Origin of the sequence: Coleofasciculus sp. G1-WW12-02 (genome assembly GCF_040219735.1) — a bacterium.
GTDB lineage: Bacteria > Cyanobacteriota > Cyanobacteriia > Cyanobacteriales > Coleofasciculaceae > Coleofasciculus.
The window spans coordinates 1-57671 of record NZ_JAVJRX010000012.1; the positions used below are offsets into that span (position 1 = coordinate 1).

General features: G+C 45.8%; 55 protein-coding genes, 1 tRNA gene and 4 pseudogenes (1 of these 60 running past the window's edge). 17 read left to right on the top strand and 43 right to left on the bottom strand.

What is annotated here, in order from left to right; all coding sequences use genetic code 11:
• Positions 1-137: 137 nt before the first annotated feature.
• From RID09_RS01480 to mutL, 4 genes are all read left to right on the top strand, one after another.
• Positions 138-749, top strand: coding sequence for a hypothetical protein (locus tag RID09_RS01480; protein ID WP_446334181.1), 612 nt, complete (start codon positions 138-140; stop codon positions 747-749).
• Positions 750-1060: 311 nt separating this feature from the next.
• On the top strand, positions 1061-3907 hold the full coding sequence (locus tag RID09_RS01485) for an OmpA family protein (RefSeq protein WP_446334182.1): 2847 nt from the start codon (positions 1061-1063) through the stop codon (positions 3905-3907).
• Positions 3908-3985: 78 nt separating this feature from the next.
• Positions 3986-4492 carry a Rab family GTPase gene (locus tag RID09_RS01490; protein WP_446334183.1) on the top strand — a complete coding sequence of 169 codons (507 nt, stop codon included), beginning with the start codon at positions 3986-3988 and terminating at the stop codon, positions 4490-4492.
• Between the two features lie 96 nt (positions 4493-4588).
• Complete coding sequence (gene mutL / locus RID09_RS01495) at positions 4589-6325, top strand: DNA mismatch repair endonuclease MutL (protein ID WP_446334184.1); 1737 nt, start codon at positions 4589-4591, stop codon at positions 6323-6325.
• Positions 6326-6634: 309 nt separating this feature from the next.
• Here mutL and RID09_RS01500 read toward each other — a convergent pair whose 3' ends face one another.
• The 8 genes from RID09_RS01500 to RID09_RS01535 form a co-directional block, all read right to left on the bottom strand.
• The gene (locus RID09_RS01500) at positions 6635-7231 is read right to left on the bottom strand and encodes a Uma2 family endonuclease (protein ID WP_446334185.1); all 597 of its coding nucleotides are present in this window, start codon (positions 7229-7231) and stop codon (positions 6635-6637) included.
• Positions 7232-7445: 214 nt separating this feature from the next.
• Positions 7446-7838: a DUF5615 family PIN-like protein gene (locus RID09_RS01505; RefSeq protein ID WP_446334239.1), complete on the bottom strand. Its 393-nt coding sequence runs from the start codon at positions 7836-7838 to the stop codon at positions 7446-7448.
• Positions 7835-8212, bottom strand: a complete 378-nt coding sequence (locus tag RID09_RS01510; RefSeq protein WP_446334186.1) for a DUF433 domain-containing protein — start codon at positions 8210-8212, stop codon at positions 7835-7837. The genes RID09_RS01505 and RID09_RS01510 overlap by 4 nt, the downstream gene beginning before the upstream one ends.
• A 54-nt stretch (positions 8213-8266) precedes the next feature.
• On the bottom strand, positions 8267-9217 hold the full coding sequence (locus RID09_RS01515) for an AlbA family DNA-binding domain-containing protein (RefSeq protein WP_446334187.1): 951 nt from the start codon (positions 9215-9217) through the stop codon (positions 8267-8269).
• 53 nt (positions 9218-9270) lie between these two features.
• Positions 9271-9588 carry a DUF4926 domain-containing protein gene (locus tag RID09_RS01520; protein WP_446334188.1) on the bottom strand — a complete coding sequence of 106 codons (318 nt, stop codon included), beginning with the start codon at positions 9586-9588 and terminating at the stop codon, positions 9271-9273.
• Entirely contained in the window at positions 9585-9917 is a 333-nt protein-coding gene (locus tag RID09_RS01525) for a DUF6883 domain-containing protein (RefSeq protein WP_446334189.1), read from the bottom strand. The genes RID09_RS01520 and RID09_RS01525 overlap by 4 nt, the downstream gene beginning before the upstream one ends.
• Positions 9918-10036: 119 nt before the next feature.
• On the bottom strand, positions 10037-12250 hold the full coding sequence (locus RID09_RS01530; protein ID WP_446334190.1) for a phosphoketolase: 2214 nt from the start codon (positions 12248-12250) through the stop codon (positions 10037-10039).
• Positions 12251-12350: 100 nt separating this feature from the next.
• The gene (locus RID09_RS01535; protein WP_446334191.1) at positions 12351-12524 is read right to left on the bottom strand and encodes a hypothetical protein; all 174 of its coding nucleotides are present in this window, start codon (positions 12522-12524) and stop codon (positions 12351-12353) included.
• Positions 12525-12574: 50 nt separating this feature from the next.
• Between RID09_RS01535 and RID09_RS01540 the strand changes: the two genes are divergently transcribed.
• Entirely contained in the window at positions 12575-12973 is a 399-nt protein-coding gene (locus tag RID09_RS01540; protein WP_446334192.1) for a hypothetical protein, read from the top strand.
• A gap of 225 nt (positions 12974-13198) precedes the next feature.
• Here the strand turns inward: RID09_RS01540 and RID09_RS01545 are convergent, their stop codons facing one another.
• The 6 genes from RID09_RS01545 to selD all read right to left on the bottom strand — a co-directional run bounded on the left by RID09_RS01545 (position 13199) and on the right by selD (position 17646).
• Positions 13199-13618, bottom strand: a complete 420-nt coding sequence (locus RID09_RS01545; protein WP_446334193.1) for an MAPEG family protein — start codon at positions 13616-13618, stop codon at positions 13199-13201.
• Between the two features lie 53 nt (positions 13619-13671).
• Entirely contained in the window at positions 13672-14286 is a 615-nt protein-coding gene (locus RID09_RS01550) for a hypothetical protein (RefSeq protein WP_446334194.1), read from the bottom strand.
• 4 nt (positions 14287-14290) lie between these two features.
• Complete coding sequence (locus RID09_RS01555; RefSeq protein WP_446334243.1) at positions 14291-14422, bottom strand: hypothetical protein; 132 nt, start codon at positions 14420-14422, stop codon at positions 14291-14293.
• Between the two features lie 3 nt (positions 14423-14425).
• Positions 14426-14782 (bottom strand): hypothetical protein, encoded by a 357-nt coding sequence (locus RID09_RS01560; RefSeq protein WP_446334195.1) that lies wholly within the window; start codon positions 14780-14782, stop codon positions 14426-14428.
• A 144-nt stretch (positions 14783-14926) separates the two neighbouring features.
• Positions 14927-15106: a hypothetical protein gene (locus RID09_RS01565; RefSeq protein ID WP_446334196.1), complete on the bottom strand. Its 180-nt coding sequence runs from the start codon at positions 15104-15106 to the stop codon at positions 14927-14929.
• A 257-nt stretch (positions 15107-15363) separates the two neighbouring features.
• Complete coding sequence (gene selD, locus RID09_RS01570) at positions 15364-17646, bottom strand: selenide, water dikinase SelD (protein ID WP_446334197.1); 2283 nt, start codon at positions 17644-17646, stop codon at positions 15364-15366.
• Between the two features lie 336 nt (positions 17647-17982).
• Here selD and RID09_RS01575 point away from each other — a divergent pair, with 336 nt between their 5' ends.
• Together RID09_RS01575 and RID09_RS01580 are read left to right on the top strand one after the other, a co-directional pair.
• Positions 17983-19374 carry a PEP-CTERM sorting domain-containing protein gene (locus tag RID09_RS01575; RefSeq protein ID WP_446334198.1) on the top strand — a complete coding sequence of 464 codons (1392 nt, stop codon included), beginning with the start codon at positions 17983-17985 and terminating at the stop codon, positions 19372-19374.
• A 102-nt stretch (positions 19375-19476) separates the two neighbouring features.
• On the top strand, positions 19477-20139 hold the full coding sequence (locus tag RID09_RS01580; RefSeq protein WP_446334199.1) for an HAD family hydrolase: 663 nt from the start codon (positions 19477-19479) through the stop codon (positions 20137-20139).
• Between the two features lie 38 nt (positions 20140-20177).
• Here the strand turns inward: RID09_RS01580 and RID09_RS01585 are convergent, their stop codons facing one another.
• From RID09_RS01585 to RID09_RS01595, 3 genes are all read right to left on the bottom strand, one after another.
• Positions 20178-22013, bottom strand: coding sequence for a vWA domain-containing protein (locus RID09_RS01585; RefSeq protein WP_446334200.1), 1836 nt, complete (start codon positions 22011-22013; stop codon positions 20178-20180).
• 181 nt (positions 22014-22194) lie between these two features.
• Positions 22195-24435, bottom strand: a complete 2241-nt coding sequence (locus tag RID09_RS01590) for a caspase family protein (RefSeq protein WP_446334201.1) — start codon at positions 24433-24435, stop codon at positions 22195-22197.
• A gap of 595 nt (positions 24436-25030) precedes the next feature.
• Positions 25031-25891: an EamA family transporter gene (locus tag RID09_RS01595; protein WP_446334202.1), complete on the bottom strand. Its 861-nt coding sequence runs from the start codon at positions 25889-25891 to the stop codon at positions 25031-25033.
• Positions 25892-26113: 222 nt separating this feature from the next.
• On the opposite strand from RID09_RS01595, the gene RID09_RS01600 reads away from it, so the two are divergent.
• A complete protein-coding gene (locus tag RID09_RS01600; protein WP_446334203.1) occupies positions 26114-27217 on the top strand; it encodes a TRAP transporter substrate-binding protein in 1104 nt (367 codons plus the stop codon).
• A 196-nt stretch (positions 27218-27413) separates the two neighbouring features.
• Positions 27414-27950 (top strand): DUF3172 domain-containing protein, encoded by a 537-nt coding sequence (locus tag RID09_RS01605; RefSeq protein WP_446334204.1) that lies wholly within the window; start codon positions 27414-27416, stop codon positions 27948-27950.
• Between the two features lie 174 nt (positions 27951-28124).
• Here the strand turns inward: RID09_RS01605 and RID09_RS01610 are convergent, their stop codons facing one another.
• The 13 genes and pseudogenes from RID09_RS01610 to RID09_RS01670 all read right to left on the bottom strand — a co-directional run.
• Positions 28125-30479, bottom strand: coding sequence for a heavy metal translocating P-type ATPase (locus tag RID09_RS01610; protein ID WP_446334205.1), 2355 nt, complete (start codon positions 30477-30479; stop codon positions 28125-28127).
• A gap of 554 nt (positions 30480-31033) precedes the next feature.
• The gene (locus RID09_RS01615) at positions 31034-31156 is read right to left on the bottom strand and encodes a hypothetical protein (RefSeq protein WP_446334206.1); all 123 of its coding nucleotides are present in this window, start codon (positions 31154-31156) and stop codon (positions 31034-31036) included.
• A gap of 60 nt (positions 31157-31216) precedes the next feature.
• Complete coding sequence (locus RID09_RS01620; RefSeq protein ID WP_446334207.1) at positions 31217-31435, bottom strand: FeoA family protein; 219 nt, start codon at positions 31433-31435, stop codon at positions 31217-31219.
• Positions 31436-32887, bottom strand: coding sequence for a nucleoside recognition domain-containing protein (locus RID09_RS01625; protein WP_446334208.1), 1452 nt, complete (start codon positions 32885-32887; stop codon positions 31436-31438).
• Positions 32853-33473, bottom strand: a complete 621-nt coding sequence (locus RID09_RS01630; protein WP_446334209.1) for a FeoB small GTPase domain-containing protein — start codon at positions 33471-33473, stop codon at positions 32853-32855. The genes RID09_RS01625 and RID09_RS01630 overlap by 35 nt, the downstream gene beginning before the upstream one ends.
• A gap of 516 nt (positions 33474-33989) precedes the next feature.
• On the bottom strand, positions 33990-34223 hold the full coding sequence (locus RID09_RS01635; protein WP_446334240.1) for a hypothetical protein: 234 nt from the start codon (positions 34221-34223) through the stop codon (positions 33990-33992).
• Positions 34224-34415: 192 nt separating this feature from the next.
• Positions 34416-34739, bottom strand: a complete 324-nt coding sequence (locus RID09_RS01640) for a hypothetical protein (RefSeq protein WP_446334210.1) — start codon at positions 34737-34739, stop codon at positions 34416-34418.
• A 105-nt stretch (positions 34740-34844) separates the two neighbouring features.
• Positions 34845-35636 carry a CPBP family intramembrane glutamic endopeptidase gene (locus tag RID09_RS01645; RefSeq protein ID WP_446334211.1) on the bottom strand — a complete coding sequence of 264 codons (792 nt, stop codon included), beginning with the start codon at positions 35634-35636 and terminating at the stop codon, positions 34845-34847.
• Positions 35637-35951: 315 nt separating this feature from the next.
• Complete coding sequence (locus RID09_RS01650) at positions 35952-36914, bottom strand: peptidoglycan DD-metalloendopeptidase family protein (protein WP_446334212.1); 963 nt, start codon at positions 36912-36914, stop codon at positions 35952-35954.
• 73 nt (positions 36915-36987) lie between these two features.
• Complete coding sequence (locus RID09_RS01655) at positions 36988-37737, bottom strand: DUF6920 family protein (protein WP_446334213.1); 750 nt, start codon at positions 37735-37737, stop codon at positions 36988-36990.
• 23 nt (positions 37738-37760) lie between these two features.
• Positions 37761-38252 (bottom strand): hypothetical protein, encoded by a 492-nt coding sequence (locus RID09_RS01660; RefSeq protein ID WP_446334214.1) that lies wholly within the window; start codon positions 38250-38252, stop codon positions 37761-37763.
• 11 nt (positions 38253-38263) lie between these two features.
• A complete protein-coding gene (locus tag RID09_RS01665) occupies positions 38264-38473 on the bottom strand; it encodes a hypothetical protein (RefSeq protein WP_446334215.1) in 210 nt (69 codons plus the stop codon).
• 312 nt (positions 38474-38785) lie between these two features.
• Positions 38786-39052 (bottom strand): annotated as a pseudogene (locus RID09_RS01670) (DEAD/DEAH box helicase); the annotation flags it as partial.
• A 211-nt stretch (positions 39053-39263) separates the two neighbouring features.
• Between RID09_RS01670 and RID09_RS01675 the strand changes: the two are divergent.
• Positions 39264-39830 carry a Uma2 family endonuclease gene (locus RID09_RS01675; protein WP_446334216.1) on the top strand — a complete coding sequence of 189 codons (567 nt, stop codon included), beginning with the start codon at positions 39264-39266 and terminating at the stop codon, positions 39828-39830.
• 90 nt (positions 39831-39920) lie between these two features.
• Here the strand turns inward: RID09_RS01675 and RID09_RS01680 are convergent, their stop codons facing one another.
• From RID09_RS01680 to RID09_RS01720, 9 genes and pseudogenes are all read right to left on the bottom strand, one after another.
• Positions 39921-40091, bottom strand: coding sequence for a hypothetical protein (locus RID09_RS01680; protein WP_446334217.1), 171 nt, complete (start codon positions 40089-40091; stop codon positions 39921-39923).
• Positions 40084-40336: pseudogene (locus tag RID09_RS01685) on the bottom strand (UPF0175 family protein). Before RID09_RS01685 ends, RID09_RS01680 begins: the two are co-directional and overlap by 8 nt.
• A 121-nt stretch (positions 40337-40457) precedes the next feature.
• The gene (locus tag RID09_RS01690; RefSeq protein ID WP_446334218.1) at positions 40458-43340 is read right to left on the bottom strand and encodes a type I restriction endonuclease subunit R; all 2883 of its coding nucleotides are present in this window, start codon (positions 43338-43340) and stop codon (positions 40458-40460) included.
• A 3-nt stretch (positions 43341-43343) separates the two neighbouring features.
• Positions 43344-43718 carry a PIN domain-containing protein gene (locus RID09_RS01695; RefSeq protein ID WP_446334219.1) on the bottom strand — a complete coding sequence of 125 codons (375 nt, stop codon included), beginning with the start codon at positions 43716-43718 and terminating at the stop codon, positions 43344-43346.
• Positions 43715-43951: a DUF2281 domain-containing protein gene (locus RID09_RS01700; RefSeq protein ID WP_446334220.1), complete on the bottom strand. Its 237-nt coding sequence runs from the start codon at positions 43949-43951 to the stop codon at positions 43715-43717. The genes RID09_RS01695 and RID09_RS01700 overlap by 4 nt, the downstream gene beginning before the upstream one ends.
• Before the next feature lie 77 nt (positions 43952-44028).
• Entirely contained in the window at positions 44029-44625 is a 597-nt protein-coding gene (locus RID09_RS01705) for a Uma2 family endonuclease (RefSeq protein WP_446334221.1), read from the bottom strand.
• A 75-nt stretch (positions 44626-44700) separates the two neighbouring features.
• Positions 44701-45315: a PIN domain-containing protein gene (locus RID09_RS01710; protein WP_446334222.1), complete on the bottom strand. Its 615-nt coding sequence runs from the start codon at positions 45313-45315 to the stop codon at positions 44701-44703.
• The gene (locus RID09_RS01715; protein WP_446334223.1) at positions 45296-45508 is read right to left on the bottom strand and encodes a hypothetical protein; all 213 of its coding nucleotides are present in this window, start codon (positions 45506-45508) and stop codon (positions 45296-45298) included. The genes RID09_RS01710 and RID09_RS01715 overlap by 20 nt, the downstream gene beginning before the upstream one ends.
• Before the next feature lie 46 nt (positions 45509-45554).
• A pseudogene (locus RID09_RS01720) lies at positions 45555-46989 on the bottom strand (type I restriction-modification system subunit M).
• 170 nt (positions 46990-47159) lie between these two features.
• Here RID09_RS01720 and RID09_RS01725 point away from each other — a divergent pair.
• Positions 47160-47294 (top strand): annotated as a pseudogene (locus RID09_RS01725) (phage integrase N-terminal SAM-like domain-containing protein); the annotation flags it as partial.
• Positions 47295-47383: 89 nt separating this feature from the next.
• Here the strand turns inward: RID09_RS01725 and RID09_RS01730 are convergent.
• The 4 genes from RID09_RS01730 to RID09_RS01745 all read right to left on the bottom strand — a co-directional run bounded on the left by RID09_RS01730 (position 47384) and on the right by RID09_RS01745 (position 50601).
• Positions 47384-47456, bottom strand: a tRNA-Ala gene (locus RID09_RS01730).
• Between the two features lie 41 nt (positions 47457-47497).
• Positions 47498-48205 carry an HAD family hydrolase gene (locus RID09_RS01735; RefSeq protein WP_446334241.1) on the bottom strand — a complete coding sequence of 236 codons (708 nt, stop codon included), beginning with the start codon at positions 48203-48205 and terminating at the stop codon, positions 47498-47500.
• A gap of 148 nt (positions 48206-48353) precedes the next feature.
• Complete coding sequence (locus RID09_RS01740) at positions 48354-49574, bottom strand: RNA-guided endonuclease InsQ/TnpB family protein (protein ID WP_446334224.1); 1221 nt, start codon at positions 49572-49574, stop codon at positions 48354-48356.
• A 148-nt stretch (positions 49575-49722) separates the two neighbouring features.
• Complete coding sequence (locus RID09_RS01745) at positions 49723-50601, bottom strand: class I SAM-dependent methyltransferase (RefSeq protein ID WP_446334225.1); 879 nt, start codon at positions 50599-50601, stop codon at positions 49723-49725.
• Positions 50602-51184: 583 nt separating this feature from the next.
• Between RID09_RS01745 and RID09_RS01750 the strand changes: the two genes are divergently transcribed.
• The 6 genes from RID09_RS01750 to RID09_RS01775 form a co-directional block, all read left to right on the top strand.
• Positions 51185-51436 carry a hypothetical protein gene (locus RID09_RS01750; RefSeq protein WP_446334226.1) on the top strand — a complete coding sequence of 84 codons (252 nt, stop codon included), beginning with the start codon at positions 51185-51187 and terminating at the stop codon, positions 51434-51436.
• A 126-nt stretch (positions 51437-51562) separates the two neighbouring features.
• Positions 51563-52081 carry a hypothetical protein gene (locus RID09_RS01755; protein ID WP_446334227.1) on the top strand — a complete coding sequence of 173 codons (519 nt, stop codon included), beginning with the start codon at positions 51563-51565 and terminating at the stop codon, positions 52079-52081.
• A gap of 183 nt (positions 52082-52264) precedes the next feature.
• Positions 52265-54613: a phosphoribosylformylglycinamidine synthase subunit PurL gene (gene purL / locus RID09_RS01760; RefSeq protein ID WP_446334228.1), complete on the top strand. Its 2349-nt coding sequence runs from the start codon at positions 52265-52267 to the stop codon at positions 54611-54613.
• Positions 54614-54661: 48 nt separating this feature from the next.
• On the top strand, positions 54662-54835 hold the full coding sequence (locus RID09_RS01765) for a hypothetical protein (protein WP_446334229.1): 174 nt from the start codon (positions 54662-54664) through the stop codon (positions 54833-54835).
• Positions 54786-56279 carry an amidophosphoribosyltransferase gene (gene purF / locus RID09_RS01770; protein ID WP_446334230.1) on the top strand — a complete coding sequence of 498 codons (1494 nt, stop codon included), beginning with the start codon at positions 54786-54788 and terminating at the stop codon, positions 56277-56279. The genes RID09_RS01765 and purF overlap by 50 nt, the downstream gene beginning before the upstream one ends.
• A gap of 816 nt (positions 56280-57095) precedes the next feature.
• Positions 57096-57671, top strand: the beginning of a protein-coding gene (locus RID09_RS01775; protein ID WP_446334231.1) for a hypothetical protein. It continues 819 nt past the right edge of the window; the window shows 576 of its 1395 coding nt (coding positions 1-576); it begins with the start codon at positions 57096-57098; the stop codon falls past the right edge of the window.

A 57671-nucleotide genomic window follows, 5' to 3' on the forward strand; every position in this document is an offset into this window, starting at 1 on the left:
AAGTCCAATTGTTGCAACGAAGCACCGGACTGGTGTCAACAGTTGGATTGTCACTCTCTACCGCATTGAGCGGCGCGGTTTGACCTCTATCCCCCTCCGACCTACTTCGTTGAGGTCGGAGTCCCACGAGTTTTACGATGGCAGAAATCAGCAAAGACCAAATGCGCGAGCGACTGGGTAATATTGACCAAATCCGGGATATCATCTTCGGCGCTCAATTACGAGAGTACGATAGCCGAATTGACAAAATTGAGTCGAACCTCACGTTGATCCAACAAGAAATGCGCGATCGCATTGAGCAAACCAAGACTGTTTATGTGACGGAGCTACGAGCTGCTGTAGATTCCCTGGAGAAAAAACTGAAGTCGCTGAATATGACAGTGCAAAACGAGAATGCTGAGATTCGGCAAACCATCGATATAGTCAACAAAAAGTTTTCTGGGAATTTGGAATCCCTTGATAATAGCTTAGAAAAACAAACCAATAATTTGCATAACGAACTCTCAGAAACTCGGGAAAAACTTCAAGAAGACCTTAGAAGCCTAAGATCCTATGTTTTTGAAGAACTAGAACGACGATTTTCCCTGATTAATGATGGCAAAATTGATAAAGATGATATGGCAGATATTTTGTTTGAATTAGGATTAAGAATTAAAGGAACGGAATTTGCTCCTGAGCTGAAAGAAGCAGCAGGTAATAATGTAGACGTTGATGTTCGGCTTTTAGAAGCGAGTCCCTTGTCTCAGTAAGAGGCGAGATGACAGATGAATTGTTGTCATTCACTCAAGTTGCTTGTTATCACTGGGAGCGTGTCAGGGAAAGCTCATAATCTTCAAGCTAACCTGCTCTCGTTGGATTTCGTACCTCAACCCAACCTACTTGCGTTGACATGCTCCCGTTATCACTATTAGTCCCAACGTTCAGCCAAATGTTGGCTCAAAGCTAGTAATGTAGTGGATGTCCTCGATAAATAGGATTAGAATTGAGTCAAACTTGGCATTTGACTCAATTCTGCATCTACGGAACTCGGTGCCAATATAGGACAAGGCAGGATCAAATTATGGCTTTACCAGAAAAAAAGGGATCTGCCATATCCCAGCTAGAGGGTTTGCTGGATTTATTGATGGATTTACAGAATCCTAACTCAACTGAAGCCGCCGCAACAGAAATGTCTTCCGCAAAGGAGAACGGGAAAATTCAGGATGAACCCCACACTGATCAGTTAAAGAGACAGAAAGTGGACAAAACCGGGGAAGCAGAGGAAGCAAGTAAAGACGTAGCAGGTTACGGCGGGAAAGCAGGGGGAGAAGAAAGTAGAGCTTATCCAAGTAGCATTGGCTCAGATGCCACTAGTATAGAGGAATTAGAGCCTGAGTCCTTACAGCATGTTGCTTCCCCCTTAGAAGGGAAAGTCCAGCGATTGAATCAATTCCCGTTCAATACTACATCAATCCAATCGTCTGATTTAACCATCAATGACGACACCAAAAAGCGAGATGCTTTCTCTGAGTTATCTCAACCTGAAGAAACGCCTGAAGAAACATTTAATGCTTTTTACTTAAGTCCCTCGGATAACCAACAAGCGGAAAATCCCGAACTCTTATCGCCGTTACCGTCACTCCATCCATCTCAGGTTAATGGGACACACCAAAACACTACGGATCATTTCGCTTCAGAGGAGACTCTAACCGGATTAGAGGGTTTATCAAATGGGGGAATTGAATCGTTACTTGATCATCCGACTACTGCGTCATCATCTTCCCAAAACTCTAACCCCTTAAATCAATCTCAGATCAACCCAACCTCACCTGAAAACCTGTCTGAAGAACCTAACGAATCCAGCGATTCTTCCATCTCTGATAAACTCTTAATAGCGCTAGGAGAATTGAATAAATCGCAATTAGATTCATCAGAAAACGGCACGTACTCATCCCATTTAAGTGAATCCAATCAGCTGCAAGCTGAGAAATATGAACAGTCTACAGAATCATCATCCCAGCTTCAATATAAACCTGATAACTATAGCCAGGAATCAATATTAGCTTATGATGTAGATATAGAGGATGAATTTGAACGCTTGCAAAAATTACTACTGACGCCAGATCTTCTCGATTCACAAGAAGGCATTGAACTGCTCAAGGAAAAATTTTCAGCTCTAGAAAATCAGATATACGATCCGACAAATCTAATTAAACTACTTTTGCCTTTAATTACTCAGATTTTAAGCATGAAAATCGCTGAAGCCAGAGAGGAAATGGCAAGTGCGATCGCGCCAATTGTGGATCAGATGATCGAGGCAAAAACAAAAGAAGATAAAGAGGGAATCTGTTCCGCCTTGGCGCCGATTATTCCATCCGCCGTTAACTATCAAATTCTCAGCAATCCGGGGGAATTTGCCCGGGCAATTGCCCCGGAAATGAGTGCGGCAATTAAAGAACAAATTGAGATAGAACGGGATACAATGGTAGACGCCCTTTATCCAGTCATGGGGGGAACGTTCTATAAATATTTATCGGAAGCAATGCGGGCGATTGACCAGAAAGTGGAAAATTCCCTAAGTATGGAGGGAATCAGTCGCAAAATTCGGGCACGAAGCCAGGGAATCTCTGAGGCAGAACTCATCTTTAAAGAGTCGATGCCCTTCACCATCCAGGCGATTTTTCTGATTCACAAAGCATCAGGATTAGTGATTGCTGAAGTTCAACCCTTTGGCAAACAACATTTGGAGTCAGATATGGTGGCGGGGATGTTGACAGCCATTCGCAGTTTTGTGAATGATTGTATTATTCAATCTGGTGAAATCTCAGAACTCGATCGCATCGAATATGGACATTGTGACATTCTCCTGGAAGTCGCCGGGTACTGTTATCTCGCCGTGGTGACACAAGGCGATCCCCCACAGTCATTTATCGATAAAATACGCGACGCCTTGAGTACCATTGTTCTCCGCCATGGGAAGGCGATGGAATTATTTGATGGAGATCCGGATAATGTACCGGCTCAAATCCCGTCACTTCTGGAATCATTGACCCTGGTTAATCCCAAATCAGAACAGTCGCCGCGTAAAGTTCCTGTAGCCTTGTTAAGCCTTTGTGCTTCTGTATTGGGTCTGATTTTTATTCCTTGGGGTTTTTATCTGCATCAAAGTGGTATTAATCATCAGTTTGAGGAAGAAACCGCCGTGGCTTTGGCATCTGATCCCGAACTCGCTGTTTATCGTTTAAATGTCGAAGCACAAGGCGATACGATTACGTTGTCTGGTAAATTGCCGAATCAATATCTGGTCGAAAAAGCGGGACAAATTGCCCAAAAGACTATACCCAATGGTGAGATAGAAAATGATATCATTGCCATCAAAGTTCCACCTGATCCAGTTGAAGTAGCCGCCGAGGTTGAGCGAGTTACCGCTATTCTCAATCAAACCGAACGTTTGGCAATTTGGACAAACTTCCAGGACGGTAAAGTTACTGTAGAAGGCAGTGTAATTCAGGTCAAAGATGCCCAGAAAATTACCGAAGCGTTGCAGGAAATTCCCGGAGTGGACTCTGTAACCAACACCGTGCAACTACAACCTCTAGCCTTAGCCTCTCGCATCTACTTCGATCTCGATTCCGCCGAATTAGAAGCGTCAGAACAAGACAAAATGGACGCTTTGACAGAATTCCTCAAAGATTACCCCAACCAATCACTCCGAGTCATTGGTCATAGTGATCCGAGTGGTACACCTTTAGAAAATCAGGGATTAGCCCTAGAACGGGCAAAAACCGTGGCTGAGGTATTAGTGCGTCAGGGAATTGATGCTAGACGCTTAGAAATATCCGGAACCACCAAACCCCCCGCAGGCGTGTATGTTGATGAACCCCATAAGTACAGCCGATTTGTTGAATTTGAGGCGATTACACGTTGAAAGTATGCCCGACTAGGGAAGCGAAGGGTCAAAAGTCAAAAATTATTCCCTGAACCAATAACCAATGACCAATAACCAATGGCTAAAATATCCAAGAAAATTTGTCTCGTCGGTGACTTTGGCGTGGGCAAAACCAGCTTAATTCGCCGCTTCGTCGAAGGTCAGTTTAGCGATCAGTATCTATCTACTGTCGGTGTGAAGATCTCCCGGAAAATATTAGAATCCGTAAATTTACAGCTACTCATCTGGGACTTGGAAGGACATACTAAATTTAAATCAATCGCTCCCAGTTACTTACAGGGGGCGAGTGGTGTCATCGTCGTTGCTGATGTCAGCCGCATGGAAACCATTGAGCGATTAGATGAACATGTTAACCTATTTTTATCGGTTAATCCTAAAGGTACAATTGCCATTGCCTTAAATAAATCGGATTTAGTCGAACCGGTAAAACTTAACGAACTGGTTCAAATCGTTCAGGATAAAGACTTAAATCCAACATCAGGACTTTATCGAACCTCAGCGAAAACAGGTGTATACGTCGATGAAATTTTTGGACAACTTGCTTATAAAATATTAAACGCTTAGGATTTTTATGCCGTTCTGTAAACACAGATTACCCAGATTGAATGAAACTCTCAACAGCGAAACGTAAGAGTCTAAACTCGCCCCTACTTCAAAACTATGACTTGTCCTATTCAAACCCTACCGACGGAGGTTGTTAACTTAATTGCGGCTGGCGAGGTGATTGATTCATTAGCCGCCGTGGTACGAGAATTGGTAGAAAATTCTTTGGATGCAGGGGCGACGCGCATCTCGGTGGCTGTATGGTTTGATCTATGGCGTGTGCGTGTGGCAGATAATGGCACGGGTATGGACTTGACAGATTTACAAAAAGCTGCGTCAGCGCACAGTACGAGCAAAATTCAAAGTCGCGATGATTTGTACAAGATTACCAGTCTAGGATTTCGTGGTGAAGCCTTGCATAGTATTGCGGCGTTAGCAGAATTAGAGATATGCAGCCGACTAACAGGTACGTTGGAGGGATGGCGCTGTGCGTATAATACTCAGGGGGAAACAGAAGGCACAGAAGCGGTTGCGATCGCGCCGGGTACAGTAGTGAGTGTCTCGAATTTATTTGGCAAGTGGCGTCTGCGTCGTCAGGGATTACCGTCGAGGAGCCAACAACAACGAATGGTACAAGCCACGGTTCAAAATATAGCCCTTTGCTATCCATCAGTTACCTGGCAAGTTCAGCAAAACGATCGCTCCTGGTTTACAATAAGTCCGGGTAAAACGGCTCAACAGATCATCCCGCAACTCCTCAAACAAGTGCGCGTACATGATTTGCAGCAATTAACCGTAGATGTTCCTACACCAGAGGGGGGGAGCGGAGGAGCCGGGGAGATAAGGGAGTTGACTTACAACTCAATCCTAAAGACGCGCCATGGGGCGTCTCTACATTTAGTGTTAGGATTACCCGATCGCTGTCACCGTCACCGCCCAGATTGGGTTAAAGTAGCCACCAATGGACGATTAGTGCGATCGCCAGAATTGGAACAGACGATTCTAACCGCCATGGCGAGAACCTTACCGCGCGATCGCTATCCGATTTGTTTTATTCACCTACAAATTTGCCCCAGTCAAATTGATTGGAATCGTCATCCCGCCAAAGCAGAGATTTATCTGCATTCTCTTTCCTATTGGCAAGAACAAATTAGCCAAGCCATTGAAAAAGCCTTGCGGATTGGGGCGGAAAATTTCGGCACCGCCTCTCAATCCCATCGTGTCGGCAAATTACTGACAGCCTCGGCAAAAAAGGGTGTCTATCACCTGGATGAATCACCAAAACAGGAGCGTAATACTTCAGATATTGGCTTAGTGGAATTAAAAGCCGTTGCCCAGGTGCGTAACATGTATATTCTGGCAGAACATGATACAGGAATGTGGTTAATTGAGCAGCATATTGCCCATGAACGAGTCTTGTACGAACAACTGTGCGATCGCTGGCAACTTGTTCCCCTAGAACCGCCTGTGATTCTCAATAATTTAACTCCAGTTCAACTCGAACAACTGCAACGGATTGGGTTAGACATAGAACCCTTTGGTGATCATACTTGGGCAGTTCGTAACGCACCCGCTCTACTACATCAGCGAGACGATTGTGCTGATGCCCTATTAGAACTCAGTTTAGGTGGAGATTTACAAAACGCGCAAGTTGCCACAGCTTGTCGCAGTGCAATTCGCAATGGCACACCCCTAAGTTTAGACCAAATGCAGACATTATTAAATCAATGGAAAATGACCCGCCATCCCCGCACCTGTCCCCACGGGCGCCCAATTTATTTACCCCTAGAAGAATCAGCGCTGGCTCGTTTTTTCCGTCGTCATTGGGTGATTGGCAAAAGCCATGGCATTTAACGTTTGTAGTTGCGCTGTCTTCGCCATAATCGTATCGCAAGAGTAGTTAACTTAAGCCCTTAACTAAAGTTAGGGCTAAAAGCTAAAACCCGTTAAAACGGGTTCAATGTTCTGGGCGCGTTGAGGGTTGAATTGTAAGCCATAGCGCAATTCCATAACCGTGATCATGGGAACCGTAATGTCATAATAAATCCGGGGAACACTACCCCCCGTTATAACCCAGTCCGCGCAGGCGGACTTTGTTTGTGTAGCAGCGATTTCAATCGCCGTGGCAAAAGAAGATAATTTAACATGAGATTAACCCGGAAATTACGACTGTCGTATCCCATTAATAAACGCCATTCTTGCCTCAACTATATCAGACATTAACACACAGCGCACCAGCAACTCTAAATTCAAGTTGGGTAGAAACTCACTGCGCTCAACTTGCTCATAGTCATTTTCCTGGAAACGGTAGATTAAAATTTTATTCTTTTGCCAAAACCAAACTTCAGGAATTTGAAACCGCTTGTACTTTTTGAGTTTATCCGTTCCGCCACTGGTGAGAGCCACTTCAATTGCCAGATCAGGATGCTCTTTCTTTGTGCCAATATAGTAAGACTCATCGGGAGCAAAGGAAGCACCTTTCGTTTCTGCTTCACGAGTTGCATTGCCAATCGGGATAAATCGAATCCCCTTTTCAAATAAGTAGGCTTCTAGGAGAATCGCTAGAAATTTTTTAATCATTTCATGGTCTTCACCTGTTGTCATGAACTCCACACACCCATCAAGATAAGTTAGTTTTAATCCAGGCACATCTTGCATCACGGCTTGAATTGCCTTGAATTGCTGCCAATTATAACGACCGGGTAATATAAAATACTGATCGTTAACTGGGTTTAGTTCTTCTGTAAGTTGTATAGTCATAGCCAAGTTCAAGTTTTCAGTGGGAGTACACATAGGCGATTTAATAACAAATACTTTTAGTAATAATTAAGTACAACCCTTTTTGCCATGGCGACTGGAAGTCGCAGCTACACAAACAAAGTCCGCCTGCGCGGACTAGATTATAAAGGGGGTGGCTAACCCGGATTCGGTTTGTGTAGCCCCAGATTTTAGCTATTTGCCAAAATGGGAGGTTCTATGGAATGAATAAGCGACCAACCCCTATATAGTTTTCAATGTCCAGTACAATCTCGATGAGGCGTTCAACACATCGCTCTCGATAGTCAAATTCGTCAAGGCGCTCAAGACTACCAATTGTAACGACAGGAAATGAATTCGATGTGTTTTCTTCGCGTATGACTTGTTCCAATGAATCATCACCCTTCATATTCCGGTTCGCTGTGAGAATCATCATTTGGTTGGCTTGAGCATAACTCCAGACAAGGCGATCGCTACTATCCATCGACAATCCAGCTTCTGTAAACGTTACAAACTGGATAGACAGAAACTCCAGCCAGCCCCCTTTGGTTAAGATTCCCAGGAAAAGTAGGGCATATCCATCAAGATTGTAGTCTACCAGAAAATTCATGGCGATTTTGAGGCGCGTTTGGCTTTTTGCTCCTCTAGCTTTGCCCATAAAACTTCTTGACCTGGTTTATGTGGCATTGTGGCAATTCGGGCAAAGTGTTCGCGGTTGCGCTCTTCCCAATAGTGGCGAATTTCTTCTCTGGTTTGCAGAACGTCTTGATATTCAGCTTCTACTTGAGTGCGATTGGTTTTAAGATAAGACAATGCTGCATTAATTTGCTCATCCGTAAGGTTAAATTTATCGCGGATCAACTTAGGGGGATACTGAGCCTTCAAAAAATCCATCACATCATAGAGGGTGATGCGTGTACCTACGATAGTCAGTCCCCGTTCTGTACGGATGATTGCGGCTTTTCCATTTGATGCCAAAGTCATATCTGTAGCCTTTCTCCAACTAATTTTATACTACAATCTACACAATATGAACCGTCATTTTTCTTTTGGGTAAGGCAATGTCATCGTTAATACAACTGGACGCTCAGCATCAGTTGGTAAGAGATGAATTGAAATACGAACATCACATTTTTTTGCATCCTCCGGCAAGGATGGTCTTCCTGCTGTTGCTTTTAGTAAAAGCATACCGGGAGCATCAATTATGATTTCGTATGCTGTACTTTGAATGGTTAAAGAGCCCGGTTTACCTGTATGTCTCCATCCATAATACTTACCTATAGCTGGCTCTAATTCGAGCCAATTAGATTTAATTATAGGAATTCCTACAATTTCAAACTCTACCTTACAGCGGTGAAACGGAATAACTATACGATTGTTATTTTTAGGAACAACATACAATTCTATACTCAATTTCAATGCGTCAGGAATGTAATTTCCTACAGAGTCTTCTCCTTTTATTGTTGCGGTAAAGTCACAATCAATAATTTCAACATCTGGTAACCGTTCGAGTGGTGCCAGTAATCGAATCAGATCAGAACGACGTGCTGATCTTACCGATGTGTTTTCACGCCAAGGAACTTCAAGCTCAACAGCACCTGCGCCTTTAGATCCATAAACTGGATTTTTAACGACAAAAGGAGCGCGATCAGTTTCAAACAGTAAAGCTACAACTGTTTTCCCATCTACAGGAATGTTTAGGGGTATCATTCTTGGAGCTAGTTCATTAAAGCAAGACTCTACAGTGGAATACCAACTAGCAAGATCGGTGGCATTGACTCCAATAACACCTTGGTTTTCATCAACACCTATTAACCAAAGTATATTTTCTCCTCGCGCCGCATTTGCATGACCTGCTATTCGACGAGCCGCTTTTTCTTTTTCTATCCAGTCTCGCTTCAACTCAACTAGAAAATCTTCGTTAGGTTGACCCTTTTTGACGCAATCAATAACTCTCAATGCCCAGCTTTCAATTTGTCTCGGATTCATTTCTACTTGTTTCTCTTTCTGCTATATAAATTAGGGCTTCATTTGTTTTTTATTCATTTTGCTATCTTCTCTCTTTGCAAGAGAAAATCAAGGTACTCCTCCAATTGTTGCTGTCTTAATTCTGATAGCTGACGCAACTTGCGTAATATGATTTCTTCCCGCTGCCACTGAACAACGGGGATAATTTGCGAGGCGGCAACCTCGATTGTCACTTGAGGCACATCAAATCCTTCCAAGCTGTATCCATCCTCTTCACCTTCAGCCATGGGGTAATATTCCACAATTGTTGCAATATCTCCCCGTTTCAAATTGTATTCTGGTAAGTCCTGAGCCAGGGCAACTTGGGAAAACAGAGGGTATTGTGCTTTCATGAATTCGCTCCTTTATCTGGCACTAAGGTGACAAATTTAGTCGTACCATTTGCAACCATCCAAATGGTTATAATCCTTAACTCAATGCCATTGGCTCCACACAGTTGAGCATGAATAGCGTACTTTGTACCATAGCGATTAGTGTCAATTTGCTCGGCAGGTTGCGTTAAGACTTGAGCGCGTAGGTCTTGTTCCAGTTGTTGCCAGTTAGCAAGAGTGTACCCAGCTTTTGCCAGAAATTGCGATTTATCGTCTTTCGGAAGCGGTACAAGTAGGTATTTTGTTAGCTTCTCCTCTGCAATGATGGCATTTTGTGGTAACAATACCATTGATTCGTAAACTAAATTGGTTTGAGAAATTTTTAGTCTATTTTATTCTAAGCCATTGTTAAAAATCCCCCACCCAGGAAAACCCAGGTAGGGACAAAACTAATCAAATCACCTCAATTCTAGCCAACCAACTCAGTCGCCCGCTTCGCCAAATTCTCAGCCGTTAACCCATTAAATGCCATAATTTCACCCGCACTCGATGCCGTTTCCCCGCGCTTCCAGGCAAAAATATCGCGCTTAACGGTACTCCGTAACATCAACGGTTCCAGCATGGCACTGGCACCCCCGGTTACGCCAATCAACGCATCGCCACCAAACAACTCCTCAAACCCTTGATCACTTAAAAAGTGGCTATCAGGATCTGTACAAGTTTCCCACGCTACATCATGGGGACGATACAAACGTCGGGGACTAATCACGGAAACAACTCGCACGCCAATCCCTTGATTTTCCAGATGCACCGCTGCATCTAATACGGGAATCAGTGTCATATCGCCAATCACGGCAAACACCACTTTCTTACTCCCTTCTGTGTCATGTAGCACAATACCCCCATCTTTCAAGGCTTGACGGGTTTGCTCAAATGTGGTTAATACAGGTAAAGGAGACTTACTCGCCGTAATCGTAATTCCCTTATTCTTCATCGTCAGCGCCCAGTCATAACACACCTGGATACTATTGGCATCACAGGGAAACAAAGGGAACACATTGCCATTCCGCATCATGGCAGCAAAGTAATTTTCAATCTCTGGACGCTGGTGAGTCCAACCATTGCGCCCTTGTTCTAATGCCCCAGCAGTAAATAAGGTAATCGTAGCCGGTGTCGGACGACGCAATTCTGCCATGGCTTGGGTAACTGTTTGCCATATCGGTAACCCATTAATCGCGAAGGATTCATAGGAACACCAAAGAGTACGGGCACCAAACAAAGCTAAACTCGCCGCTAACCCAGCACAAGCATCTTCACTCAACGGTTCGTAAACCTGACCCTTGGGTCCCTGATAATAGAGTTCATCGACGGTAGGATGGAGAATCTTTAGCGCCACATTAATGTTATTAATCCCAGAGGCGGCATTGCCATCGGCATTAGAAATGATAAAGTTAGGGTCTTGTTTACCCACATAGGCAACTAAAGCCCCCATCGCTGTTGTCGCCACTTGCTTATCACCCTTAACCGGAAATTCCTCTAAGGGTAATGTGCCTAAATCCGGTAGGGGTAATTCTTTCTCCGTCACCACCTGATGAGATGCGGGACCTCCAGCGGCGCGTTCAGAGTTGGTGCGTACCAGTTGCCAAGCTTCTGGGGATAAGGCACGCTGTTTCAAGGCTTGGATAATTTCTTCATTGTCTAGGGTATGGTGAGCGTAGAGGTTGTGGGCTTTGGCGCCTCGCGCATGGACACCCGCGCCTTTAAGCTGTTTGATAATCAGTACAGTCAGCTTACCGCCAAGGGCAGATTTAGCGGCTTTATCCGTGGCTTCTAGTACGGCTTGGGTAAATTCCAAGCGTTTTTCCCAGGAAAAGGCGGTGCTATCAACGTATTCACCGGGTTGGTTGGCGTCGTCAAAGTCTTTGGCATTGACTAAGATAATTTCTTGAAATCCATTGCCTTCCCAGTATTTAATCATCTCGTCATTGGATTTGGTGGATACCATGCTGTGGTGTTCCTGGGAGTATCCATTCCAAACTAAGATGGGTAGGAAGTTGGTGACATCGGGATAGGCGGTGTGGAAGTGACCGAAACTACTCATTATGTAGGGTTCACCAATCCCCCCATCGCCAATCGTAACCGGGAAGAGGGTATCTCGGTGGAGTAATGCCCCCGCCATGGCGAAATGCTGCCCTTGTCCTAGGGGTCCAGCCGGGTTGAGGAGTCCAGGAATTTGACCGGAAAGGTGTCCGAGGAGTCCATGCATTTCCCGAAAGCGTTCCCGCATTTGTTGTACTGTTGTAATCCCCATGTCCTCTAGGGAACGATCTAAGAACATGGTGCTGTAAAAGCCGGGGGCATGGTGTCCCACTTCGGTAATAATATTTTTGTAGCCCAGCATGATTAATGCGGCGATGCCTTCGGCAACACTGGCAAATCCGCCGGGATGACCGGATGCTTTGGATGCTGTGACTTGCAGGATTAGGTAACGCAGGGCATCAGCCGCTAGGAGGGTTTGGAAGACAGCCGCCGGGTCAGATGGAGATGCGATCGCAACGTTGCCCTCAGCAATGGCAGGTTTGCCTCCATACGTCTCCAAACCCGGTAAGGCTTGCCCAAAATATTGGATGCCTTCGCAAAAGGCTGGAACGGGTGACGTAGGTTTTGGGGTTGTTGCAGTCATGCTGAGTACCTTAAATAGTTGTATCGGTAGATTAACTTTATGGAAATTTTACAACGTTTTGCAACTTAAATGTTGTTAAACTCAATCAGGTCTGCGTTATTTAGTGATAATTCAAGGTAATCAGACTTCGTTCCCCAGCGTCGCGGTCTAACCATTTCTCCAGCAGGGGGTGTGCAGATGGTAATGAAGGGGGTGCGATCGCGATGGCGAGCGAATGCCTGTAGGTACGGCTAGTGCATGACGGCAAAAGTTTTTGACCGATCGCTACAATCATATTAGACGCCCATAGGCGATTATCTTAAAATCAAAAGACATTAAGTACTCATGACCGAAACTCAAGATAAACCAATCAATCAGTCAACTACTACGCCAGACGCAGGTCAAACCAAGTCCGGCAATTTTCTGCAAAATTGGAAGTTTAAAGCGGGGTTAATCTCTACAGCAGTTGTTTCAATTTTCCTAGGTTTCTTTCTTCTCGTTTTCTTTTGGCACCACATTGTTGCGGGGATGGGGATGGGTTCGTGGTCCAGTCGTGCTGGTGCAGAACCCATTGAATGCATGATGAAAGACACCAACGACGATGGTTATGTTAGCTGTAGTGCCATGCTTAAAGGTGAGGTGGTTCCTCTAGAATGTGGCGTCAGTGTCTTTAATATTGGTTGCCGAGTTAATTATGGCGCAGCCGCTGCTCCATCTTTGCGTTCTTTTCCTGGTTCAAGGTGAAGCGTTAGCACCCTCCTCACATTTGGGTTTTTGGTGTTTGAGCGACGTTTAGGGACAAAAAGTTATCCAAAAACCCGATTGTGGCAGATCAATGCTTGGAATGTACACCCGCTGATACTGAGGATACTGTTGGCAAATTCGGAAGACTTAACCCTCCAGCTCATCCCGATTAGATCCCCCTTTCGTCCCCTTTAAAAAAGGGGAAACCAATTTGCTAAAATCGCTCTATACTCCCAATGGGGTGTTGATGAACAATTTAATCATTCCCACTAAAGCACCGATCAGGAGGACGAGAACAGATAGAGAATTAATCCCAAAACCAATGCCACGTTTTTCCGCCGCTGTGTAGTAACCCCAGGCATAAATAATTCGCCCAATCACCCAAACTCCACCAATTCCCGCCCCCCAAATTGGACTAACAAACAGGGAGAATAACCACAAACTGGGTAAAAATAAGAGCAATTGTTCTGATGTATTTTGTTGTACGCGAAACACACGCTCAAAATTGGCATCTCCTGAAATTTGAGGTGCAGGTACTTTATATTTTGCCCTAGCTCGACCCACATTGATCGTCAGAACTAAGTAAACCAAGAGAGTGGCAACGGTGGCTAAAGCGGGAAAAATTAACGGTTTCAGTTCAATCATAGTTAAAGCCTCATCAACGGGTGATTGGTAAAAAACAGTTCACTTATTCTTTGTTAATTATTGCTGATTTTTTCGATAAAATCAACGGCTCCTTTCGGGGATAATAGTTTGCAGTAGTGTTTATAGCTCAAAGCCTCAAAGAATAAGTTACCCGTTCTTAAATAGGGAGTTTCTAAAAGATAGGATTTGTTGTCACGCTTTTGAAAAACCAGTTCAGAATAAGACCAGGATAATCCGGTTGCCTTTTGAGTTTCTTTATAATTGATCGTAATATCGGCAGCTTGATAGGCATTTTTGATGCGATCATCGACATAGTTGTACGCCCAGTTTAACGCCAGTTCGTTCATTTTGGAGATAGATTGATGCTCCCCTAGAGAGCGAAACCCTAGATTAGCCGCATCGATGGGATGAGCGGTATTGATTTTGCACCAAACCTGTTCGTAATTAGCGTTAACCTCATTCACTGAAGGAAAATATGTGCTGGTGTAGATTTTGCCATTTTCCACCGTTGGCTTACTTTCCAGAAACTTGTCCAAACGGGTGTAGATAGTATTGACGACATTATTTGAATTAATCGCGTCGCGATGATAGTTTTCTATTATCCGTTGAACGTAGATACACCAGTTGCTTCTGGCTTCTTCAAGAGTGGATGCTTTAATTTTAGGCATAGAGTTAACGCCAATACTGCAAGGTACTACGCGCCCACGCCCTCACCGCGACACCTGCTAATCCTAACGCGGCGCGTTTATCCCCGGTTGCGGTTTGACAAGCACTGAGTACCAATAATAATGTGCCAAATGCCATTCCTTATCTCAACAAACGATTAACCAAGGAGGTGACTGAGTTAACCAGCCATATAATCGAGCCAGCGAGGAAAATGTTCTCCCGCAATTCTCTGCGATTAACCCCATAGCTGGAACGACGCCCACTACCTGCACCATCGCGCTCTAAATCATAAATAATTTTCTCCGCGTACCACCGATCTGACTTTCCGGGATATTTCATTTGCGCCTGAGCCAGCAGTCGTTTAGCTAAACCTTTGTTCCCTTTTACGGCTTTGAGTAAATGGGGGTCTATCCCTTCATTATTCTGGGAATCGCGCCAGATCAAAAACACCATCACACCAATCAACGCCAGCAGTGCGATCGCGAAGGGCAGTTTCATTGATTTAACCTTGAATGATGGATATTCCAGTTATTCTATCCGCTAATTTTCTACACTGCCAAGCTAAAAATATTTAGAAATATTAACGGCATATTTCCCATCTCTAGGGCTTAAGTTGACGAACCCGAAAAACTGTAGCATTAGCTACCAAAAAATCATTGAGACTTGGCGCGATCGCACTACTCCCTGAAGTGTAATCGTTTTTCCATCAGAAAGCAGTTCACTCAAAATCTCAACTTGAGAACGATTCTCTACAATGGCTAACGTTTCAATCGCCTCACCAATCAGAGTCACATAATCCCCTAGATTGCTTTTTAGGGGCATTCACAAATTGACAATGGATAATGAACAATGGATAATGACCTCTCCTTAAAAGAAGAGGATTGAAATCAAGGAAAACCTTTTTTAATTTCTTCGTAAACGAAGAGGTCTTAGACCCAATTAATCAATTGTCAATTATCAATTATTAATTATCCATTGATCAAATTCGGGTTAGCCACCCCCTTGATAATTTAGTCCGCGTAGGCGGACTTTGTTTGTGTAGCAGCGACTTCTAGTCGCCATGGCAAAAAGGGGGTTTCTTATAAGAATCTCAATGGTGGAGCGCCTGAACTAGCTGAAATTACCTGACCAATAATACAACTTTGTTTATATCCTAATTCTTGCAAAACTTTCTCACAGTTTACCGCTTGATCCTCCGGAATTGTTGCCAATAACCCGCCAGAGGTTTGCGGATCAAAAAGCACTGGATAATTGGCGCGATCGCAAATCTCTTCTTGATTGCTGATAAACCTTGCAGCTTGTACATTCTGGGGATACAGCGAACTGACAATTCCCTGTTCCACAAGTTCCGTCACCCCCTCCAGGATGGGAATTTTATCCCACTCTAATTCCACCGCCACTCCCGATGCTTGCACCATTTCTACCAAATGTCCCACGCATCCAAACCCAGTCACATCGGTACAAGCGGTAACACCATGATCCCTAAATACTTTAACCGCTTCCTGATTCGATAACAGCATCGACTCAACCGCCTGATCAATCCAGCGCCCTTTTGCCTGTAAACGCTTATGAGCAGCAAATAATATCCCGGTTCCTAAACCTTTAGTGAGAATTAACTGATCACCCGGTTTCATTCCACTTTTTTTAAGGATTTGCTGAGGATATACTAACCCATTACAGGATAAACCAAACGTTAATTCTGCCCCTTCTGTTGTATGTCCTCCCACCAAAGGTGCTTGTACTTGAGAGAGTACCTTCATCGCCCCCGATAATAATTGATAGAGGGTTTCCTCCTGTTTTTCTGCTGTTCCATAAGGAACCGTTACCATTGCTAAAACACTCTGAGGCGTCGCACCCATGGCAAATAAATCGCTGAGACAGTGATGGGTGCTAATTTGTCCAAAGATAAAGGGATCATTGATTAAGGTACGAAAATAATCAATTGTTTGCACTAATAGTTTATCGGCGGGAACTTTGATCACCGCTGCATCATCTGGCGTTCCCAATCCGAGAATAATATCCTCTGGCGTGGGGAAAGGATACTCATCCTGCAACCGTTTTAACACTCGTTCTAGGGTAGTGCTACCCACTTTAGAACCACATCCGGCGCAATACATGGGTGGGGTGTTTTCCGGCTTCTTTAGAAGGGTAGATTTCGTCAAGTTTTGGGTTTTATCCGGGAGATTCTTCCCAGGTGTCATTGCTGGCAAATCCCTAAATTGCCTCATAAACTTGCGATCAATATGATCCTTCCAACGCCATAGTAGTCGAGAGTGCCAGCCAAAGGAACCCCAGGATGCGATCGCGCCGCCATCACCGGTTCCAATTAAACTCAAATACCGCCGTTGGGGTTGATAAGGATTTAGTGCTTTTCCCTGTAAAAAGCGACGCAAATTTCCGACTAAAGGCTTCCCTTGACGCACCGCAAATACCCCAGCTTTAGGGCGAGGATGATTCACCATGGTGGCGATATCACCGGCGGCAAAAATATGAGGATGAGAGAGGGATTGTAACGTATCGCTAACTGAAATAAAACCCTTGGAATTGGTATGAATTCCTGATTCAGCTATCCAACTGGGCGCAGCGGCTTGGGTTACCCAGAAGCTGTAATCGCAATCGACAACTAAACCTGACTCACAGCAAATTTTATCTGGCAATATCTGAGAAACGGTTTCCCCTAGATGTACCTGAATTCCCCGCTTCTTTAGCAGCTTTTGAACATATCGCTGCACCCAGGAATTATGACCGGGTAATAGTTGCTTTCCCCGATGAAACAAATGGATTTTTACAGAGGTGCTATAGCGCGTCTCTACATCATTAATACGCCGTTGCATCGTCATTGCCAGTTCCACGCCACCTGCACCACCGCCAACAATTCCTAAACTCAGAGATTGCTGAGGATGTTGGCTAATTGTTTCGATTATTTGATTCCACCGCGTTAGAAATTGGGGAACGGGTTTGGCGGGAATCGCGTAGTTAGCTACGCCAGGAATCGATTCTTTCGCCGGGGTACTTCCAATATCAATGGATAAGACATCAAAGGCAACGGGAGGACGATTTGCACAGATAACTTTATTCGAGTTTAAATCCAAACCTACGGCTTTATCAATATATAATTGAGCGCCAGCAAATTGGGCAAGGCGTCGCAAATCAATATGACATTCATCAAAGGTATAAAACCCAGCCACATGACCCGGTAACATCCCGGAATAGGGTGTATAAGAAACATTGGTAATCAGGGTCAAGCGCACTCCGGGCAAGGGATTCATCCCCAACATCCGCAGTGCGATCGCGTGGCTATGACCGCCGCCAATCAGGACTAAGTCTTTGTCCTTTGTCCTTTGTCCTTTGTCCTTTGTCATTGGTCAGGGGTTGACACTTATATGCCTAATTTAACATAGTTAAGTTTCTTTAGACTAACCCATTTATAATTATTGGCTTTGATTTGATTATCCTAATAGTAGGTTAGACCCTTGGAACGCGACCCAATAATAGCTAGGTTTAGCTCGTTGGGTTTCAATCCGTTCAACCCAACCTACAACAGTAACTATGTTCCTATATTTAGGTTTGCTCAAACAAATACTTCATCCAATATTTATATTCATCTAATTTTTATAAAGTTTCAATGAAGTCAGAGACGAAGGATTCACTACACTTATATAATTTTGCTTACCTAGAGTCTTATTTCATGCCAACAAATGCTCAATCGTTCCAATCTATTACTCGGTAGTCTAACCTCCCTAATTGTATCCTTAATTTTCACTTCTCCAGCCGCTGCCGTTCAACTGACCGGACGTGCTATTCTTGGGGCAGATACATTCGCCCCAGGTCCCACCTCAGGACAACAAAGTTCTATCCCTTTTACCGATCAACAACCCGTGCAGGGCTTTTCGGCTGTTTTACCGGGACCCAAACCCGGAACCTTTCGGGTTATGGTAGATAACGGTTTTGGCAGTAAAAGCGATTCGGCTGACTTTCTGCTGCGGGTTTATGCCGTCGAACCCGATTTTACCACAGGTCAAGTTTTCCCGGTTAATTTCCAAACGGGCGAACGACTGACTCGCTTTAGCAATGAAAGTTTTTTACAGTTAAATGATGGGAACAATCAGATAGATTTTCCAATTATTGCCGAACAATCCTTTTATCCAGAAACCACCATTCCTGTAGACCCAAATGTTCAATCCAATCGCTGGTTAACTGGTGCTGATTTTGACATCGAATCCTTCCGTCAAGCGAGTGATGGAACCTACTGGTTTGGTGATGAATTTGGTCCCTTTCTCTTTCATGTTTCGGCAGAGGGTCAAGTTCTGGATGCGCCAATTCCACTGCCCAATTTTCTGGGTTTTGGTGATAACCCCCTAGTTCAATCTCCTGATAATCCCCAATTGGATGGTACAGCCAATTTGCGGGGTTCCCAAGGATTTGAAGGGCTGGCACTTAATAGCAGTGGCACCAAACTCTACGCTATGTTAGAAGGGGCATTGCAACCTGATGATCAACGCGATCGCCTGCTGATTAATGAGTTTGATTTAGCTAGCCAACAGTATACAGGTAAAACGTTTTTCTATCAACGAGATCCCCAAGGTCGAGCGATTGGTGACTTGACGGCAATTAATGATCATGAATTTCTGGTCATTGAGCGCGATAACAGGCAAGGTGATCCTAATAATCCTGAATTTACTAGACCTGCTGAATTTAAGCGCATTTACAAAATCGACATCAATCAGTTAGATAGTGAGGGTTTTGTCCAAAAAGAATTATTAGTGGATTTGCTGAATATCCCCGATCCCAATAATATCGGGGGTAATGGCACAACAAATGGAGTATTTACCTTTCCCTTTGTGACGATTGAGAATGTATTACCTGTGGATGAGAAAACCCTACTGGTGATTAACGATAATAACTACCCATTTTCCCAGGGGCGTATTCCTGGCAAACCAGATAATAATGAATTCATCCTTGTCCAACTCGATCAACCCTTAAATCTTGCTCCGTCTCAGGCTACCCCTGTACCTGAACCGATGACTATTTTGGGTTCGGCTGTGGCGTTTGGTTTTGGTGTCTTATTTAAATCTAAAAAAAGGCAGTAACTGTTCATTGTGTATTTTAATATCCAACTTATCTCTCTCAGGCTAGATTGATTTTCCCGAATCCCAACGGCATAATGAAGAGAAACAAAAGGAGAAACTGTAATGCCCAAGGCGATTATTTTTGATGTAGACGGCACTTTAGTTGATTCCGTTGATCTGCACGCTCAGGCGTGGGTTGAAGCGTTTAAACAGTTTGGCTATGACGTGCCTTACGATAAAGTCCGTCATCAAATCGGTAAGGGAAGTGAGCATATCATTCCTATATTTATTCCCCAAGAGGAGTTTGAACGCATCGGCGAGGATATTGCAAATTATCGCAAAGAATTCTATCAAGAAAACCTCCTATCCCAAGTGCGTCCATTTGAGGGAGTGCGCCAACTATTTGAACGCCTCAAATTAGATGGCAAAAAAGTTGTCGTGGCGTCTTCAGCTAGAACAAAAACCCTTACTCACTACAAAAAACTATTAGAGATTGAAGATTTAGTAGACGGCGCAACCTCTAGAGACGATGCTGAAAAGTCAAAACCCGATCCCGATATCTTTCAAGCCGCATTAGATAAGCTCGATGGAGTGACTCCCCAAGACGCGATTGTGGTGGGTGATAGTCCTTATGATGCTGAAGCCGCCTGTAAAATTAACCTAGATGTTATTGGCGTACTTTGCGGTGGTTTCTCAGAAGCCGAGTTAAAAGAAGCCGGCTGTATGAAAGTCTATCAAAATCCTGCGGATTTACTCGCTAACTATCATCAGTCTCCTTTGGCTTAATCTCAGTAAATTCTTAATCATCGATCTCACCCCAACAACTACTGAACCAATTTACGAATTTTCCCATAGGCAATATAAGAACCTCCCTGGGGATTTTCCTTAACCTCATCAACCACATATAATAGTCCTTCCTCTCGAATCGTGCGAGGAAAACGGATGTTGTAGTCGGGATTATAGCCATCAGAAACCACTCTGGCTCGTAGTTTTTTCCCATCCTTCACACATTGAACCAAAACCCCATCCCCCACCGTATCTGTGGTTTCTAAATCAGCCGCTGTTCCTTGGGCTTTAGCGGTTTGTAATTCTTTCCCTGGGCGGGCTGTTTTTTGGGTAAATTTTGTTTCTTCTCCGGGTTTAACCAGGCGGCGAATGTTTCCTGAAGCGCGATAAAACGTACTATTAGCGGATAGGGTAATTTCATCTACGATATAGGTGACACCCTGTTCGCGGATACGGCGAGGAAACTGCACATTTAAATCAGGATTGTACCCCTCAGAAATGACCCGCACTCGGAGTTTACCACCCGCCCGTTCACATTTAACTAAAACACCACCGTCTGGATCAGTCGTCACCTCTAACCCACTGGCTGCGCCTGTTGTAATTCCGCGTAATTTTAAGTCTTCGCGATCGCGGGTTTTGGTTTGATAGGATTGATCGCGCATTTCTTTGCGGATTGCCCGATCAAATCGCCGATTTTCTAGACATTGGGCATAGTAGTCCAGTTGGGCAATTTCTTCAGCAATTTCAAAGAATTCGTCTAATGTCTTGCCTTTGAGTTCCTCGATAGTTTCCCGCAGTTTAGCCACTGCTTGTTGAAAGTCTCCCTTATCCGCCAGGGAAACGGCTTCATCTTTTAATTTAGCAATTCTTAACTGAGACGTTTGTTCCAAAACCTTAGGATCGGGTTGGATGTTTTTGGCTTGTTCTTCTGAACCGACGTTTAAGGTAATAGAAAACTGATTGCTAATGTCTTTGATACTTCCTGCAACAATCGTTTGATAGTCATACGTCACAGTAGCAATCGCCCTCATTCCAGATTTTGATTGCGGGGAAATCGTTAAGGGAATCGCTAAGGGCTTTTGTTCAACGCCATACACATCACCCAAGAAAACCTCTACCGTATTACCCGCCTGGGAAAAGCGATAGTTATTTAAAATCTCCCCAACTTCAACAAACTCTTCCGGCTGTAGCCTCACCCTCAGATTTTGCGCCACAACTGAAACCAAACTTTCCATCTCAATTTCAAACACTTGAGAGGCGTCGTCTGGAGACTGAATGAAATAGAAATTCCCCCTGGCTGCATTGGCTATGTTAATCAGTAAATCTTCATTAAAATTATTACCAAACCCCAAAGTTGTGGTCACAATATTCGCTTCGGCTTTTTCTTGTGCTGTCTTCGTCAGCACTTGTGGATCTTGAATCCCATAATTTGCCAATCCATCGGTTAAGAGTAAGACTCGATTAATTCGTTCCGGACTTTGGTGGGATTGAACTTGACGACATCCCAACAACCACCCGCCACTTAAGTTGGTGCAGCCCCCTGCCCGAATTTTACCAATTTTTGTTTTAATGGCGGCTTTATCGCTAACTAATTCTGGGGGAATAATCACCTCGGCGGTATCATCGTAAATCACCACCGAAACAAAGTCATCGGTGGTGAGATGATCGATAAGATTTTGTGCGGCTTTAATCGCATATCGCAGGGGTTCTCCCGCCATTGAACCCGAACGATCTAAGACTAAGCTGAGATTGAGCGGACGACGAGATGATTTCTCCTGATTTGACTCAGATCCTTGAAAGCTAATCAGTAAGTCTACAGTCGAGGGACTCTCTGCTGCAATTAAAGATTGACTGAGGGTGTAGCTGGCTTTCATATAGACCGATTGAAGGATTTAGACGGCATTGTTTTATTTTAGCTTAATTAATGTCAACAACTAAAAAATCCTTGTCATGGGAGCATCTTGCTGGCTACCCATTCCCAACTTAAAGGGGTGACAGCTTAAGGAAATGATATCAGGGCGTAGAGACGTTCCGCCGGAACATCTCTACCGTTGTTCAATCCGTTTCATCCTCGTCATTGTCATCAAAGAAACCGGGCGGCGGTGGAATATCCGGAACGATTTGAATCGTCATTCCTTGTTCAAACATACAAGAATCTATATCCTCATCGTCTAAGATTACCTGCCTATGCGCCCAAGCCAGACGTTGATCGGGAAGTTCAATTTCTACCCAGCCGCCTTTAGTTTGTTTCCCAGTTATCGATACTTGTTCTCTAGTGAGATAGGTGATGATATTCTCTCGAAATGATGCCGGATCAGAGCGTACATTTCCTGTGACAATAACTGAACAAGCCGGAGATTCTGGCGATGCTTCCGGTTCTGGAGAGGGAGACGGTGAGGGACTAGAATTAGTCTCCTTTGGGGATTCTGTCGCTGTGGGAGAAGTTGTTGGTGAGGATACAACGGTATCCGTTGAATCGGTTAACGGTTGTACTGAAGCACGATTAAATAAACTAATCAGTAGAACTACTGTCGCTAAACCGCCGCCAATTCCTAGCCAAAGTAGGAGTTTTTTAGGGGATTTGGAAACCGTCGGTTCAGGATTTAAGAAATTGTTGAGATTTGATGATAATTGGACGCCAGAAGTGGGAGGGGTTTCCGGTTCCTCTGGCGTTTGCATATACCATTCGGGGATAGAATCGGGTTTTATGGAGTGTCGAGCGGGTTGATCGCCATTGGCTACCGTCGATTCTGTCGTGGGTTGAGGATGAATAGACTCAGGAGGGGATGGGGGCGCGATCGCACTCTGGTGGTGTTGGGGTGAAACCTCTTTCGGTGTGGAGCCTGGAAGAGGTGGTGCGGTGGGAGCAACCGATTGAGTGGGTGGGAAGTTATCCTCGGCTTGGGGTGAAACCTCCACAGGTACAGAGACTGAGATAGTGGGTGTGGTGGGAGCAACCGATTGAGTGGGTGGGAAGTTATCCTCGGCTTGAGATGACACCTCCACAGGTACAGAGGCTGAGACAGGTGGTGCTGTGGGAGCAACCGATTGAGTGGGTGGGAAGTTATCCCCGGATGGGGGTAACTCCTCCCTGGGTGTGGATTCCTCTTTTTGATCCAGAATGAGTGGGGAGGAAATCCGACTCAGATACGCTCTAATTTCGGCTCCCCCTGTTCCCTCCGCTTCCCGATTATTGGCGGGATTCCCTGGGGGAGTTTCCCGGGGTTGCTTTTGTGATACGATTAACTCTTCAATGCCTTTAATATCTTGATCTCTCAATCCTAAAGACTGTTGCAAATCTTTTAGGAGTTTACGAGACTTGGAATTGAGTGAATTGTCGGCTCGGAATACTTCCCGAAATGCTTGCTTGTATCGCTGTAATTTTTCCTGGTACTCCCGATAGGGGGTTAAGACTTGTGCTTCTATCGCGGCACAATCTGATGGGGTAAGCTGTAGACTCTGTGCTAATGTATCAAGAGCTGAACGACCGCCGACAGAAATTTCACCCGCTCTAATCCAACGTTGTGCTTCTTTGCGATACTTCAGGGTGAGGCGATTTAGAGGAACTTGACTCAGTGCGATCGCTTGGTAGGGTTCGCTAGCATATAACCTAGGTTTTAAAGCGGGAGCAACGATTTTAAGCTGCTGATAAACATAGTCATGAAGTTCCCTAACACAAATCCAATCATCATGATTGCGATCAGCGATTCCCGTTGCTAGTCCCTCGACTAAATAACGAGTGTAATCTGAGGGTTGAGAGAGTTCTGATTGGTTGAAATAGGGAATGGAACTAAAACAGCTCAGCAGCGCCCACTTTTCACCCGCCAGTTGCTCTTTGAGCCCGACTTCATTATAGTCGTTTGTGTTTATCTCCCAATCCAGAATATTGCTACAGTAACCATCGATGATCACGATATTCTGCGGACAAGGACTATGCTTAAGTATATCCTGGATTAAACTAGCCGGAACAACGGTTGCCTTAACTAATTCTTTTTGGGAATGATCATCAGTCATGCGAGTGGCAGTGATGCCAGTGCCTAAATATAGGGTATCATTATAATCTTGAATACATTGACCCGAAAAAAACAACAACACGATATCTTCCTCTGAACGCTGGGAAAATAACGTTTCCATGGTTTCCCTCATCACGGGAGGATTCGGATTGATGAGCGTTTTTATCTCGTCAAAAGAATACTGCAAAACTCGTTGCATCGCTTCAACAGCGTTAACGGCTCCGGGTACGGGATGAAAACCATAACCGTACTCACTTACCCCAATCAGCAATGCTATTTTCACAACTGGCGATTCCCTAGACTGCTACAACGTTTTGTGCTGCCTAAATTACTACCATCAAGATTTTATTCGGCAACTTGTGATCCTAAGTTTAGATTCACTGGTTCCACGAGAGCGGTTGTACATTTTATCTGCTATATTCATGGGTTTTTGCCCTTATTGCGGAATCAATTAACCACGTCCCCACGCGGCAAAAACCAGGATATCAAGGCAGATATTTAAATGTGTGTTAGCTTAGACCCTTGATGGTTGTCGTTGAGTACACCCTGTTTAAACCTTTACTTCTGTTCTATCCGGCTAGACAGGCAGGTATCTACCGAGATTCTATTTTCTTTGGTCTATTTACAAACCTATACATTGATCGTAAACTATATTTTTATTTGTGGCTACCATCGCTTTTTTTCTTCTCTCTAGAGTTTGTGGCAATTTGATAGCCAGCATCAAATCCCCCCCCAAATACTGATGCATTAGTTACATGTTTCCAGACATTTACCAGGTATCCTGGCAGGGGGCATCTTATTTTATCGGAATGAACTTCGCCGAATAGAGAGACTCCGAAGACAGAAAGGCAGAGTGAATCGACTCAATTAATTGTTGCTCAGAGTGTAATGAACACAACCCCGACAATCATAATTGCTGCGCCGATTGACCGTTCTTTTATACCTTCTTCATGAAAAATAAAATGTCCCAGGAGTACACTGAAGAAAACACTAATGCGCTTGATGGAAATGACATGAGCGACTATTGTCATATCAATCGCCTGCATTTGGAAGAGGAGAGCCATAGCGTGAAAGAGTCCAATAGGTATCAAGGGGATTAAATTTTGGGGGATTTGCTTTAAGTGATTGTAAGCCTTATACAGCAGGATCGGTGTCATCGCTGTGGCAATAAACGAATAGTTTGCGATCGCCCAAAAAGTTGGTGAAGAATTTTGCACTCCAATCTTGTCAACATTGGCGGTAATACTCCAAATAAATGCCACCAGGAGCATCAGCTTTGGTCCCTTTTCCCGGAAGAGAGATTTAAAGGGATCAAAGTAACCCTGCTCTTTTTCATTCAACTTTAAAGTATAAGACCCTGCTACGATCAAAACTATGCCGATGGCATCCATGACCGTAGGATATTCTTGGACAATCAGGGGAGAAGTGGCTAGCAGAAACAGGGGGGTGAACGTAATTAAAGGAACCGTTATTGATAAATCGGCAACCTTGATCGCTTTAATATATAAAATGATCGCAATGACATTGAGACTACCACTAACAAGTAAGGCAACTCCAAAGTGATTTCCTAGATCAGGGATGTCAATAAAAAATAAAATAGGCAGCAACAAGGGAAGCGTAAAAGTAATTAATGACCACGACACAACATAAACATTGATGGTTTTTAAGCCATGCTTGCTGGTGACATCCAAGAGCGATGTGAAAATAGCGGTTAGGATAGCAAAGACAAACCAAGTCATGGGCAATTTAAGTTTTATAAATAACTACAATTTATAAAACTTGTCATTTTTTGATGTATAACTTAGGGCTGATGACTTTTTAGAGACATTGTCCCCAACTTCTCTACCGGGTGACTAGCTCTGATAGAATCAGGGTTTGCAGATAGAAAGTATCCCAGATTCCCAAAATCCCAAGGACAGGCTGGGGAAATCACTAATCAATTTGGTGCAACGGGCAAAATCATGAAACGCAGAAAATTTGTCGGGAATGCTGTCATTGGTGCAACGGGCACCGCCGCCTTAGGGGGTTGTCGCCAAACTACCACCAGTTCAGTGGCACAAAGTGGTAGCCAACCTAGAATTCGATGGCGCATGGCAACGAGTTGGCCCAAATCTTTGGATACTATTTTTGGCGGCGCCCAAACCATGAGTCAGCGTGTGAGTGAAATGACGAATGGACGTTTCACGATTACGCCCTTTGCAGCGGGTGAGATTGTACCGGGATTGCAGGTGCTAGATGCGGTACAAACCGGAACCGTGCAATGTGGTCATACCGCTAGCTATTATTACATTGGCAAAAATCCCGCCTTGGCGTTTGGCACTACTGTTCCCTTTGGTTTAGACGCCCAACAACAGAATGCCTGGTTATATCACGGCGGTGGTTTAGAGGCGATGCACAAGCTTTATAGTGACTTCGGCGTGATTAGCTTTCCGGCTGGGAATACGGGGACTCAGATGGGCGGCTGGTTTAAGCGAGAAGTCAACTCGGTGGCGGAACTCAAGGGATTGACCATGCGTATCCCTGGGTTAGGAGGTGACGTGATGTCTCGGTTAGGGGTCAACGCACAAGTCTTACCCGGTGGTGAGATTTACCTCGCACTAGAACGGGGGGCGATTGACGCGGCTGAATGGGTAGGTCCCTATGATGATGAGAAGCTAGGCTTGCATCAAGCGGCTCAACTCTACTACTATCCCGGCTGGTGGGAACCCGGAGCGACCTTAGAAGTACAGGTGAATAAGGCAGAATGGGATAAATTGCCCAAAGAGTATCAGGAAGTCTTCAAAACGGCAGCGATGGACGCCAACCTGAATATGCTGGCACAGTATGACGCCTTAAATCAACAAGCCCTGGGAAAACTGCTGGACACTGGCACAAAGCTAATGCCCTATTCTCCAGAGATTATGCAGGCGGCTCAGAAGGCATCCTTTGAGATATATGAGGAAAATGCAGCCCAAGATAGTACCTTTAAAGAGGTTTACGAGCAGTGGAAGGGCTTTCGCGAACAGATTTACCGATGGCACCAGGTCAATCAACTCAGTTTTTCTAATTTTGTGATGGCGAATTAGGGATGAGTCGTGGGCGTAGAGGTACGACATGTCGTGTCCCTAGATTATTAGGCATACTAGAAGGAGGACAATTCTGTGAGATTTTCATGCCCGTAAAATAGACTTAGCTGCTGTATAGTATCTTAAACCTAACCTTCTGGTATTTTATCTCCCTCTAATCCCTCCCTGCAATTTTACCAAAGTTAATTGAACCCCTATGGCACGTCGATCTAAATCTTCCGCTCGTGATACCTCACCCGCTAAATCCCCCATCGCTTCTATCCTGAACGCCACCACCCTAGCCATTATCGGCGGGATTTTTATCCTGGGAATTGGTGTCGGGATTGCTTTTAGTTCCACAGCCAGTCCCAATCTGGAAAATGTGGCATCCCGTGAAGCGATTGACCGCAGTGCGCCCAATCCGGAATTGTGTATCCAGTATGGTGCCAGCGCTATGGTCACAGATATGCGGGTTTTTGTCACCCTCAACCCCTTTAACGTTTACGTAACTCAGCCGAGTATGCGCCCCGGATGTGTTTTGCGCCGGAACAACTGGGCAATTTTAGAGAAACAGAACCTGGTTTCCTCGGAGCAAGTGAATGAGTGTAAGAACCGGATGAATACCTTTGGCTTCACTGGTCCGTTGGAAGGTAAGCCGAAAATTGACTGTATCTACCAGAATGAGGCAGAGGATAACTTCTTCCTCAACCAACCGGGATCAGGTAGTTCACCATCTGAAACCAATAAGTTTTAACGCCTATCTTGCTTACCTTATAGGGTGTAGAGACGTTGCATGCAACGTCTCTACATTGGTTGTGTAGGGGCGGGTTTTCCCCCTATCGTTGCTAAAGCAGCAATCATCCGGACATAATATGACCTATTCGTAGTAGGCATTTTAGGGCACTAAAGTGCCTACTACAAACAATCCCTAATCCCGATGCATTAATGGTCTTAGCGCATTTAATCCAGCTACGATCGCACTCCCATTATGCACCCCTGTGGCAACCAGGGGATGAAGTCCCACTGTTGAAGCCAGTCCCAAGGCGGCTAGGTTAGGAGTGACAGCTAGGGCGGTATTCTGCTGGACAATTCCCCGGGTTTGCTTGGCAATCGCGATCGCATCCAGTACACTGGCTAAACCATTCTCCATTAGCACTACATCCGCCGTTTCCCTCGCTACGGCTGAACCATCGCCAAAGGAAATCGATACATCCGCATAAGCTAGCGCCACGGAATCATTTAACCCATCTCCCGTAAACGCTAAGGTTTTCCCCTCTGCTTTTAACCGACGTACCACATCAGCTTTGGTTTGGGGGAAGGCTTCGGCGTGAACCTGAGACAAGGGAATATCTAATTCCTGCGCCACGGCGATGGCTTTGGTTTGGCTATCCCCCGTTAAAAGATGAATCTCCATACCATACTCATGTTGCAACTGATGAATCACCCGGCGGCTTTCTAAGCGTAAGGGATCTTTATATTGAATCACCCCTTGGAATTCATCCTCACAAGCCACATAAATCAGCGAAGAATCGGCAGAAATGGGACAATCTTGCTGACACCCCCAGAGTTGACGACAACAGGGATGTTGATCATAAAAACAATCCACACTAATCCCAGCTTGCCGCAAAAAGCGATCGCTGCCTACTAATACTCTCTCACCGTCAATTTCCGCCCGCACACCTAATCCGACTTCATAATCCCACTCACCACGAGGTAAAATATCTATACCCTTCTCCTCTACATGACGCATTACCGCTTCAGCCACTGGATGAGTCAACCGTTGTTCTGCTGCTGCTGCAAGTTCTAAGATACGTTGTGCCGACAAGCGATTGGTTACAGTTTCCACCGCAACAACTTGAATATTCCCCTGAGTTAAGGTTCCTGTCTTATCGAAAACAATTGTATCCACCTGGGCAAGTTGTTCCAATGCCCGTCCCGAACGGATTAAAATACCATGGCGAGTGGCATGGGTGAGGGCGGCGAGAAAGGTGGTGGGAATGGAGACGCGCATCCCGGTGACAAAATCCAGGGTGAGGATAGACGCTGCTCTGGCGGGGTTACGAGTAATTGCCCAAACCCCAGTGGCGAGGAGAAACGCGGGCATAATTGACCGTTCTGCCAGTTGTGCGGCATAATTTTCCATACGGGTATCATGGACGGGGGCTTGCTGCACCAACTGAATACTCGCACCGGCACAGGTATCTGCCCCAACCCGTTCCACTTTGATATATAATTCCCCCGATCGCACTAATGTGGATGCATAGACGGTTTGTCCTGCTTCTCGTACCACAGGCATGGATTCCCCGGTGAGTTTCTGTTGATCAATCGTGGCATTTCCCCGCAACACCACGCCATCGACGGGAATTTGTTCCCCCGGATATACTATTACGGTGTCTCCAGGTTGTACCTGAGTTAAGGGAACCTGCTGTTTTTCACCGTTACAGTCCATCCAAGCATATTGTCCGATAGAATCGAGTAAATCTGTGGCTTTGGCATGAGTTGAACGAGCCGTGCGATCGCGGATAATATCTCCTAGTTCATGGAGTGTCATCATCAGGGCGGGAGTCAGCCAGTTTCCCTGAATTGAGGACAGAGTAATCGCTACCAAATCCAAGCAATCGATAGTGAGTCGGTGTTCCCCCAGCAAACTAGCGATGGCACGTTTCGCCACAGGTAATCCCGCAACCGCGACAGAACCCGCCACCAGAGATTGAGGAATGGGGAGGCGCAACGGGCCCCCTAGCAGGGCGAGGAGGGTAGCTAGGGCGGGACGTTTGAGTTCAGACCAGTCATTTTCGTCTAGTGATTGGGGATTGGGATTTGAGGATTGGGACTCCCCAACTAGGGCGGGTTTAGTTAAGTTAGCGGTTTCTTGGGTAATGTTATCGGTCAAACCCGCCCCTACAAATTGGCTCCTGTGCTCCCTATCTTGTTTTCCTGATGTTTGAATCAACGAAAGCAACACCCGACGCATCTGAACATCGGATAGCTGTTGATTGTTATAGGCAATTACAATAGAGGCGGCGGGACGACGCACACGCACCTGAATCACCCCATCTTGGGACGCCATCAACGCTTCTAAACGATGGGCATAATCGGCATCATCTGCCAACCGGGGTACGCGAAATCGCACCCGTCCGGGAATCGAATGCACCACGCGACAATGGATTCTCCCAGAGGGTACAGCCTTGTTCCCTGACAGGTTTGCCTGATTGAAATCCTGGGAGTTATCATAACTGGCGTAGCCTGCGATAGCGTCCCATCGGCTGTCCAGATTTACCATGCTCATGCCTCAGAAATCTTGATTGGTAGTTAGGCATTTCTACTGTAAAACCTTAAGGACGGTTAATTCACTCTCTGCAATTTTTATTCACAAATCATTAATATATTAGCTAATAATTTAAAAAATATAATTGATATTTGTCACTATTTCATCAGATGTATGGTCATATAGTTGACATCACAGCCTTAAGGACACGATAGTATCGTGTCCCTACCCCATCAACCATCTCTTGAATTACGGTAGGGGCATGGCACTGCCATGCCCTCTCATCATCAATATAGATCCTAATCCAATCCCACAGAAAGCCCTTTAACTGCCCGTTCTCAACTGAGTAAATAATGCGCGATCGCATCCCCTACCCCCTCTAAATCAATCCCACCTAAATAATCATGAACTAAACGTTTAAACCCCAACGTTTAAGGACACGATAGTATCGTGTCCCTACCCCATCAACCATCTCTTGAATTACGGTAGGGGCATGGCAGTGCCATGCCCTCTCATCATCAATATAGATCCTGATCCAATCCCACAGACATCCCTTTAACTGCCCGTTCTCAACTGAGTAAATAATGCGCGATCGCATCCCCTACCCCCTCTAAATCAATTAGAGTTCCCTCCCCTTGCAGGGGAGGGTTAGGGAGGGGTTTGTCTAGGGTAGAGACACGGCAATGCCACACCCTCTCCTCGTTAATCTAACTATCCCCAAAATCACCCTAAACCAGGTATCCTTTGCCCCCTTACCGATGCAAATAAATCACCTTTGCCATTTCCCGATCCAACGCCGCACGAGTTCTGCCCACCTTAATAATATAAGAAGGAAACCGCTGCTCCAACAGAATCGGCATTCCAGGACTAATCCCCATCGCCATCAACTTCTGCAACGTCATCTCATCCTTCGTCTTTAACGCAGCAACGGTGCCGCTATTTCCCCGTTTAACCGATGCTAGTGCAATCATTTAAATCGTTACTCCTAATCCATTTAACAAACCATTAACCAAATATCCCACAAAAAAGGCAAAGGGAAAAATAAACGCCACAATCGCCCAAGTTACTTTCGCCCCTCGCTCTTTCAACATCACTTGCAGTTGGGCAATACAAGGTAAAAACAGGGTTAACACAATCGCTGTCACCACCAACTGATTCCCCGTAAAAATACCCTGCTGTTGCATATCAAATAATCCAGCCGCGCCGTAATCCCGCCGGAAGAAACCATATAAAAAGATCGGCGCAGCTTCTCTGGGCAATCCTAACCCTAAAGCAATCGGCTCAATTCCCTGAATAATCCATCCAAACAACCCCGTCAAACGCCCAAACCAAATAATCACCGATGCCCAAATAAATAGGGGCAGAATTTCCATAAAATACCACTTCATTCTGAGATAGGTTTTAACCAGAATGTTTTGTAGTTTGGGAAAGCGCAAGGGGGGGATTTCCATGTAAAAACTAGCGGGTTTTCCGGGAAGCAATCGGGCGGTTAAATACCCCGCAACCATAAAAATTGCCCCAATAACCCCACCCCAAATCAACAACGCGGCGGGTTTTTGGGCTAATAATCCCACAATCACCCCCCACTGTGCCGCACAGGGAATGGCTAAGGATAACAAAAATGTGGCAATTAATCGTTCCCTTGTCGTTTCCAGGGTGCGGGTGACCAATGTTGCCATGGTGTCACAGCCCAATCCCAACACAATCGGAATCACCGCCCGCCCCGATAACCCGATCGCCTTAAACAGGTTATCCAGCATCAGGGATAATCGCGGCAGATAGCCACTGTCTTCCAGGAAGGAAAACATGAAAAAGAATGTGGCAACAACAGGTAAGACAATCGCCACCGCATAGCGAATCCCCAGGGTAATAATTCCGTAGTCGTTGGCAATTAAATCTTGTAAGGGTTGCCAGGGCAAAATTACCGCTACTGTTTGGTTGACAACGGGATTAATATATGTTTCAAAAAAGGTTTCAATGGTATCCACCATCGTCCCCGCCCCGAATTCGCCGACAAATTTGTAAACCCCGTAATAAAGAATTGCCAGCAAAATCGGAAATCCTGTCCAAGGATTCACCGTGAGTTGGTGCAGTCGTTCCGTTAACGGGGTTTTCCCCTGGTTCGATTCGCTGAGGACATGTTGTTCGATCGCCCACGCCCGTTGCTGACGCGCCTTGGCAATAGCCGCGATTAGCGGTTCATCCAACTGACTCTCAGCATCTGCGATCGCGGCTTTAATTTCCGCTTCTGTCTCCTGAATCTGAAGTTGTTGCCAAAGTGCGGGATCTTTTTGCAACAGGAGTAAGGCAATACTGCGCCGAGACAAAGGATAATCCTGGGATAGCGACAGCCGGGATAGCAGCGATTCCAGTTTCGCGATCGCAACCTCAATAGGTTCCGGATAAGCAACCTGACTTAACATAATCACCCACCTTATATTTCAAATCTCGTAAACCAATATTTAGTGCAGCCGCCATAGTCACAACCGGAATCCCTAATTCCATTTCCAGATGATCCCGGTGAATCTCAATCCCCAGTTGTTGGGCTTCATCGATCATGTTGACAGCTAACAGCACCGGCAAACCCGCTTCAATGAGCTGAAACGTCAGGGGAAGCATCCGCCCTAAGTTTTTGGCATCGACGACATGAATCACCAAGTCTACGGTTTCGCTGAGTAATAAATCCCGCGATACTTTTTCCTCTTCGGTAATCGGGAGTAGGGAATACATTCCCGGCGTATCCACCACCGCAAACGGGCGATCCCCAACCGTCATCTGACCCCTAGAGACTTCCACTGTTGTACCGGGATAATTGGAGACGGTAACATAAGTACCCGTAAGGGCATTAAACAGAACACTTTTACCCACATTGGGCGTTCCCACCAAAGCCACTTGGGGAATGGGTTCAGTTTTCAGAGGTGATGGTTGCGGCGGTTTTCCCCACCATTTCCAGCCACTCCCTCTACTGGGCTTGTGGTGGCAAGTGTTTTGACATTTGTGACATTCCATATCTTCTTGACTCCGATGATGGGAAGCGAATTCTGCAACTTGTTAAAAGTAATTCTCATTAAGTGTAGTCAATAATAACCTCGGTTTCTGTATCAGGTCTACCTTTTAAAAAAGCTTAATATTTGAGGGGGATGAGGAACCTATTTAAGCTGAGATCCATTAACCGAATGTTGACATGTAAGTCTTCTTCTGTGTCCTGATCAAAGTCTAAACCCCTTGTCTCAATCTGACAAGACGGATACAAACTGAAACAGATTCCCTTTGTCATTCGCGGGATTGGCGGCAACTTGGCGTTGGCTCTTCAGGAAACACTTAGTAATTTACCGAAATATTTTTTAATAAAAGTTGAGAATAAGCCAATTCAATTTTAAGCAGGGTGGGCAAGAGCAATAAACCTGGAAATGCTCAGGTTATCAAGAGAGTGCTGTTGCCCACCTGAATCTTCTTTGTGTCCGTCACCCTGTCACCCTGTCATGGCGTCTTTTGTTGACTGATGGGTATTTCAGCCAAGCTGCACTAGGATGACGAGTGATTCGTCGCATACCGTTGCTCTGCCAGATCCCGGATCAGAGACAAGCGATTATAGAGGTACTCATTCAAAATATGCATTTCCTCAGAATTGAGACCTCGCTCTTGTTTGAGTTGCTTGAGTATCCACTGAACGAGACTGGCATCGTCAAGTTTCAGTAGCAGGTTAGTTTGAGTCGTTTCAATTAAAGACCACAACTGACGCATCATTGTGGGGTTCATACAATCTCCTTCCTTAGGTAAAATTGCAGCAGCCGAGAAATAAAGCTGGTTTTCCAGCGCTGTGTCGCGATCCCGCAAAGAGCACGACTCCTTTAAGAATTACTTAAGGATTGCTTGGTTTTTCTTACCATAGCTCATCTCGCCCAACCAACTCACGATTGTAGTGAGGATGATACAAGAGTTACCAAAGCCTTAACAAATTGAAAAATTACGTTGTAAAACTGACCAGCTATGTCGATTGACTGGGCGATCGGTTGTCGGTGAAGACTCGGACTGGTAATGATTTCGGGGAAGTTCCTTGTCATCGGATGGAATGCCCAGGGCAATGTGCACAGCGGCGGCCAGCGCCATGACTGCCAGAGGCAAGAAAAACGAGAGAGCCAGCCAGCGCCAGCCAAGCCGCCATTGAATAGAACGCCAGAGCCAACTATGCAGCCCGTTCTGTCCACTGGCATACCTCACCACAGAGATCGCCGCGATACCGGGGCCAAAAATCCCCGCGATAAACAGCACCATACCTAAGGTGGGCAACTGTGGTCTAACAACCGAAGACAGCAGCCAGCAGGCCCAAGACCATTGTGTTAATCACTCAGGAGCCTAACGGTTAGTTGGAACCAGATTTTAGCCTGCACAAACTCTTTTTCGGCGAGAGAGATTCGTTCTTCCAAACACGGCGATCAGGATGATAGCCACCACACAATTCAGAAGGACATACGAGATAGCAGACACTCCAGGTATAAATGCTCCAAATATGTTCAGCGAACCATGAAAAAGTGCCACGAGCAAAATACTGCCTTTAGTACTGTTGTAAATCCAAGTATAGATAAAAGCATTGGTCACGATCATGATGAACCAGAGGAAAGGAAACTCAGACATCGGGTTGCCTACCAAAAAGACAAGCGGCAAATGCCAAAAACCCCACAATATGCCCACTATGAGGGTGGCAGTCAAGGCATTATGTCGTTTCTGCAATCGTGGCAATGCGAAACCACGCCACCCAATTTCTTCACAGGTATTGGCGAAGAAATTAATCACGAAACCAAAAATGGCGAAGAAAGATAAATTGCCTTGTGGCACTGCGATTGTTACGGGCAAGCTAAGTAATTTTGTGACGACTTGTGCCGCAATTAAAAGAACAACAGGACCCAGCACCGCTACGATGTACCAGACTAGACCAACCCGCCATTGAATAAGCCCCTTATCAAATTCTTGCACCCCTGTCTTCCCATAGGCCACTTGTGACACAATAACAGCCGCAAGCGCAGGTCCAACGGCATAAAAGATGGAAAACAACTGAAAGTAAGGACTGTCAAATGGGGCAATATCTCGCGAGCCTAAGGCTGCTGATATCATGCCAAGCCATGAGAAGCTAAACGCTAAGATGTAGAACCAAGTTACAGGATGTTTTTTCATTACAAGTGGCCTTGACAGGGATATTTTTTAGATGGAATGCTCTCAAACCAGCACAGACTCAAGCGATCGCCGGAGCGACCTAGGCATCTTTGAACCCCTGCCAAACCGCACCACCAGATCGAGTCTGCTAGCTCCAAAGCCTTAACGAAATTAGGCCGCAAACCAGCTTCCTCCACGGGCATCGCTGTAATAAGTCCGGCAGAATCGTAATGGACTGATCGTCTATCTGAAACCGCCAGCACTAGGTGTTGTGACTGGAAGGGGCGAGGGTGCCATAGCGCACCAATTCCTTGAATTGGGCGGATTGTGCATGAGTCATGGTTCAGTCTCTGGAGGTGGCGTGGTCACACGATTGCTGCGAGTGAGAAAGCGGCCATTGAAGCGCACCGGCAATGGGTCGCCTGACAGGGGCATGGCTAAAGATCCCGGTCGCTGGGCGTGAATATGAAGGTGGGGTTCGGCGCTAGCCCCAGAATTGCCGACCTTGGCAATGGCGTCCCCGACTGCAACGGCCATGCCCGATTGCACCACGAGACTCTGGGGACGAAAATGGGCCAGGATGACCTCGAACGCACCGCAGCGCAGAATCACATGATTTCCAGCCCGGTTGACCAGGTCAATCTCTGGGATGGTCATATCTGGGAAGCCATCGATCGCCTGCACCACCTGACCTGCACAGGGAGCGAACACCGGCGCGCCGTAGATCAAGTACGCCGCAGGGTGCTTAGGAATGATGCCGCGCGATCGCAACCCCCACCGATTAACCTGAATGATATCGGTGCCGTAACTTTGGCCCCGGTAGTCTCGAAAACGCGGTACTGACTCGTCTAAAGTTTTTAGGTGGGCATTGATGCGAATATCGCTACCGCCATTGACGATCAAAAAATTGTCACCACGCAACGGAAAGGTGAGGTCAACAGCAGGCGCAGCAGCAGGAAACTGCCCCGTCCAACTGCGGGCTGCCTCATTGCCTGCATACGCTCCAAAGGCCACGAAGCCCACAATCATCACCCAGCCCGGCCAGCTTAATGGCATCCGGCGCTTTGGCTGATGCCTCAGAAACCCCAACGCCAACGCCAGTATAAACAGCACCCCATAGAGATAGGGCGTCCACCAAGGCGGAAAGACCCAGATGCCCATACGGGCGATCGCAACTAGGGCGATCGCCGTCATCAGGGATTGAATCCCAATACCCAGTAGATTGCGGGGCGGCACAAAAGCCAACCACCCAATCAAGATAAGGGGAAACAGAATCTGGGTCAGAATGAAGATCGTCATCGCAGGCCTCGTTATTGCATCTTTTTAATCAGCATAGATTTCTTCAGATCGGGCTTTCTGAAACTACTCATGATTACTGATAGATGACCTCATCAATGGTGGCGCGGAAGAACTCGCCTTCTGACTCAAACCGCTCAGTGCCGAAGTACCACCCAACCCGCAAACGGGTAGGAATCGTGTAGCTACAGAATGTGCCTTCTTCTTCTACAATTGCCCCGAAGTCCACATAATGGTGTTCCGCACCTTCTGGATTGCCCCAGCGCGGCAGTTTCGCAGTTTTGAGTCGACCTTTCTGGTCAATGGTTAAGTCGAGTCCTGCCTGTTCACCTTGGGCTATAAAACTGGCATGTAGGTGCGATGTCTCTGTGCTGCTCCAGGTCACGTCACTCCGACAAAGCGCCGATGGCAACAGCATTAACTCGGTGTGGAAGCGACCCGCCGCCGATCGGGTAATATCAGCACCGGTTCCGGTCATCACCGGAAATAGCCCCAGCAGCTTCCATTGCATCGCCCCGATGCCATCAATGATCCGATCTGATCCCACGATCGGTAAGTGGTTCATCCAGGCGGTGGCACTCCAAATAAATCCGCGCTCCCAGCAGACGACTTGTTCTGCGGTGAAGGGACTCCAGTTCTTTAATTTGATTTCGCCATGCATTTTTAGGCGCACTGCTGAGGCGATCGCAGTTCCAGGCGCGATCGCATGTTCGAGATATCGTCTAGCTGCATCTGGCAAATGAGCAAAGTCATCTGGACTGAATAAGCGCTCCTGAGATATTAATGACTCCCATAGGGCATCGATGGAAAGCTGTTTAGTGTTCATATCTCTAATCTATCGCTCCTTTCTTAATCACTTCTAGTGGTTAATCGGGCTGGCTCTTTTAATAGACCGATGAAAGAAGCTAGGGCTATTAAGCCAGGAGCCGCTAGCCATAGCCAGAAACCCAACAATAATTGATTCAGAGTAAATTCAGAAACGCCACCACTATCCGCAGGCAAGTTGAACCAAAATGCTGAAAACGTTCCTCCAAAACCAATAAGAATGGCGGCTATTCCAGCTATAGCTGAGAACCTGTATCGTTGCATTATAAAAGTGATGCAGCACAACCAATAGAGTGGATTAGCGAACCATCCAATCGCGGGAATTTGCAGAAAAAGTAATCCAAAAATGCCAAAGAAAGTCAGTTCGATCCCCTTCATGGCATAAACGTCATTAGGGTCAGAGGGACTCACGCCAACAGAGTCTGTAGGAACTACATTAAACAAAAGGCAAGGTAGCGCAAGTGCTATGCCATATAGGAAAAGCGATAATACTAGAAATACAATCTTATATTTCATAAGCTACATTCCTAACCCTGTTGAATAGTAGGGTTTTCTGAAAATGATCTCTTGAGGATCAGGTAGAATCCAACGTCATTCCCAAAAAACATCACGGCATCAAGGGCGACAAACTCCCATCCTTCCGCAGAAAGTCGATTAAGATGGCTCTCAATTTTCCTGGCTTTTTGTTTGGTCGTCAGGCATAGCCAGTCGCTGATCACTTTATATTGTGTTTCCATTGGCTCTTCCACTGTCTTTTGTTTGATTGCACTAGGCTCGTCAACCTATTGTAACTAACCTCGACAACTAATATGTCCCTAACTATGTCAAAGCTGTGTTGGATTTATTGAATGAGTTGATGAACTACGATATAAAACGTGAAGCTTCACAACTGCTAAAAAATGTTTCTTCCATAGATTCGATTCTAGAAGGGGTAAGGGTAAGAAGAAAAAGACTAAAGCAAAGTCAAGTCCTCGTCAGAGCCTATTTGAAATGTACGATGGTGCGGAAGATGGTTTAGTGAGGAGCGCGATAACCCAGTTAAGCCGTTCGGCGATCGCGTGTTGACGAACTGTCTCTTGATCTTCCTGCTCAAATTCTGGAAACTTCTCTTGGATAATTTTGCCCATCCGCACCTGGGTCAGTTCTTCTGACACCAGTTCTTCGTCAAACAGACCGCGCTCGATGGTGGGCTTGTCTTGGACAAAAGCTGTCACCAGTTCGGTTAAGTCCTCCCGACAAACCCGTTGGGCTTCCTGGCTTTTGGGGGTCGCCAATCCCTTAATTTCTAGCTGAATTTGTCCCGTTTCTGCATTGACAACATTGGTATCAATGAGAATTTTCACAAGAAAGGCTACTGATATTTTTGAACTAAATAATCGGTGTACTCTGCTTGCAGTTATTCATCGCTGGGAGTTTTGCTAGAACGTTTAGCGATACCTCGAAGTTTGGTGAGAGTACCGGGAGGAATACTTGCGCTTTTTGAACTAAATTAAAAACAGGACTACCCAATTCGCCCCTTCCTCATCCATGATTGCTACCCCAGACAATTATCGCCTCTCTCCTGACGAATACCTCCAACTCGAAGCCACCAGCGACACCAAACACGAATATCGCGATGGTGAAGCCTATGCTATGGCGGGGACAACCGATGCTCATAATACGATTGCTGGAAACCTCTACACCCTGCTGCGTAGCCACCTACGGGGGTCAGACTGTCGCGTATATTTTGCCGATGTTAAAGCCAAACTTGAAGACTGCAACTGTTACTACTATCCTGATTTGATGGTGACTTGTGACCCCCGCGACGCAGAAACCACTACCTATAAGCGTTATCCCAAACTAATCATTGAAGTCCTCTCTGACTCTACCGAAGCCTTTGACCGAGGGGATAAATTCATCGACTATCAAACCCTCGACAGTCTGCAAGAATATGTCTTGATTAGTACCAGACAGCAACGAGTAGACTGTTACCGTCGTACCGAGAGGGGGCTGTGGTTATTTCAATTCTATGCCCCCAGTCACAACACCTTTCACCTTACTAGCCTTGAGTTTGAAGCTGAGTTGACTAACCTGTACGAAGACATTGCCTTCTAACTGTTCCGCAAACTCCGCCCACAGATTGAAGTGGGAGCCGAATAAATTGCTAAAGGTCAAGTTACTGATGGCGAGGAAGTTTTTGAGCGTTTATTTGAGCAGCCAAAGAAATGCACTGTCAGCATATCCACCTAGAAGAATCTCATCGGCAACACCTTGGGGAATAACAACTTCATCGCAGAGTTCACTCAGTAAATGAATGCGGTCAATTTTGGTCAGGCTGATGATCGGTGAGGCATTGACTACCCAACCCTTAACCACGGCTTACTTCCTCCGTCAGTTCTTCGGGGGTGGTTTGAAAAGGGGAAACGCTAAAGCGGTGCAAAGCTTGAAAAAACTCTTGACGACTGATCCCTATAATTTCAGTCGCTTTGGATTGGGAAATTATCCCAACCTCGTACCACTTAACGATCGCGGCAATCAGTAGTTCTTGGGCAAATTCGTCTGGGGTACTGCGGAGGGCAACAGAAGGCACTTTCGGGTAGGTTCAGTTGAATTTGAATCATGGTGGGATGAGGTTTATACGAGTGACATACTCCTAGACTGATTCTACAGAATACAGTGTAGGCTTCTTACCAACTCCAGCTATAATGCCGAATTGACGATCGCTCCGTTTTTAGGGCTGTTTTATTCTTCCTCCTCAAAGCCACCCAGGTTGTCATCAAACTTTTGAATGATGTCTAGTAATCGGGTTACGACTCGCTTGAAGATTTTCTTGCGTTCTAATAACTTGGGTTTCTCGTTACAGGCACTCAACACAGTCTCACGCAAGGGTTCCTTGCCAGAGAATTTATAGTTGGCAATTATCTGATTAACGGCATCCTCATTCAGGTTTTCGTCTGAGCAGAGCTGACGAATGGCTTCAACCCGTTCTTGGGTCCAGAAATCCTTAAAGACTTGCTCGACTTCTTCTTCTGGCGCGAGTGTCGTCATGCGGTCTTCGATAAATTTCTCTAGCAGATCTCGCTTATTGCGGAGTTGAGCTTCTTTACCCAGCAGCTCTAGAATATCGGACTTCTTCTTCTGGTAGTCTTCCTGGCTGGTTTCGGCTTTTTGGACACCCCGTTGCAGGTCGGCCAGTAGCTTCAGAATGTAGGCCACATTGATTTCGTCTCGTTGGATGAGTTCTAGTTCAAAATCAACTTCCTCTACGAGGGTAGGGTCGCTGTCGTCATTGTTTCTATTTCGGGTGCGATCGTAGATGTCTAAATACTTACTCTTGTAGTCCTCGAAGGTTTGCGCGTCCATGTTCAAGTCAGAGAACTCAAACTCGGTGAATGACTTGCTGACATTGAGCAACCGAATGAGGTTACGGAAGGCTTTGACAAACTCTACTTGGTCGTCTTCGCTAATGAGTTGATTGACATCGTTGGGGATAGCGGCAATAGTCCGAAGTTCCTGAACGCCTTCATTAAATTGCTCGACGTAGTGCTCATAGGGTTCAATGAAAATCTCTTCTTTGGCGTTTTCGTCAGAAAAGAGGGCAACGGCATCGTCTGTATTTTCTTTGAGATTACGGAAGCAGACGATATTCCCTTGAGATTTAAGTTCCCCCAGAATGCGGTTGGTGCGGGAGTAGGCTTGAATCAAGCCGTGGTATTTGAGGTTTTTATCGACGTAGAGGGTGTTGAGCTTTTTGACATCAAAGCCCGTGAGGAACATATTCACCACTAGCAGAATGTCGGCTCGTTCCTTGTCTTGAAAGTCTTCCCGATCTCGATCTTTCATTCGCTTGGAGATGTCTTTGTAGTAGGCGTAGAATGCCTGACTGTCTTTGGCAGACTGATTGGTTTGGTAGAGCTGGTTGTAGTCGGCGATGAACTCATTCAGCTTGTCGCGGCTGTGGCTGCGGGTGCTGGTGCTGATATCAAAATCTGGATCGCCAATGAGTCCATTCGCGTCGTCATCCTCTTCGTTAGTGCCGGGGGTGAAGATGGTGACGACCCGCAGGTCATGTAAGCCCTGCTGTTGCTTTTGCTTAAAGGTTTCGTAATAGGCGATCAGCGTGTTGATGTTGCTGGTGCAGAGCATGGCGGAGAACTTTTTGCCGCTGGTTTTACGATTGTGGTGGGCAATAATCCAATCCACGATTAGGGCAATGCGGTTGGGATTTTCAAAAAAGTCTCGGTCGGCTTTGGGTTCGGCGATCAGGCTGCCGTCTTTGCGTTTGAGTTTGCCCCAGTACTCAACGGAAAACTTAAGGACGTTTTGATCGGCAATGGCATTAGTAATGACATACCGATGCAGGCATTCGGTAAATAAGGAGGCTGTGGAGAGTTTGAGTCCATCTTTAACATAGACATTTTTCTCGGCAAAGATGGGAGTCCCAGTAAAGCCGAAGAGTTGGGCATTTTGGAAAAAGCGAACGATATTGCGGTGGGTTTCGCCAAATTGGGAGCGGTGGCACTCGTCAAAAATGAACACAATGGGTTTATCCCGCAGGGGTTCCATGGCGGCTTCATGGCGGTGGTTGGTGATCGCTCGATTCAGTTTCTGGATAGTAGTGACGATCAGGGTGCTATCGCCTGTGATTTGGTTGACGAGCTGGTGGGTGTTGTCGGTGGTGTCTACACAGTCGGGGCTGAAGTAGTTAAATTCTTTGCTGGTTTGGTAGTCGAGGTCGGCACGGTCTACGACAAACAGGACTTTATGGACGGTGGGAAGCTGGGTGAGGATTTGGGCGGCTTTAAAGCTGGTGAGGGTTTTGCCGGAGCCGGTAGTGTGCCAGATGTAGCCGTTTTTATTAGTGTTTTTGACGCGCTCGATAATGGCTTCAACGGCGTAGTACTGGTAGGGGCGCAGCACCATCAGCATTTTGTCCGACTCGTGCAAGACGATGTATTTGCAGATCATTTTGGAGACGTGGCATTTCTCCAGGAATCGATCGGCAAAGTCGTCTAACTGGGTGACTAGGGTATTGTCTGCATTGGCCCAGAAGAAGGTTTGTTTGTAGGATTGTTTGCGGTTGTTGGCGTAGTAGCGGGTATCAACGCCGTTGGAGATGACGAAAATTTGAATGTAGTTAAATAGGCCCAATTCAGCGCTGTAGGAATGGCGCTGGTAGCGGTTGATTTGGTTAAATGCTTCTTTGAGTTCTAGCCCTCGGCGTTTGAGTTCGATTTGGACGAGGGGCAAACCGTTGATCAGCAGGGTAACGTCGTAGCGGTTTTTGTATTTGCCTTGCTGGGTGACTTGGTTGGTGACTTGGTATTGGTTTTGGCACCAGTGTTCGGTGTTGAGGAATTCGAGGTAAATGGTGCTGCCGTCGTCGCGGGGCAGTTCCATTTTGTCGCGGAGGCGTTTGGCGCGATCGAAGACGTTGCCTTTGTCGAGGTGGTTGAGGACTCGCTTAAATTCGTCGTCGCTGAGTTGGATATTATTATGCTTTTCGAGCTGGGTTTTCAGGTTTGCTCGTAAATCTTCGGCGTTGCGGATGGTGATGGGTTCGTAGCCGAGTCCCGTGAGGCGTTGAATTAGGTCTTGTTCGAGTTCTTGTTCCGATTGAGTCATGGTTTAAAGATGATATAGTCTAAGGCTTTCAATAAAGCGAAAGTCTTTGGTATTGAGTGTATAGAGTTCTAGGTCATTGACTAGGGCGGTAGCGGCAATTAGGGCATCGGGGATGGCGAGTTTATGACTGAGGGAATATTGCGCCATGAGTTGAATGAACTGACTGGAGACTTGCCGATCAATCGGCAGGTTGTGCAGTAGATTTAGGTGTTTTTGGATTCTGAGTAATTCGGCTTTGTTGAGCGCACCGTAGTAGAGTTCGGCTTGGGCAATCACGCTGATTGCTAGTTGCGCGATGCCGATCTGTCTTAGCTCCTGGATGATCGCGGGATTGCCTTTATAGAATTCTATAAGTACATTCGTATCACAGAGGATCATGACTTGGTTTCTCTCCAGGCTTCGGCGCGGAGGGATTCGGCGGTGATGTCTTTGTTTTCCCAGATTCCTGCTAGCTCGAAGAATGCTTCTTCTGCATCGGGTGAGGGAGGCTCTGGGGCTGTGGTGGTTTGGTTAGCTGTGAAGTCGAGGAATTCGATAAACTGAATGACTTGCTTGCGCTGTTCGGAGGAGAATTGTTGAATTTTTTCGATTGCCATTTCTAGGGTTAACATGAGTTTCTCCTTGGGTGGTTTTGGTAGTATTTTAACGATTTACACAAACATCTTTTTTAGAGAATAGGGAATAGAGTTTAGGGTGATTGAGTTGATTCAGTTTCTGGGGTGAGGTTGAGATTGCGATAGATTTGCTCAATGGGAAAACTTAGATTGATGCTTTTGAGTTCGATGGTGTCGCCTGCTTGGTAGTTGACGATCAGCCATTCGCCTGTCTGTTTTTTGTGATACAAATCGATTTCCATGCGGGTGGAACTGACTAATAAATAATCTTGTAGGGCTGGATTATGGCGATACATTCTAAATTTGCTGCCTCGGTCGTAGGCTTCGGTGCTGGGAGAAAGAACTTCAACGACTAAGCAGGGATAGGTAATGTATTGGGTTGTGGTTTTGTCGCGATCGTCGCAGGTGACGCTGACATCGGGATAGGTGTAGTTATTTGTGCCGACCATATTAATTCTCAGGTCTGAGTTACCGACTTCGCAGCTACTGCTTTCAAGATGGTTGGAAAACAGGGTAATCAGTCTAACGGAAATGAGGCTATGGTTTTTACTACCGCCGCCCATGGCGTATACTTGACCGTCGATCAGCTCGTGTTTTTCGAGTTGCTGTTCTTCCCAAGTGAAGTATTCTTCGGGGGTTAGGGTGGGGAATTTTTCTGGGGCTGCGATCATGGTTTTGTGACCTCTTCAGTTTGTCGCGGATTGGGGGTAGTTTAGCTCTGGGTTATTTGGTTTGATTTTAACAAGCTAAACAAACATTTTTTGGAGTAAGCCTTTTTTGAATTGCTCGGTTAATTCGATTTGTTGGGCAATGGCTTCGATTTTTTGATGGATGGTAGTGAGAAAATAAACTACTTTTTCTTGTTCTGTTTGAGATGGGACTTCCACGCTTACAGTTTTTAATTGAGAACTATATAGATGTACAACCGGATTGAGAATAGTTAAGCTATCTCCAATCAACAAACCGTGTTGCATATCTTCTGAATATAGAACCTTAGCCTGAGACTTTAGAGCAGTCGCAATTATCAGACTATCCCAATAAGAAAAATAATACTTTGCTCTTAACAGACAAGCTTTTTTAATCTCAGCAGTTGTCAAGTTGACAATTTCACACTGGGATTCAAATTCTTCAACCAACTCTAAAATGTCCTGATCAATAATGTTGGTTTTCCTTTTTAGCACAGCACAAGTTTCAGTAATCACTTGGGTGCTAATCACAAGACTACAATCGACATGTTGAGTTAAATTAATCGCCATGAGCCTTTTTGACTCATATTGTTGAGGATCTACTTTGGGATCGATGAGAAACCGATAAAGCCAAATATTAGAGTCAATGAATTTTTTATCCATTGCCTCGCTCATGAATCTCATCTCTTGACAAATCACGCCAGCCCACTGCTATTAAAGGTTGCTCGGCAAGACGATCCATCAGTCGAGATGACTTAGGCTTGATAGTTACTTCAACTACATCGTTGCCAACTATACCCATATATTCATCAGGAATAACGATTTTGCCTTGCACCACTTTAGCGGTAAATTGAATCATTGCATTCATTAATTAAATCTCCTTTAGGGAATGCCTTTATTATATTTCCCATCCCCTAAAACGGTGCCTCAATCCCCAACTCCTCACAAAACCCCCGAATCAGTCGATCCGTCCCCGCCATCCCCTCATCAATCGCCCGGATCTCCTGCACCACCGCATCCAAATCAATCGGCTCCTCCTCCTCAAACGTATCCACATAGCGCGGAATATTTAAATTAAAATCATTCTCCGCAATCTCCGCCAGCAGTGCCCGATAACTATATTTGTCCTCCTCCAACCGTTTCCGATAGGTCAATATAATCTTATCAACATCCCCATCCCGCAAATAGTTCTGGTTCTTCGCCTTCTCAAAATAGGCACTCGCGTCAATAAACAGCACATCTTCCGGCTGCTCTCGACACTTCTTAAACACCAAAACGCACGTCGGAATACTCGTCCCATAAAAAATATTCGCAGGCAACCCAATCACCGCATCCAACCAATTGCGCTCCTTGATCACATACTGACGAATCGCCCCCTCCGCCCCACCGCGAAACAACACCCCATGGGGCAACACCACCGCCATCGCCCCGTTTTCATCCAGGTGATGCAGCATGTGCTGCACAAAGGCAAAATCCGCCTTTGATGACGGAGCCAGCCGCCCATACTGACTAAAGCGGTCATCGGACTCAAACAGCTTATTCGCACTCCACTTCGCTGAAAACGGCGGATTCGCCACCACCGCCTCAAACCGCCTCCCCTCATGCTGCGGATGCTCCAGCGTATCCTCTTGCCGCAAATCAAAATTGCGATAATGCACCCCATGCAAAATCATATTCATTCGCGCCAGGTTATAGGTGGTGCGGTTCATCTCTTGCCCATAAAAATCCCCCACCGACTCCACTTCTCGCGCCACCCGCAGCAGCAAAGAGCCAGAACCACAGGTGGGGTCATACACCGACTTGAGGCGTTCTTTTCCGGTAGTCACAATTTTCGCCAACACCTTACTTACCTGCTGCGGCGTGTAAAACTCCCCTGCCTTCTTGCCCGCACCACTGGCAAACTGCCCAATCAGATACTCGTAGGCATCCCCCAGCACATCACTTTCGGTATCCTCTAACCGAAAATCAATCTTATCCAGATGCACCAAAATCTTAGCGATTAGCGCATTCTTCGCCTTTGGGGTGCGACCTAGCTTCGTGGAAGTTAGATCCAGCTCCTCAAACAGGCGATCAAAATCCTCCTCGCTTTCCTTACTGAGCAATGGACTCCTCTTTGAGAGCCTCTAAATATTCCTGCCCGTCTTCCGAGTCTTCGTCAATGTCTAGAAAATCTATTTCATCCTCAGCCAAGATTTCATTGGCGTAAAGGTGCTGACGCTCAGAGAGGTACTTATAGAAAATAAATCCTAGACAATAATCCCGAAACTCATCGGCATTCATCTTGCCCCGTAGCTGGTCGGCAATATTCCACAACTGAGTTTCGAGCTTTTTCTTCTGATCGTTTGTCATTCGATAGCCTATATCCAGACAATAGCCGTTATCATCGACAGTCTTTAATCATAACTAAACATTTAGCGAGTCGCTAGTGCAACGTTAAAGCAAAAAATTAGGATCAAGATTTTCTGGAAGGCATAGCCAATAATGCCTCCCAAAGAGGGCAAACCTAAAATCTAGTCTTGTATCTCTTTTACTATACCAAAAAGCATCCCCGTGAGATGGGGGTGCTGGAAATTCAAGATTTTTTAACCCATCTTGCCGTTGATCGTCAAGTTGCAGCTTCTACTCAAAATCAAGCCTTGAGTGCTTTGCTATTTTCGCCACTCATTGCAGTTAAATGACATTCAATTTGTCAAGATGACACTAATCTGACAACAATGACAAATAATGTGGCAATCGACAAAAATGGAGAATACCGGATTTGAACCGGTGACCTCTGCGGTGCGATCGCAGCGCTCTACCAACTGAGCTAATTCCCCAGACTACATTTACTTATTTTAACACTTATGGCTCATGGTTACTAACCCACAACTTGAGCATAGACTTCCTGCACTCGTTCAAGTTCAAGCTGATGGAGATAATCAACCGTCCAGTCAGCTTGACGCTGAAGCATGTGGAAAGGATAGGTATTAGCAACGCCGACGACTTCCATCCCAGCTCGTTTTGCCGCTTCAATGCCAGCCGGTGTATCCTCAATGGCGAGACAATCGGAGGATTTGGCATTAAGTTCTGGAAACTGCTGATTGAGGCGTTCCACAGCTAACAGATAGCCATCCGGTTCAGGTTTACTGACCTTAATGTCATCACCTGCCACAATAACCGGAAAATATTGCAATAGTTTAGCCCGATCCAAGACTAACTCAACTTCCGATCGCAAAGCACCACTCACCACTCCCATGGGTAACTGAGCCACGCGGATTTTGTAAATTAAATCTTCGACTCCCGGATATATGGGTAATTTAGATAGAGTTTCCAGTTGACGGCGGTAGGCGTCGGCTTTTCGGGAGATCAAACGGGTTAAGTAGTCATCATCAACCATCCGACCTCGCTTTTCCAATAATACTTTTAGACAGGCGCGATCGCTACGCCCCAAACAATCCTCCCAGTAATCCGCCGCCGAGGAACGCAGATTTTCGCCCAGCATAATTTCTTCGATGAGTTGCTGGTGAATCGACTCATCGTTAATAATCACGCCGTTGAAATCAAACAGAACTGCCTTTAAACTCATAAGCTGTTCAGTATTTAGATTAGGATACTTAAATTCCGCAAAGGGAATGGGGAACAGGTAATAACCCATTTAAACGCACATTAGCTGACCCCATTCGTCACTATGCTGGAGATGGAATAGTTCCTAATTTTGCGGAAAAACGCGGAAATTAGTTTGTCAGAGTAATCTTGACTGGGTGAACTACTACACCCTCTATCCCATTGCCAAAAGCATCTGGGACTACTTTGCGAATGATGTTGTAACTGCCGTTGATGTCGGCGTTGAATTTGATGCCGATTTTTGATTTGTACAACCCACGCTTAACACGACGACCGCTAAATTTTACGGCTTTAGCCTCTGGGCTTCCGTGAACAGGAATAAAATCTCCATCCAGGAAACTAGCAACCGACGTATAAGATTCTTCGGTGATGATGACTTTTATACCAACCCGTTCAGCTTTATAGGTCAACATCTCGATAAATCTTGCATGGGGAACACTAGTAAAATTCTGATTATTAGCCTTACCGATACGGATTACCTGCTTCCAGTTCTCGTTTTTGCCAATCACAAGAGTTGATATATTTTTCTCAACCAACTGGTTGATAATAAACCGACTGGATTTATGGAGATAGTCGTCAATCTTGAATCCTCGCTTGGTTGATAAACGCTGAATTCTATTTGACGTTTTTCTGTTTCCTTTGAGTTGAGATTGCCCTTCGGCTTTTTTCTTGTTGTAGTAATTGTTAACCGCCTTAACCGGTCTGCCGTTAATCAGGAAAGGGTTGAATCCTTTTTGATTTGAAGTTACAGCCGCTAAGTTGTTCAGTCCAATATCTATACCGGCTACCGCTTCACCGCTAACCAATTGCTGAATGGGTTGCTCATAAATCACCTCAACCACGTAGTAATTCAGGCGGGGAACAATTCTTACTTCATTGATATCCTGCTTGTTGCTAGATATCATAAGCTTTGTTCCCGATGGCTTAATCCATCCTTTTTTCAACTCTTTCGAGCTAATAGCCTGGATGGTGTAAACCAGCAGATTACGCCCCTTCTCTTTATCTTTATACTTGGGAAGCTTGGGCTTGCCCAAGAATAAGACAGGGTTTTTATTGTATGCCTTATTAGCTTCTTTCCATGCTTTCCAGTTCCTGTCCAAGCACCGCAGGACTTGTTGAGAGACTTTGCGAGGTAAGGCACAATAAGACTCCTCTAGTCGCATCCGAGATGCCATCTCGTTGTAGGAGAGGATTTGGTTGGTTTTAAAGAAGTGTTGACGAATTTCGTAATTGGCTCGGTTGTAAAGATTTTTAGACTTGAATGCCAAATCATCAATCTCTTTCCATTCTCGACTTCCTTTACGAACTACGTGCTTCTCAACAAGTCTCATTGTCTTCCTATGATTGCAGCTCGTTAATGACTTTTTCCGTCTTACGCTAACTGACGCCTTGTGATGAGAGCGTAATCCGATAATTTCATGCGGTAATCTTATCGACTTATGTATATAGTACCGCAGATTACCGCAATTTTCCGTATTCTTAATAAATGAAAACAATACCTTGGGAACTGAAGTCGTCTATTGTACGGCGTTGAGTCCGTTGGTACACTTGTCCTTTTACCGGGAGAGGTTTCATTCCCTGGGTAACCTGATTCAGCCACCACACGTCTTGAGTTTGCACCGCTTCAAAGCCGGCTGAACCCATCCAAGCGTCTACGCTATCGGTGGCGTAAGCTTTAATATAGGGTTCTTCAAACACCTCCGTTAACCAGTTTACTTGACGCAATGTTCGCTGATTGCCATCGAGAATCAGAACTTGTCCGCCTCCCTTGAGGAGTCGGAAGCTTTCCCGCAGAATCGACTTTGCCACGGCTGGGGGGGTTTCGTGGAATAATAGGGAGGCGGTTACCAGGTCAAAAGACGCCTCTGGCAAACCTGTCTCTTCCGCTTTGCCATGACGCCATTGAATCTCTACCCCGGCGGCTTTGGCTTTGCGTTCTGCCATGACTAACATATAAGGTGATAAATCTAAACCGATTACCTCAGCTTGAGGAAACGCCTGTTTTAACAGTAGGGTAGTTGAACCCGTACCGCAGCCTAAATCCAGAATCCGTCGCGGTGTTCCCTGGATGCGATCGATTAACCCCTGGCGTACCCAGGTTTCATTGGGAGGTAAAGCGTATTGAGTTATCGGATCGTAAGTCGTTGCTGCACCACCATTCAGGTAACCCCCTTCAATACCGTGGAAGTTCTGACTCTTGTAGTAATCAGGGTAAACCAACTCAGGTGTCGAGACGCGATCGCTCTCTTGTTCCCAGTCAATACTCTCATAAAGCTGGCGCAGTTGCTCTCCGTCGATCAATACGCCAACGATGGGTTGTAAGAATCGCTCCCAAAGCGTGTCTTTGCGACTTACCATAAGTTTAATCTCTAATGCTACTTGTTTAACTTATTGTAATAATTTTGGCGCTTCTGAGCAGAACATCCCGATTTGGGTATGTCTTAGACCACCAATTCAGTACTTGATCTTGACAAAGGCAACGTTTTGTGAAAATTAACATCCCCACTAGAAAAAGAGCAAGTAAGTACCTGGACATAAATTTTGTTAACTAAGTTAAGAATTGTAAAACCCCTCAATCTCTGACTATGCCCTGTGAAGAGTTCCCCCATCTCAACCGTCAAGTTGAATTTTGTCGGACTACTTATGAATAATGATACCTAACTAATAATTGCAGTTTGGCAGTTTTTCTCCGGAAAAAGAATGGTTTTCCACCACAATGTTGGTGATTTAAATCACTGTATTAAGTTGATCGATTTCATCAAATTAATACTACATGGCTCACCCTCAGAGCTGATTATAATCAAAACTCTAGATGATTTAACTCTCTATAAAGAGTGGAATATATCGGTAAAGTTATAAGTGGGAATCAAGAAAAGGTTTATCTCTCAACCTTCAGGTTCTCCATCTATTTAATTCCTCGAAATCAGGACACCAGCCGATAATGATTACCTTTTCCCTCGAACCCAATTCTGTGTCTGCATCTAAGCCCTGGAAGCTGCAAATCTGGCTCTCGCCTAAATCCCAGGCGATTTACTACCTGCATGACCCCCAACAAGCACAGTCAATACTCGAATTTATTCTTGCCAAGAACAATTCTCAAATCAAAGAACAAGGGGAGTTATCCTTTGCTGGCTTAATTCCCCGTTCATTAGCATCTCATCAGCCTTTACAAGCTAACGCTTGTGTTTGTTAAAGTCTTTGGAGAAATCTCAATGACCCGTCAACCATCAATCGTCAATCCTAACCAAAATCATCGTTATTTCTGATAAAGTCCTAACCGAATTGCTTGGAGATGCCGCAAGTTTTCAGGTAAAAATTCATGGCTGCCAACAACAAATACTCCTCTAGGACTCAATCCTGTGTTAATTGCAATGCAGCTAAAGGTCATGAAGAACTAATTTTTAGTGATTATTACTGGTCTGACAGGGACAATACAGCCCGTGAATTTGAATATCTTGAAAATGGCAATGTCTGTGTGAATCCTAGCCTAAATGAGTCTGAGCAGAAACAAGCCCAAAGAACACTTGAATTAATAGGTTTAGATAGATTTCCCGGTCATCCTAAATTTTCCCCAAGAGATAATCGCTGGTCTCAGCGTCTGGATACTTGGGGCATAGCAAAAAGAAAATTTAAGCAACTTAAAGAAAATGATACGCCAGATAAGCGTGATGATATTGTGGAGTTGGCTCAAGCTAAAGGATTTTGGTCGGTATGGATGACTGTTTTTCGGGAAGACACTGATATGTTGAAGCGGTTTATTCATGCTTTTGAGGGAACTTGCCAGTCCTGTTTTAATGACCAGTTTCAGCCAATCCCTCGCCCAGGTGGGGCGCTGTGAATCCATCCGTGTCAACTATCCGCCAAGCCACGTTTGTTGGGGCGGGTTTAGTCACATCTGGGTCAACAAAGAAAGGATAGCAGTAAAACCCGCCCCTACAGTCTGTGACTTAAAACTATCTTGTACTAGCCAGACCCCCATTAATCGATACAATTATCCCTGTGCCATTTGTACAAGGGTTCCATGTCTACTCTATCCTCTGCCCCCTTTTCCCCCGAAGAAATCGCCGCTGAAGGTATCAAGCCGGACGAATATGCGGAAATCGTTAAACGCCTAGGGCGTCACCCCAATAAAGCTGAACTGGGGATGTTCGGCGTCATGTGGTCGGAACATTGCTGCTATAAGAACTCCCGCCCTCTCCTCAAACAATTCCCCACCACCGGAAAACGTATCCTCGTCGGTCCGGGTGAAAATGCTGGCGTGGTAGACTTAGGCGAAGGACTCCAACTCGCCTTTAAAATCGAATCCCATAACCACCCCTCCGCTGTGGAACCTTATCAAGGTGCAGCTACAGGCGTTGGCGGCATTCTGCGGGATATCTTTACCATGGGGGCGCGTCCCATTGCGGTTTTGAATTCCCTGCGCTTCGGTTCCCTGGATAATCCCCGCACCCGACGATTATTTACGGGTGTCGTGGCGGGTATTTCTGGGTATGGCAACTCCGTCGGTGTTCCCACTGTTGGCGGTGAGGTTTACTTTGACCCCGCTTATACCGGGAATCCCCTGGTCAATGTGATGGCGCTGGGATTGATGGAAACCCCAGAAATTGTTAAATCTGGGGCGTCAGGAATTGGTAATCCCGTGTTATATGTGGGTTCCACCACAGGGCGAGATGGCATGGGGGGTGCCAGTTTTGCCAGTGCAGAACTCACTGATAAATCCATGGATGACCGCCCAGCGGTGCAGGTGGGAGACCCCTTCTTAGAAAAATGCCTGATTGAAGCCTGTCTAGAAGCCTTTAAAACAGGGGCGGTAGTCGCCGCACAGGATATGGGGGCGGCGGGAATTACCTGTTCCACCTCGGAAATGGCAGCTAAAGGGGGTGTGGGAATTGAATTGGATTTAGATTTAATCCCAGTCCGAGAAACGGGAATGGTTCCCTATGAATATTTACTCTCGGAATCCCAGGAACGGATGCTATTTGTGGCACATAAGGGACGAGAACAGGAGTTAATTGATATTTTCCACCGTTGGGAACTTCAGGCGGTTGTCGCGGGTACAGTGATTGCAGAACCGATTGTGCGGATTTTGTTTCAGGGTGAAGTGGCGGCGGAAATCCCAGCCACGGCGTTATCGGATAATACGCCGATTTATTATCGAGATGTTTTGACCGAAGCGCCGGAGTATGCTAAGAAAGCTTGGCAATGGACTGTTGATACATTACCCAGTTGTACCAGTACGGGAATCGAATTTTCTGGTGAGGCTAAATCCTGGAGTGATATTCTCCTACAACTGTTGGATACACCAACCATCGCCTCAAAACGCTGGGTCTATCGTCAGTATGACCATCAGGTGCAAAATAACACAGTGATGCTTCCCGGTGGTGCAGATGCGGCAATCATCCGATTACGTTCTCCGGAATCGAGGCGACATTCCCAATCCGGTGTCGCGGCTACAGTAGATTGTAATTCTCGCTATGTTTATCTTGACCCTTATGAAGGGGCAAAGGCGGTGGTTGCAGAAGCGGCACGAAATTTAAGCTGTGTGGGTGCAGAACCTATCGCCGTCACCGATAATCTGAATTTTGGTTCACCAGAAAAGCCGATAGGATACTGGCAACTGGCATCGGCTTGTCAGGGTATCGCCGAGGCTTGTACAGAATTAGCGACGCCCGTAACGGGGGGAAATGTCTCTCTGTATAACGAAACCTTGGATAGCCAGGGAACTCCCCAACCGATTTATCCTACGCCGGTGATTGGTATGGTGGGGATGATTCCGGATTTGAGTCAGATTTGTGCTCAAGGATGGCAGCGTGAAGGCGATTTAATTTACTTATTGGGATTACCGTTAACTGTAACCACGCCTCATCTCAGCTTAGGGGCTTCAGAATACTTGAGTGCGATTCATGGGGTTGTGGCGGGGAAACCCCCCATCGTGGATTTTGAGTTAGAACGTCGGGTGCAAGCCGCTTGTCGTCAGGGAATTCGGGGGACTTTCCTGCGTTCGGCACATGATTGTGCTGAGGGAGGATTGGCGGTGGCGCTAGCGGAATGTTGTATTTCTGGAGGATTGGGGGCAGAGATTGAATTAGGACTAGCTGAGGCGTCTCTAGAACGGCGTTGGGATGAGATACTATTTGGAGAAAGTGCCAGTCGGATTCTGGTGTCGGTGAAGCCAGAAGCCCAAGCTGATTGGGAGGCTTACCTAAAGGACTATTTAGGGGAATCTGCCCAGGGTTGGCAACGGTTGGGGACGGTTAAATCTCTCTCTCAAGGATTAAAAATTTCTATCCCCAACCATCCTCCCCTAATTAACGCTACGATCGCAGATATGAGCGATCGCTTCTTTAATGCCCTAGAACGTCGCTTGTAGTCGTGTTGAGCCAGTCGCGGCTGACTAATGACCAATGATTAATGAGGCATGAGCCATGACTCACAAATTAATGGTATCGTTAAGGAATCGTTAAGTTTAATTAACGATTCCCGATTAATTTGCATTAATACAAGTCGAACTGACTGCCACTATCAGGAGTACGCCAATACCCATGATTCTCCAGCCACCCCACTCCTCTATCCCCAATTCTGCCCAATCTGATGAGATTGTCAGCCAACGCCCCGACAAACCTGAAGAAGCTTGCGGGGTTTTTGGTATCTATGCACCGGAAGAAGATGTCGCGAAGCTAACTTATTTTGGTTTGTTTGCCCTGCAACATCGGGGTCAAGAATCAGCGGGGATTGCCACCTTTGAGGGAGAACAGGTGCATCTCTATAAGAATATGGGACTTGTCTCCCAAGTCTTTAACGAAGAGATTTTGAACCAAATGCCCGGAACAATAGCGGTGGGTCATACCCGTTACTCGACAACCGGGTCGAGTCGGGTTGTCAATGCCCAACCGGCTGTGGTGAATACCCGCTTAGGTTCTTTAGCTTTAGCACATAATGGTAACTTAGTCAATACCAGCGAGTTGCGAACAAATTTACAAAACCGCAACTATGATGAGTTTGTCACCACGACAGATTCTGAAATGATTGCCATTGCAATCGGTGCTGAAGTAGATCAAGGTAAGGAGTGGCTAGACGGGGCGATTAGTGCGTTTAACCTCTGTCAAGGTGCCTATAGTTTGGTGATTGGTACACCAGAGGGGATGATGGGAGTGCGTGACCCCCATGGCGTGCGTCCTTTAGTGATTGGTACCTTAGGTACGAATCCGGTGCGCTATGTTTTAGCCTCAGAAACCTGTGGGTTAGATATTATTGGTGCAGAATACTTGCGGGATGTCGAACCAGGAGAATTGGTTTGGATTACCGAAGCGGGGATGGCGTCGTTCCACTGGAGTCGTAAGCCAGAACGTAAGCTATGTATTTTTGAAATGATTTATTTTGCCCGACCGGATAGCGTGATGCAGGATGAAAGCATCTATAGCTATCGGCTGCGTTTGGGGCGTCAATTGGCAAAAGAAGCACCAACTGAGGCAGATATGGTGATTGCGGTGCCGGATTCGGGTGTACCAGCGGCGATTGGCTTTTCTCAGGAGTCGGGAATTCCCTACGCCGAGGGGTTGATTAAAAATCGCTATGTGGGTCGCACCTTTATCCAACCGACGCAAACTATGCGAGAGGCGGGGATTCGGATGAAACTGAATCCTTTGAAAGATGTTCTTATGGGTAAGCGAGTGATTATTGTGGACGATTCGATTGTCCGGGGAACCACGAGTCGGAAGATTGTCAAAGCGTTACGGGATGCGGGTGCTACTGAGGTTCACATGCGCGTTTCTGCACCACCGGTGACTCATCCGTGTTTCTATGGAATTGATACCGATTCTCAAGACCAGCTAATCGCGGCAACCAAGTCTGTTGATGAAATCGCTGCACAAATTGGTGTGGATTCCTTGGCGTATGTGAGTTGGGATGGTATGATGCTGGCGACTCAAGACAATGCTAATACCTTCTGTTCGGCTTGTTTCACCGGAGATTATCCGATTCCGGTTCCCGAACAGCTTAAGCGGTCTAAGTTGATACTGGAAGAAGCGAAGGTTTAAGCAAATCACGAAGAAAATTTCTTGCTTTTTGCTATAAATCGGGCGCACGCTCCGTCATTGGTGTTAACTTAAGCTTAAAACGAAAGCAATACCTTTATGCTAACCCCTCCCTAACCCTCCCCTTTGTAAGGGGAGGGAACAGGGGGTAAGGAGGAAACGAAGAAATCAAATGGCTTTGATTTCCCCCCTTAGCAAGGGGGGATTAAGGGGGGTTATTTTTAAAGCCGCGAGATTCTTTCGTCTCACTTAGCTTGTGTTTCCTCTTAAGTTGACACGGATGACGCTCCGTGCGCCTCTATTGTTTTCGGGCGTGAGGGTCATTTGTAAACCTGAGTTCAAAGCATTAATGGCTAAGGGTGTTTGCAGTGTGCAGCAAACCCTATAGCAACCGCCATAGCGGTTAGGACACATCATTTATAGCGGTTTCGGCTGCAATAGGGTACAACATCAATCTCCAACATCTCAGAAATTAGTTTCTTCATTGCTGCTACTGTACTTCATGACATCTGGAACAACAGTTTGTGTGTCCTTTTAGAAATATTTTTTTTTGTAGTCAACATTACAGTTTTTGTCAATTCTTTGAATGTTTAGGGTGTGAATTGACTTTCAATAACGAATATGATAAAGATAGACGATATTGATTGCGTCTTTACAGCAGACAATCAACTTACCAAATTCTATAGGGTTTACAAATAATTTGTAAACCAAAAAAGGTCTACAAGCCTTATTGTTGAAAACGCTATCTATAGTCAACTACCAGGGTCACTCCTTGATGAGTGGACTAGATAAAAAAACATGTTAAGGAGTCAAATATAGATGTCAAAGTCATCATCCGTTAAGCCTCAAAGATTAACAACCAACGATTGGAGACTTAGACCTGGTTACTTGTGTGAAGGGGGATCTGATTTTGAATCAGTTCACATTTTGTTGGGTCGGTTTTTAGCGGATCGGCATTCAGAAGATCCCTTGCCTGACATATCCATGACGATGGAAAACGAAGGCTTTGAATGGGGCAAAGGATTGCCGTTGGAAAAGGTGATTAATTCTCAGGATGATTTGGAATTCTTGATGAAGCACCCGAATTTATTCCGCAATGCGATCGCGGTTATCGAACCCTGGGAACATGTCGGATGTAATCCAATGGGAGAAGAGGTGCGGGCTTCGCTGAATGTGGCGTATCTGGCGCAAAAAATCGCCGATTGTGATTCGATTCTGTTCCCGTTTTGGTCGTCGGGTGTGCTTGATCCAGAGTTAGTTGTGCCGATCATAACGTCAGGGTTAGCGGTGGTTGTGGAAGGTGGTAATCCGTCGGTACGCGATGCTAGCACCTTTGACGATGCCAAATGTTCCCTGGAGGAGCTTCATACATTCACAGATAAACTACTGCTGTCG

What these genes read in the sequence shown, in the direction of transcription:
- RID09_RS01645 (WP_446334211.1), bottom strand. Translation starts at nt 35,636, where the DNA reads ATGAAAAAACATCCTGTAACTTGGTTCTACATCTTAGCGTTTAGCTTC.
- RID09_RS01565 (WP_446334196.1), bottom strand. Translation starts at nt 15,106, where the DNA reads ATGCCCCTAAAAAGCAATCTAGGGGATTATGTGACTCTGATTGGTGAG.
- RID09_RS01700 (WP_446334220.1), bottom strand. Translation starts at nt 43,951, where the DNA reads ATGTTAACCCTAGAAATGGCAATCGAAAAAATTCAACAATTCTCCTCC.
- RID09_RS01545 (WP_446334193.1), bottom strand. Translation starts at nt 13,618, where the DNA reads ATGATTGAACTGAAACCGTTAATTTTTCCCGCTTTAGCCACCGTTGCC.
- RID09_RS01655 (WP_446334213.1), bottom strand. Translation starts at nt 37,737, where the DNA reads ATGAACACTAAACAGCTTTCCATCGATGCCCTATGGGAGTCATTAATA.
- RID09_RS01480 (WP_446334181.1), top strand. Translation starts at nt 138, where the DNA reads ATGGCAGAAATCAGCAAAGACCAAATGCGCGAGCGACTGGGTAATATT.
- RID09_RS01485 (WP_446334182.1), top strand. Translation starts at nt 1,061, where the DNA reads ATGGCTTTACCAGAAAAAAAGGGATCTGCCATATCCCAGCTAGAGGGT.
- RID09_RS01540 (WP_446334192.1), top strand. Translation starts at nt 12,575, where the DNA reads ATGACCGAAACTCAAGATAAACCAATCAATCAGTCAACTACTACGCCA.
- RID09_RS01650 (WP_446334212.1), bottom strand. Translation starts at nt 36,914, where the DNA reads ATGACGATCTTCATTCTGACCCAGATTCTGTTTCCCCTTATCTTGATT.
- RID09_RS01740 (WP_446334224.1), bottom strand. Translation starts at nt 49,574, where the DNA reads ATGAGACTTGTTGAGAAGCACGTAGTTCGTAAAGGAAGTCGAGAATGG.
- RID09_RS01745 (WP_446334225.1), bottom strand. Translation starts at nt 50,601, where the DNA reads ATGGTAAGTCGCAAAGACACGCTTTGGGAGCGATTCTTACAACCCATC.
- RID09_RS01550 (WP_446334194.1), bottom strand. Translation starts at nt 14,286, where the DNA reads ATGCCTAAAATTAAAGCATCCACTCTTGAAGAAGCCAGAAGCAACTGG.
- RID09_RS01635 (WP_446334240.1), bottom strand. Translation starts at nt 34,223, where the DNA reads ATGAACCCCACAATGATGCGTCAGTTGTGGTCTTTAATTGAAACGACT.
- RID09_RS01710 (WP_446334222.1), bottom strand. Translation starts at nt 45,315, where the DNA reads ATGAGCGAGGCAATGGATAAAAAATTCATTGACTCTAATATTTGGCTT.
- RID09_RS01605 (WP_446334204.1), top strand. Translation starts at nt 27,414, where the DNA reads ATGGCACGTCGATCTAAATCTTCCGCTCGTGATACCTCACCCGCTAAA.
- RID09_RS01735 (WP_446334241.1), bottom strand. Translation starts at nt 48,205, where the DNA reads ATGAGTTTAAAGGCAGTTCTGTTTGATTTCAACGGCGTGATTATTAAC.
- RID09_RS01555 (WP_446334243.1), bottom strand. Translation starts at nt 14,422, where the DNA reads ATGGCATTTGGCACATTATTATTGGTACTCAGTGCTTGTCAAACCGCA.
- mutL (WP_446334184.1), top strand. Translation starts at nt 4,589, where the DNA reads ATGACTTGTCCTATTCAAACCCTACCGACGGAGGTTGTTAACTTAATT.
- RID09_RS01630 (WP_446334209.1), bottom strand. Translation starts at nt 33,473, where the DNA reads ATGGAATGTCACAAATGTCAAAACACTTGCCACCACAAGCCCAGTAGA.
- RID09_RS01600 (WP_446334203.1), top strand. Translation starts at nt 26,114, where the DNA reads ATGAAACGCAGAAAATTTGTCGGGAATGCTGTCATTGGTGCAACGGGC.
- RID09_RS01695 (WP_446334219.1), bottom strand. Translation starts at nt 43,718, where the DNA reads ATGATCCTCTGTGATACGAATGTACTTATAGAATTCTATAAAGGCAAT.
- RID09_RS01665 (WP_446334215.1), bottom strand. Translation starts at nt 38,473, where the DNA reads ATGGAAACACAATATAAAGTGATCAGCGACTGGCTATGCCTGACGACC.
- RID09_RS01620 (WP_446334207.1), bottom strand. Translation starts at nt 31,435, where the DNA reads ATGATTGCACTAGCATCGGTTAAACGGGGAAATAGCGGCACCGTTGCT.
- RID09_RS01580 (WP_446334199.1), top strand. Translation starts at nt 19,477, where the DNA reads ATGCCCAAGGCGATTATTTTTGATGTAGACGGCACTTTAGTTGATTCC.
- RID09_RS01705 (WP_446334221.1), bottom strand. Translation starts at nt 44,625, where the DNA reads ATGATCGCAGCCCCAGAAAAATTCCCCACCCTAACCCCCGAAGAATAC.
- RID09_RS01530 (WP_446334190.1), bottom strand. Translation starts at nt 12,250, where the DNA reads ATGACTGCAACAACCCCAAAACCTACGTCACCCGTTCCAGCCTTTTGC.
- RID09_RS01510 (WP_446334186.1), bottom strand. Translation starts at nt 8,212, where the DNA reads ATGACTTTGGCATCAAATGGAAAAGCCGCAATCATCCGTACAGAACGG.
- selD (WP_446334197.1), bottom strand. Translation starts at nt 17,646, where the DNA reads ATGACAAAGGACAAAGGACAAAGGACAAAGGACAAAGACTTAGTCCTG.
- RID09_RS01640 (WP_446334210.1), bottom strand. Translation starts at nt 34,739, where the DNA reads ATGGTGCTGTTTATCGCGGGGATTTTTGGCCCCGGTATCGCGGCGATC.
- RID09_RS01500 (WP_446334185.1), bottom strand. Translation starts at nt 7,231, where the DNA reads ATGACTATACAACTTACAGAAGAACTAAACCCAGTTAACGATCAGTAT.
- RID09_RS01765 (WP_446334229.1), top strand. Translation starts at nt 54,662, where the DNA reads ATGAGCCATGACTCACAAATTAATGGTATCGTTAAGGAATCGTTAAGT.
- RID09_RS01505 (WP_446334239.1), bottom strand. Translation starts at nt 7,838, where the DNA reads ATGAATTTTCTGGTAGACTACAATCTTGATGGATATGCCCTACTTTTC.
- RID09_RS01585 (WP_446334200.1), bottom strand. Translation starts at nt 22,013, where the DNA reads ATGAAAGCCAGCTACACCCTCAGTCAATCTTTAATTGCAGCAGAGAGT.
- RID09_RS01610 (WP_446334205.1), bottom strand. Translation starts at nt 30,479, where the DNA reads ATGGTAAATCTGGACAGCCGATGGGACGCTATCGCAGGCTACGCCAGT.
- RID09_RS01660 (WP_446334214.1), bottom strand. Translation starts at nt 38,252, where the DNA reads ATGAAATATAAGATTGTATTTCTAGTATTATCGCTTTTCCTATATGGC.
- RID09_RS01750 (WP_446334226.1), top strand. Translation starts at nt 51,185, where the DNA reads ATGATTACCTTTTCCCTCGAACCCAATTCTGTGTCTGCATCTAAGCCC.
- RID09_RS01675 (WP_446334216.1), top strand. Translation starts at nt 39,264, where the DNA reads ATGATTGCTACCCCAGACAATTATCGCCTCTCTCCTGACGAATACCTC.
- RID09_RS01690 (WP_446334218.1), bottom strand. Translation starts at nt 43,340, where the DNA reads ATGACTCAATCGGAACAAGAACTCGAACAAGACCTAATTCAACGCCTC.
- RID09_RS01520 (WP_446334188.1), bottom strand. Translation starts at nt 9,588, where the DNA reads ATGAAAGCACAATACCCTCTGTTTTCCCAAGTTGCCCTGGCTCAGGAC.
- RID09_RS01560 (WP_446334195.1), bottom strand. Translation starts at nt 14,782, where the DNA reads ATGAAACTGCCCTTCGCGATCGCACTGCTGGCGTTGATTGGTGTGATG.
- RID09_RS01490 (WP_446334183.1), top strand. Translation starts at nt 3,986, where the DNA reads ATGGCTAAAATATCCAAGAAAATTTGTCTCGTCGGTGACTTTGGCGTG.
- RID09_RS01525 (WP_446334189.1), bottom strand. Translation starts at nt 9,917, where the DNA reads ATGGTATTGTTACCACAAAATGCCATCATTGCAGAGGAGAAGCTAACA.
- RID09_RS01755 (WP_446334227.1), top strand. Translation starts at nt 51,563, where the DNA reads ATGGCTGCCAACAACAAATACTCCTCTAGGACTCAATCCTGTGTTAAT.
- RID09_RS01575 (WP_446334198.1), top strand. Translation starts at nt 17,983, where the DNA reads ATGCTCAATCGTTCCAATCTATTACTCGGTAGTCTAACCTCCCTAATT.
- purF (WP_446334230.1), top strand. Translation starts at nt 54,786, where the DNA reads ATGATTCTCCAGCCACCCCACTCCTCTATCCCCAATTCTGCCCAATCT.
- RID09_RS01715 (WP_446334223.1), bottom strand. Translation starts at nt 45,508, where the DNA reads ATGAATGCAATGATTCAATTTACCGCTAAAGTGGTGCAAGGCAAAATC.
- RID09_RS01595 (WP_446334202.1), bottom strand. Translation starts at nt 25,891, where the DNA reads ATGACTTGGTTTGTCTTTGCTATCCTAACCGCTATTTTCACATCGCTC.
- purL (WP_446334228.1), top strand. Translation starts at nt 52,265, where the DNA reads ATGTCTACTCTATCCTCTGCCCCCTTTTCCCCCGAAGAAATCGCCGCT.
- RID09_RS01515 (WP_446334187.1), bottom strand. Translation starts at nt 9,217, where the DNA reads ATGAATCCGAGACAAATTGAAAGCTGGGCATTGAGAGTTATTGATTGC.
- RID09_RS01535 (WP_446334191.1), bottom strand. Translation starts at nt 12,524, where the DNA reads ATGATTGTAGCGATCGGTCAAAAACTTTTGCCGTCATGCACTAGCCGT.
- RID09_RS01625 (WP_446334208.1), bottom strand. Translation starts at nt 32,887, where the DNA reads ATGTTAAGTCAGGTTGCTTATCCGGAACCTATTGAGGTTGCGATCGCG.